Origin of the sequence: Streptococcus didelphis DSM 15616, assembly GCF_000380005.1 — a bacterium.
GTDB lineage: Bacteria > Bacillota > Bacilli > Lactobacillales > Streptococcaceae > Streptococcus > Streptococcus didelphis.
Genome location: NZ_KB904188.1, coordinates 1 through 55588, shown reverse-complemented (window position 1 = coordinate 55588; position 55588 = coordinate 1). Strand labels below are relative to the sequence as shown.

The window sequence follows — 55588 nt, the reverse complement described above, 5'->3', positions numbered from 1 at the left end:
TAATCTGGCGTAAGGTCACATCTTCTCTTTGAGAAAGGTAGTTAATAAGGGCTTGAAAAAAAGGCTGCCTGCTGACTTTATCAGGATTAAATAGGGTAATCATAAGCCTATTATAGCAAAATTTTCAAAAGACTTATAGAAGGAAAATAAAAGAAATTTTCTCATTTAATTTTTATTGTTATCATCTATTTTTTAATATATTTTTAAAAAATTGGATTGCTTATATATATATATATATACTGTTATTTGCGCTTGTAGAAAGACTATAGGCAAGTATCCTAGAGAAAGTAGAAAATAAGAAATGACACAAAGAAAAAAAGAAATCAGAAAGCTAGCCCCTCGCTATGGCATAGTTCTAGCAACCCTCACAGCCTTCGCTACAGCAGGGATAACAAGTACAGTGCAGGCAGAAGTAGATATTGAAGAGAGAAGACAATCATTACTAGGAGATCTTGATCAACAAAGAAAAACATATCCAAAGACTGCTTCAGAAGTGAAGGATATTAATAGTATTAGAAAATATCTTGAAGATTTTGAATATCATTACAAACTTAGTATCGGTCATTTAATTGGGTTAGCTAAATTACCTAGTCCTAAAGGTGAAAAAGGTGATCCTGGTGTCGCGGGACCTAGAGGGGAAAGAGGCGCACAGGGTGAAAAGGGCGAACAAGGGCCTATGGGGCCTAGAGGACTTCCTGGTGAAACTGGAAAACAAGGGCCTAAAGGAGAAGATGGGGCTATGGGACCTCAAGGACCTGCTGGTAAGGATGGACAAGACGGTAAAGACGGGGAACAAGGGCCTAAAGGCGACAGAGGTGAACAAGGTATCCCTGGTCTAACTGGTCCTAAAGGTGATAAGGGCGACCAAGGAGAAGCCGGCGCTATGGGACCTCAAGGACCTGCTGGTAAGGATGGACAAGACGGTAAAGACGGGGAACAAGGGCCTAAAGGCGACAAGGGTGACTCAATCCTTCCCCAAGAAAAGCCTAAAAAAGAAGCTGACCAAGCTAAACCCCAAGTCCCTGAACTAGCAGAGACTCCTCAAAGTCCAGAGTTTCCCCTAGAACCTGATAGCACAGAAAAACCTGACCTTCCTTTAAAGCCTGAAAAACCAAAGGAAAGCCCACAAGCAAATTCTCAAGAAGGCTCAACCGAAAACTCGCAAGAAGCACCAAAAGTTCCTGAAACTAAGGCATCCACTCCAAAAACTCAGATGCCACAAGTTTCAGCTGAAGAAAAAGAGGATAAAAAGCCTGAATCAAAAGAGCAAAGTCAAGCAGTTATTCCTACAAGCTCTAACTCAGAAATTCAAAAACTAGACTCCCAAGCTCAAGCTAAAGCAAATCAACTGCCAGCAAGTGGTGACACAAGTAATCCCTTCCTCACTACTGCTGCTATGCTTATCATGGCTATTGCAGGAAGTCTTACTTTCCTTCCAAAATTCAAAAGAAAATAAACTTAACAGATATAAAAAAACAAAATGACCAAAAATCATTTTGTTTTTTTATTTTATTTTTGTATTCACAGACAAAACTCTATTTTTAGAGGTATTGCCCTTTTACAAGAAAGAAGCTTCCGCGAATTTCTCCTGCCAACTTAGAACGCTGACGGGCAAACTTAAACTTGCCTTCAAACTCTGCTGGAATCTCAATCCCATTAGCTAGCTTAAAGCCAATAGCTCGCTTACCCCCTTCTGCTAAAGTATAGAGAAGATTGACAACCAAGCCATTATCATAATAAACATGAGACCATAAGATACCGTCAACCTCAAATTGTGAAAGACAAAGCGCCTTATAAGGAAAGGACATTTGTCGCTCTGCAAGGACCTGCTCAATAAGGGGCAAAATATCTGGCTTTTCACTAGGAGTAAAAACCTCATAAGTAATCTTATATTTATTCCAAAAATACCTAGCCTCATTGGCCCTTAGACCTGCTAGGGCCTCTTTAACAGGACTTTCCTCAAGGAGGGTGGTTTCTACCTCTTTAAAGGTGACAATATAGGACATGCTTAGGCACCAAAGCTTTCTGTTAATTGAGGAACGACTTGTTTCTTACGTGACACAGCACCCTCTAAGAAGGCATGGTTGTTTTCTAATACAAAGTTAAAGGCTTTTTCCACCTTGTCCATATTGCTACCTAGGGCTAGAATTTCTGAGTTTGAGTTGACAATATCTGTAATCATTAAGACAAAGTCTGAGTAGCCTTCCTTAGCCATTGCCTCTAAGATAGCTCCTTCAAGAGCTTCTTGACGTTCAAGGACTTCTTTAATATCAACAGTGTTAACCTGAGCCACACGGACAGCATTGCCATTTAATTCAAAGGTTTTAGCATCAATATCAATCAATTCTGCTTCTGACTTGCTTGCAAGGTTGGTTCCAGCTTTTAAGAGATTCATTCCATACTCTTCAAGTGAGACCCCAGCTAATTCTGCCAGTTCTTGAGCTACCTTATGATCTGTTGTATGGGTCGTAGGTGACTTCAGTAATAAGGTGTCTGAAATTAAACCTGATAAGAGTAAGCCAGCAATCTCTCTTGATACCTCAAGATTATTTTCCTTAAACATGCGGTAGACAATAGATGATGCAGAACCCACAGGTTCCACGCGCATAAATAAGGGGTTAGCTGTTTCAAAATTTGCCACACGGTGATGATCCACCACACCATAGATGGTTACTTGGCTAATGTCTGAAATAGACTGTTGAAACTCATTGTGGTCTGTCAAAATAACAGTATTCACACCTTCTGCTTGAGCTGATTCAACTACTCTAGGTGCTTGCACTCCAAAATAATCAAGAGCAAAGCGTGTTTCTTCATTTGGTTCTCCCAAAGCCACAACCTCAGCATCCAAACTATAAGCCTGTCTTGCCAAGTGAGCAAAGGCATAGGATGAACCTATAGCATCAGTATCAGGATTTTGGTGACCAAAGACAAAAATTTTAGACATGTTCTTACCTCATTCTTCTTAGTGTTTTTATTTTAGCAAAATTAAGCTGTAAAATCAAAGCTTGTCTACCTAAGACCAGCTCTAACAGCTATTTTTACAGACAGTCAAAAAGTACCCTTTGCCTTTTAGTAAATAAACTAAAAGCAAAAGAGTACTGTAAGAATTAATTGACAGCTTAGGAGCTGTGGACCCGGTTCATATATTCCGTATAGGTTTCTGTTTTCATAATCTCTTTAGCATTTTGAACCCGCTCAGCTGTAGGCGGCTTAACCCCTGCCAGAGGATAAGGAATCCCTAACTCACGCCACTTAAATTCCCCCATGGTGTGATAAGGCAGAATCTCAAACTTATCAACATTCTTTAAGGTGGCTACAAAGTCTCCAAGTGCCTCTAAATGCTCGTCAATATCTGTTAAGCCAGGTACTAGGACATGTCTTATCCAGACAGGAATCCCCTTATCAGATAGGTATTGAGCAAAGAGGAGGATGTTCTTGTTAGATTGTTTAGTAACCAGCTTGTGCTGTTCTGGGTCAATTTCTTTGATATCCAAGAGGATTAAGTCAGTGACAGCCAGCAATTTTTCTAATTGCTTATGGTATTCAGGAGTAGCTCTGTAGGTAAAACCACAGGTATCAAGGGTGGTATGAATCCCCAGTTTCTTGGCTTTTATAAAGAGGGCTGTAATGAAGTCTATCTGCAACATGGCTTCACCACCTGAAACAGTAATGCCTCCCTTTTTACCCCAGAAATGGCGGTATTGCAAGGCTTCTTTTAAGACATCATTAACTGTTCTTTCCTTAGAATTATTGGTTTCCATTTCCCAAGTATCTGGATTATGGCAGTATTGGCAGCGCATCTTGCAGCCTTGCATAAATATAATAAAACGAATACCTGGCCCATCAACAGAACCAAAACTTTCTGTTGAATGTATCATTCCAGTTACTTGTCCATAATCTATCTCTGCCATGATCTCTCCTTTATACTTGTAAACGTTTTTACATTTTCATTATATCATTTTTCACAAAAAAGACTAGGTATTGTCCTAGTCTTCCTCAATATTCTGTTCTATATTAGAAACTGTTAATTTTAGCTTGGTGATGCGGCCGTCCTTGACCTTATCATTAATAAGGAGCAAGTGTTTGCCTTCACTGTCACATTCAAAGGGTAGCTTTTCTTCCTGACTAGGGATAGTGCCAATACCTGTTATATAAAAACCAGCTATAGTATCCACATCATCACTTTCAAGCTCTGTTTCAAAATATTCATTAAAGTCATTGAGGGTCATGGTACCCACAACAATATAGGTATCTTCGCCTATGGTATGAACAAATTCTTCTGCCTTGTCTGTTTCATCGTCGATTTCACCAACAATTTCTTCTAGTAAATCCTCAAGGGTAACCAGACCAGCCACGCCACCATATTCATCTAATAAGATAGCCATTTGGTTCTGGGTAATTCTTAGCTGTCTTAGCAAGTCATCTACATAGATGGTTTCTGGTACAAAAAGGGGCACCTGTAAAATCTTACGCATGTTGATATTAGCAAAGCCATTTTTGAAACCAGCCTCTAATAACCTCTTGGTATGAATCAGGCCAATAACCTTATCCTTATCAGCATCATAGACAGGAATGCGGGAAAAACTTTGCTTAAGGATAGCTTGGATATTTTCCAGAGCATCATCATTTATATCAATCATAAAGGCATCTGTTCTAGGAACCATGACTTCACGTGCCATTAATTCATCCAGTGAAAAAATCCCTTGGAGCATTTCAATCTCTTCAGCAGCCAGACTGGCTTCACTATTTGAGAGCATGTATTCAATTTCATCACGGGTCATTTGCTCGTCAGCATCATCAAAAGTCATTGGCGTTATCCGACTTAAAAGATTGGTAGAAGCTGATAAGAACCAGACAAAAGGACTAACTAGCTTACCCACAACTATAATAATTGGAGCTGAGATAATGGCTAAACGATCCTTTAAATTCATAGCAATCCGCTTAGGATATAGTTCTCCCAGAACAATTGACACATAGGTTAAGAAAATCAATGAGATGATACTACCTGCAGTTTGTGCAGTGGCAGAACCACCCAACCAGGATGAAATTACTCGGCCTAGGGAAGCTGACAAGCTAGCCCCCTGTAGTAAACTAATAAAGGTAATCCCTACCTGAATAGTTGATAAAAAGTTGTTAGGTTGCTCTAAAACAGCCTGAAGTCGGATATAGCGTTTATCCCCTTCACCTGCTTTTTGTTCCACCCGGGAACGATTGAGAGAAACCAGTGCCATTTCACTGGCCGAAAAAAATGCATTAAGCACTGTAAAAATAATCAGCAATAGTAATTGAAAATATAAGGGCTGACTCACAGGGTCTTCCATTAATTGTTACTCCTAAATGTATATATAATAAGTCCATTATACCACACTTTAATAAACTTGCTAGCTAAATTAATACCTAGAAACAAGAAACTTCCTTTTAAGCTCTGCTATGGCCATAAAGCTTCTAAAATATAAGATAAGGTATAAAGGAACTAGCTTAATTTCTCAATCATTAAAAGAAAAGGAGGTTGATTGATCTGGTTCAAGGCCTGATAAATCATAACAGTATAGTCTTTTTGGTTGAGCTGACTGACAAAGTCTAAGAGGCTGTCTTTTTCTTCCTGGCCTCCTTTGTGACCATAATAGACCATGATGGCTACCCGGCCACCTGATTTGAGTCTTACTAAAATCTTAGACAAGGCTTCTAGGGTCGTCGTAGCCTGTGTAATAATAGACTTATCAGCACTTGGCAAATAACCCAGATTAAAAATAGCTGCATCGAGACTATCCAGATAGTTATCCAGATGTTCATGACCATCTAAAATCAAGTCTACATTATCAAGGCCTGCTGCTTCTAACTTAGCCCGACTTGCCTCAATAGCAGCCTCTTGCACATCAAAGGCAAAAACCTTTTTCACTAAAGGAGCAAAAAAGAGGCTATCATTACCATTTCCCAGCGTGGCATCCACAAAAACACTTTCTTTGGTCACTATTTCTGCCAAAAAATCATGGGACATTTGAATAGGTTTTTTCACATTTCTTTCCTTTCCAATTTTAAAGAATGGCAGAGCGGCAACCCTGATAGCTATCTCTTTTTTCCATTTCCTGATCAATGGCATTGAGCACTTCCCATTTGTTTAAGCTCCACATGGGCCCAATCAACATATCTCTAGGTGCATCCCCAGTTATCCGGTGGATAATAATATGCTTAGGGATGATTTCTAGTTGGTCACAAATAATAGAGACATAATCCTCTTGACTTAAAAGCTGCAAGCGTCCCTCATGGTAATCCCTTTGCATACGTGTATTAGTCATCAAATGAAGCAAGTGGAGCTTGATTCCCTGAATATCATTATCTGTGACACAGCGCCTGACATTTTCAAGCATCATGGCCCGACTTTCCCCTGGTAGACCATTAATCAGATGGGAGACAATTTCTATCTTGGGATACTTGCGTAAACGCCTAACAGTTTCCTTATAAAGGTCATAAGAATGAGCCCGATTAATCAGCTTTGAGGTGCTTTCATAAGTCGTTTGTAAGCCCAACTCTACTGTAACATGCATTCGCTCTGAAAGCTCTGCTAGATAACTTATAACATCATCTGGTAAACAATCTGGGCGTGTCCCGATATTAATTCCGATAACCCCTGGTTCATTGATAGCCTGTTCATAACGTTCTTTGATGGTCTCAAGACTAGCATGGGTATTAGTGAAATTTTGAAAATAGACAAGGTACTTCTTAACCTCTGGCCACTTTCTATGCATAAAATCAATTTCTTTATAAAATTGCTCCCTAATAGGTGCATCTGGTGCTACAATGGCATCTCCTGAACCAGAGACCGTACAAAAGGTACAACCCCCATGAGCAACTGTACCGTCCCTGTTAGGACAGTCAAAACCTGCATCAATAGGAACCTTAAATATCTTCTGGCCAAAAAGCTGCCGGTAATAATCATTGAGTGTCTGATATCGCTTCTTCATACCCTTATTTTAGCATAAAATAAGAAGGAAGGTATAAAGCAAGGAAATTATAAAAAGCAACCCATCAAGTTGCTTTAAAGACTTTAATCCTGCCTAGACTGAAAACGCCATTTAAAACGTCTTTCCACATAGTAGGGATAAAAAACATTCAACAAGGCATAGCCAATAATAAAACCAGCTAAAACATCTGTAGGGAAATGCACCCCTAGATAAATCCGTGACAAACCAATCAATAAGATTAAAAGAGCAAAGATACACTCCAAGAACCACCTAAGGCCTTTAGAAGTGACACGCTCATGAATCACAATTAAGATAATCCCATAGATGACCATAGAACCCAGCGAATGCCCACTAGGAAAGGAAAAACCACCTGCATGGACCAGATGTTCAATTTCAGGTCGGGTACGCTTATAAAGCAGCTTAAAGATAACAATAGCTAAGCCTGACACACTAGCACCAGTAATTAAAAAGAGTGCTTCTGTTCGCCATCTTTTAATGAGGAATAAGCCAGCTACCAAAATAACAACTCCAAACTGCGTAAGGACATTTCCAAAAATGGTAATAAACTTAAAGAACTCCGTTAAGTTATCAGGAAGGTTGCCTCGCACGGCTTCTTGCACAGCGATGTCCAAAAAAGCTAAGGATTCTGGATAAAATTTGACAGAATAGCCTAGGATAACAAAAATTAAGAAGGCAAAAGAGGCCCGCATGAAGTAGTTTTGTTTGTTAATCATAAATTAAGCAGTATACCTTTCTAGTACTGGTTGAGAAGCTATATAAACAAAATAAAAAGCAAAAGCAAAGACCAAACCTTCAAGGAGATTAAAAGGAAGAACCATAGTTAGTAGATACTTGATAATTCCTATGTAAGCTCCAATATCAAAGTTAGCAAATTTTGCATATAAGGGAATGGCATAAATATAGTTTAAAAATAGCATAGAGACTGTTAGGGCAGCTGTAGCAAAGATACTTGCCCTAATATAGTCCTTCTTCTTTCGTTTGGAATTCCAAAGCAGGGCAAAGACAGTTACAAAAATGCCCAAGGCAAGGATATTCATTGGTAAACCAATAATATCATTAATCCCACTGTTGTTTAAGACTAATTTCAAGAGTGAACGCATGATTAAAACAATATAAGCACTCTTCAAATCAAGCAGAACAAGTCCTATGAGGACAGGAATAACGCTAAATTCAATCTTGAGAAAGCCAGCTCCTGGAATAATCGAGAAACTGAAAAACATCAGGATAAATGAAATAGCAGATAAAATGGCAAGCATTACCAAACGATGTGTTTTTGACATAAAAAATTCCTCCAATTTTTTCAAATTGAAAGAAGTTCCTTCGTATTTGAGTAGCAAAAAAGCCGCTCAAAAAACCCGGTCTTCTCTCATCCAGACTATACTGTCGGTTGTGGAATTACACCACATCAGCTTGCGCTCGCGGACTTCTAATCACTGATTAGTCACCGCCGGTCGGGAATCACACCCTGCCCTGAAGACACTTATAGAATAGCAGATTTAAGGCAACTTATCAAGAGCTTAGCTTTTTAAATTAAAAAAGAAGCAGATAGTTCCCTATCTACTCCTTAAGCACAAGTAAGCTTTAAGCCTAGGAAAACTTTTTGCTGCTACTTTAATTTATCATGTTCATAGGTATGGCTTAGCTCCAAGCCTTGGAAAGCTTGCTGCCTAAGAGCCTCATAGACAATCATACAGACGGTATTAGAAAGGTTGAGGCTTCTGACATGTTGATCATTCATGGGAATTCTTAAGGCCTTATCTGGGTGCTGACGCATAAAGTCCTCTGGCAGGCCCTTATCTTCTCTCCCAAAGAGAAAATAGTGGTTCTGATTATCATTAAAATGTTCTTCAGAATAGGTTTTTTCAGCAAATTTACTAATCAGATGGAGCTGCCCTTGACAGTGATTCAAAAAGTCATCCAAATCCTCATAAAATCTCACATCTAGCTTATCCCAGTAATCTAAGCCAGCTCTTTTCATTTTACGGTCATCAATAGGAAAACCCATAGGCTTAATAATATGCAAGGGAGCATTTGTTGCGGCACAGGTTCTGGCAATATTACCTGTGTTTTGCGGGATTTGAGGTTGAAATAAAACCACATGGTTTTTAGAATTTTCTTGTCGGTAACTACTTGTTTCAAAGTCTTTTGTCATGATTTTCTCACTTTTTTTCATCATAAAAACCACACTGCTCGGAGTCAAGCTCAGCAAACAATGTGGTTGGTGGTCACTCCTTAACTTAAATCATAACAGGTTTGATTTAAATCAACGAATACTTATTTTTTATTATAGCACTTTAAAAAGCCTTGTCAATGATTTTATGATTTTTGTAAGCTTGCTCTAATAATAGTTTAGGAATTGTAGCCAAACATAACCACAAAAGCAAGCAGATAGATAATTCCCAACAAAAAGAAGCCATAGCTTATCATTAGTAAAGCCTTTATAATACTAGGAACTTTGTTTTTAATTTTAGAAAGTAATAAGTACGCAACGTAGGTTAAAGCAAGTAAAAATAAGATTACTAATCCTTTTATGACCACAAGCCATAGTAAATCCATACCTAGCTCCTAGTAAAACAAGGCATAGGCTGCACGAGCATAGGCCCCCTTGTAAGTGTACCAAGCATTGGAAGCCAAAATAGGCTCTAATCTGTCACGGAATTCTTGATTACAGGTTTGATTATCCTGTCCAAATCCCTGAAAACAAAGATCATGGTGGTAACACGCCTGATCTAAATCATCAATTGCTGGGCTATCATAGCCATTATTGCCCTTGCCACAAAAATTTCCATAAGAAGCTACCGGCAACAAGGACCTTTTAACCCTGCGAATAACCACTTCTTTCCCTTCTCTTTTCATGTCTGCAGTAAGCGTATTAAGTCTTTCTCCTACATAGATAGCTTCTTGGCTTAATCCTTGACGATTGGCTTCCTCGATGTTGATATAAGGCAAGCCCTTTTCATCATATTCTCTTAGCTTGGTTAATTCTTGAAAAATACGACTATCTTCAACACTTGGTTCTAATTGATTGGTATCCGCATTAACCACTCTACAAGCTAGTAAAGACACAAGAGCAAAAACAAAAAAAGTAAATATAACAGTAATTCTTCTATTCATGATAATCCCCTAATTTTCTTCATTCGACAAGACATATTTGTTATAAATAAGACTAAACCCCCTCCTAAGTTAATGTAACAAATACCTCGTCTCTTTAAAGGTAACCTAAATTAGGGTAAAAACAAGGTCATTTTTTAGAGCTTATATGCAAAATAATGACAGTATGTACCAATTTTTCAAAAACTCATTATACTGCTTCTAGTTTTCGTCTTAAACACCTATAAATAAAGGGATTTCCCTTTTTACCAACTCATCTAAGTTAAAAAAAGAAAGACCTCTCTTATTTTTCAAAATGAAATCAATTAACTAAAGTAGCTTATAAAACTTAACTTTTAAAAAACCATATCAAAAAGAGAACAGATTTGTTCTCTCACAGGATAAAAGTTTATGGTTTCAAAAGATGCTAACTATAAAGTATTTGCAACATTAATCTTTATGATTTCTTCTTAAGCTGAAGTAGTCTGGAACTGGATCATCACCACCCTTAACAAATGGATGGCAACGCAAAATCCTAGCAATTCCCATCAAAATACCTCTTACTCCATGCTTATCAATTGCCTCTATCATGTAATTTGAACAAGTAGGCCGATAACGACAGCTAGCTGGTGTCAAAGGAGAAATATACTTCTGATATAACCTTACAAAGAAGATAAGAGTTTGTTTAATCATTTGTCTGTATTTGCTGCATTATGAAGTTGACTAACTTCTTTTTTAGATAAACGTCTAGCTTCTCCAGGTCTTAATCCTTGTAAATCCAAGGTCCCAAACTGGGTACGTGATAACTTGTCAACCAAAAGTCCTACCGACTCAAACATTTTCTTAACCTGGTGATTACGTCCTTCATGAATGGTTAATTCAACAATAGAACGATTCTTATCAGCTTCAACACGGATAATATTATAACGGGCTGGCTTGGTTTTTTTACCATCAATGACAATCCCACGTGTTAAAGGACGAAGGTTTTCCTTAGATGCAATCCCCTTAACACGGGCAAGATACACCTTATCAATTTCATTACGTGGATGAATCATTTTATCAGTAAAATCACCATCATTAGTCAAAATCAAAAGCCCAGAAGTATCCCAGTCTAAACGCCCTACAGGATAGATTCTTTCCTTAACCTGGGGCAGTAAATCAATAACAGTTCGTCTCCCCTTATCATCAGAGACACTAGAAATAACACCACGAGGCTTATTCAGAAGATAATAGACCTTCTCCTCATTATAAATGGGGCTTCCTTCAACTTCAACCTTATCTCCTGACTTAACAAGAGTTGCCAAATCAGTAACAACTTCCCCATTAATGGTAACCAATCCCTCTTTGATTAAGGATTCCGCTTTACGACGACTGGCAATTCCAGCGTGAGCAATATATTTATTTATTCTCATCTTTTCTCTTTTCTATAAATCTTCTGGCAACTTAGTCATTCATCTGAAACAAGGCCACTTCCTGATCTTGAATAGCTAAATTTGAAGCATCGATTAATTCATCTAGGTCATTAATTCCCATAAAGTCCAAAAAATAATCTGTTGTCTTGTATAAATGAGGTCGGCCCACAACCTCTTTTTTCCCAGCCTCCTGAATCAGCTCAAAGGCTAGTAGCTTACTTAGAGCCCCACTAGAATTAACCCCTCTGATATCATCAATCTCAATCCGAGTAATGGGTTGCTTGTAAGCAATAATGGATAGAACCTCTAAACTAGCCCGAGATAAACTTTGATTCATAGGTGCCTTAGCAAAGGCTTTCAAGATTTGAGCATGCTCTTCTTTCGTCACCAGCTTATAGGTCTGTGAAGTCTCCAAAAGACAAAGTGCAGAGTTTTTATCCTCTTTGTACCTATCACTTAACTTTTCCAGCTGTTGCTGCAAGGCAGTAGGCTTTAAATCTAGCATATGAGCAAGATTCCTAAGACTCAGACCCTCTTCACCAGCCACAAAAAGCAAAGCTTCAATTTGAGCTAAATAGGTCATTTGAACTCCTTTTTCAAAATAATATCAGCAAAGTTATCTTCCTGAATAACCCTAACATACTGCATTTTAATTAATTCTAGGGTTGCCAAAAACAAGGTAATAACTTGATTTAAATCAGTACACTCCCGAAAAACACTATTTAGGGTAACTTGCTTTTGCTGGTCCAATCTTTCTTCTAAATCATGCATCATATCTTCAATACGGTAATCTTCTCTTTCAATAACCGTGTGATTATGCTTGAATTCTTCCTGTTTGACAGTCATAAGCTTAGAAAAAGCTAAAAATAAGTCTGTAACTGTCTTATCTTTGTTTAAAATAGCATCTTCAAAAATTAATTCTTGCATGGGTTTTGAGTAGTGAAGAGCTCGCCAATCATGTTGCTTTCCTAATTCTTGACTGACTGCTTTAAAATGACTATATTCCTCAATCTTACTTAGAAGTTCTAGTTCAGGGTCTTGGTCATCAGGTTCAGCCTCAACAACTTTAGGTAGGAGTCTTCTGCTTTTAATCAACATTAACTGACTGGCCATGAGCATATATTCTCCAGCTACTTCTAACTTCATAGCATGCAAGGTCTCGATATAAGCTAGATACTGTTCAATCACTTCAACAATAGGAACGTCATAAATATCTACCTGGTATTTGGAAACCAGATGCAGTAGTAAATCAAGTGGTCCTTGAAAATCTTTTAATTTTATATCCATTAGGCTTTAAAATATTTTTCTAGTGTAATAGGACTATTAAGTCCTAGTTGCTGACTCAGTTCCATTATTGTCTTTCCTTCTGCTTTTTGGGAGAGAATATACTGTTCCCTGAGTTTTTGGGCTGTCATCTTCTCCAGTCCTAGAGAATTTAGATAGGTCTTTAAGTGATTGAAGAACCACTGCCTAGATAAAGGCTTTCCCTTATTATCAAACAAGTAAGTGCCAGCTTGCATCCTAGCTTCAATAAAAGGAAGAAGCCTTTTAGGAAGCTTTAAAATACGAATTTTGTGGCCATCATTTACTTGCAAAATGCGAAATGACAAATCAAGATCTACAAGCCTTATAGCAGCTAACTCATTAGGACGTAAGCCCAACTCAAAGATAAGTAGAGCAATCAATTGCCCTTCTTTATATTGGCTTTCCTTATAGAATAGGTCTTTATCAAGTAATTCTAAATCTTTTTGTAGCTGCGACTGAGGTAATCTTATTTTGTCTCCTAATTGATAATAAGCTTGACTATAGTTAACCTGATATAAATAAAGCAGGAATTGATTAATGGTAGAATATTTTCTTTTCTTAGCAGCCAAACTAAGTCCGTTAATATGTTGCTTATAGATAGCCAGTCTAGCCTGACTTAAATGACCTTCTATCAAAGAAATAAACTGCAACAAATCATATCGGTAAGATTTCTGAGTGTTCTGGGACAGTTTCTTTTGCTTTAAAAAGGCTTCTACTAAATCATTTATCATCATTTATCTTTTTTTATTATCATATAATCATCTGTAAAATCATGTAAAAGACTATTTAAGGCTTTTAAGATAGATTTTCGAGTAATAATGCCAATAAAATGGTTCTTGTCATCAACCACTGGTAAAAAAGGAAATTCCACTAATTTATGCATAATCACTGTTAGGTTTACCCTATGCGATATCGCAGCAATCTTAGTATTAACCATTTTACCAATATCTGTTAATCTCATTTCCCAGTCTGTCAATCCATGCTTATCTTTATAAGCAAGAATATCTGAAATACTAATCGTGCCTTTAAACACTTTATCCTTTGTGATAACTGGTACTCTAGAAAAGCCATTGCTTACCAGTAAGAGCATGACATGATCTGAATTATGAGTATCAATAAAAATAGCTAAATCAGCAGCAGGAATTAGATAACTATCTAAATGCTGGAGGATAAATGTTTCAAATTCTTTTGCAATCATCGCTTAAATTCCTTAGAAAGAAGGGGATAAATCTCATGATCCCGATTAAAATAATCTATTGTAATCACATCATCAGAAAGTTGCACACGCGCATACAATTTTTCATTGATTTCGCCTCTAGGTTGTGAAACACTACCTGGATTGATAAAGATAGTTTTTCCGACTTGCCAGGCTGCAGGTTGATGCAGGTGTCCATAGAGGCAAATATCCGCATCAGCTTCTTGAGCAAAGTAGTCTAATTTATCCCAGGTGAAATTAATCCCTTGTAGGTGCCCATGTGTTTGAGCAATAGTAAATGGACCTAATTTGGTCACTAATTGGCTTTTATAGCCATTATCATAGTCACAGTTTCCTGCCACTACATAAATATCCTGCCAGATAGGATCTGAACTGTTTAACTCAGAGTCTCCATTATGAAAAATAGCATGGACTTTTCCTAGATACTTGTTTTTAATCTTACTGACAATCTCCCGATCACCATGAGAATCACTCATTACAATTATTGTTTTCTTTGCCATTGTGGAAAGACCTCCATCAATTTTTGAAAGGCTAGGCCTCTGTGTGAGAGCTTGTTTTTTTCCTCAGGACTAAGTTCTGCAGCATGGCGACCCGTTTCACCAACAATAAAGAGGGAATCATAACCAAAGCCTTGATCACCCTTTGGCTGGTTAGCAATATAGCCTGGCCAATCAGCTTCCACGACTAGACTTTCCTTATTTGGTGCCGCAACAACTAAGGTAGAATGAAATTGAGCAGAACGCTTCTTCTGATCAAAGACCATTGCCAACTCATGCAAGAGTTTAGCATTATTCTTAGCATCTGTTGCATCTGGGCCTGAAAAACGAGCTGACCATACACCTGGTAAACCACCTAAAATATCAACTTTCAAGCCCGAATCATCAGCAACAACCATTTTACCCGTTAATTTAGAAATAGTTTCAGCCTTCAGCCGAGCATTTTCTTCAAAGGTCATACCAGTTTCTTCCACTTCAGGAAGTTCAGGATAATCTTTTAAATTTTCAACCTTATAGCCAAACTGTTTAAAGAGCTCTCGAAACTCTTTTGTCTTGCCATCATTTCGCGTTGCTACTAAGATGGTTTTAGCACTATCTTCTTGTGAGAAATATAAAAAATCCTCAAGAGCAATGCCCTGCTCAGGGATAATAATGTCGTGAATAATGCCATCTTCACTAATAATAATTGTATCTTTGTAATACTTAGCTTCTATATTTCTGTCACTTTCTTGACGGATTATATCCAGAATAAAATCAATCAAAGCAGCATCTGACTCCTTACGCACAACTGTAACAGAGTAACCATTAATGGAGTCACTGGAGTCGTCAAACATACTAGGATTTAAAAAGTCTAATTTTTTTTCAATACGATATAAAGCTTCATCATAAACGTGACCAAGTGCTCTTATGCTGTTATTGCCATTCCATTTCCCTATAAACCAATTCTCTTCATCTTTATATTCGTAAATTTTATCAGTCAAAGTTCAACATCCTCCACATTTATTTCTTCGTCTAGCCAAGAATTGGCAATTTCTTGAAAGCTTTCGACACCAGCACTTGTATAAAATTGATGATTTGGTAGTAGGCTATCTCTGCTAGCATTAATCTGAAAATAATTCAATAAGACAGAAATATCACGGACACATTCTGCTCCACTATCAATTAAAACCACATCAGGTCCCATTACATTTTCAATAATTGGTCGCAACAAAGGGTAATGGGTACAGCCTAAAACCAAGGTATCTACCCTGCCTACAAGGGGAGCTAAACTTTCGTAAACGATTTTTTTAGCAAGGCTGGATTTAGCTTCATTAGATTCTACGATAGGAACAAACTTAGGACAAGCAAGGCTTAATACCTGAATGTTAGGAGCTAATAGTTGAATTTTTTCTCGGTAAATATCCGAAGAAACTGTCATGGGAGTTCCAATAACCCCTATTTTTCCCTGCGAACTGACCTTGATAGCAGCACTTGCTCCTGGCAAAATAACACCTAAGACAGGAATTGACAAGGCTTTTTTTACTTCTTCCCAGGCAACAGCTGTAGCTGTATTACAGGCAAAAACAATCATTTTGACATCTTGTGCCCGTAAAAAATTGACCATTTCCCAAGTGTATTCTCTGATTTGTTCAGCTGGACGGGGCCCATAAGGAGCTCTGGCAGAATCACCAATATAAACAATTTTTTCATGTGGTAACTGCCTCATCAATTCTCGAACAACTGTTAGGCCACCAACACCTGAATCCAAAAAACCAATTGGTCTATTATCCATCTTCACTCTTCCTAATTACATTATTTACATCAAAAAACTCAATTGGTAAAGAGCCAACTGAGTTTTTCTTTGAACTCTGAACAGTTGACAAATCGAATTAAAAAGAAAGTCTTACCCACTTCTCTTTTTAAGGACTGTTCACTTTTACCAAATAAATGAGTTAGAAAGTAGGACCTACACTCAAATATTCTTTATTTTTTCTTTTTGCTTGTTGCAGCTTTTGATTGCTTAACAATATTACGATAAGTTTGTTGAATCTTTGCTTCACTTGGCTTTTGGCCCATTTGACTCATCATTTCTCGGATAGCTTCTGGGGTTAAACGTGGGTGCTCGCCAATTTCTTTTTCAATTTGTTTACGAGCGATAAAAACACCACCAAACAAGCCACCTGCAAGGGCAATTATTACTATTAAAATCCAAATAGCTGTAGACATATTAATCTCATTTCTCCTAGTTTTTTATTCCCCTTATTATATCAAAAATAGTCATGCTTTACAAATAACAAAAAGAGGCTTTTGTCTAGAATAGCAGAGCTCTTATGTAAAAAACTAGCTTATTATCAAGCTAGTTTCAAGTAACGTTAATCGTTTCTTCCAAAAATCCGAAGAAGACTAATAAATAAGTTAATAAAGTCTAGGTATAAACTCAAGGCCATAGCAACTGCCCAGCCATCTCCAACTTGACCATTTGTAGATTGGTAGACTTTTTTTATCATTTGATTATCTGATGCTATTAAACCTGAGAAAACAAGAACCGAAATAATACTAATGAGATAGCTCATCATGCCACTACTAATAAATAAGTTAACAAGACTAGCAATAATAAGCCCAATCACTGCTGCCATCATAGCCTTACGAATCCCTGACAAATCTTTTTTAGTTCTTGCACCAATAAAAGACATGGCAAAGAAAACCGCAGCAGAGGAAAGAAAGGCCTGTAAAACAGTTGTTTGGGCATAGGCTGCAATGATAAAGCTTAAGGTAAAGCCATTCAGAGCAGAATAGATTAAAAAGAGAGGCAGAGCAGCCGGGGTATTTTTACGAGCAGCTGCACTTGCTACAAATACAAGTAATAATTCGATGATAGCAGCCCCAAAATAAACCCAAGGATGGTTAGCTATAATAGCGATTAAGTTTTCTCTAAAAGGGTAAAGCATGAGGTAAGAAACAAAAGCAGATAGTGCTACTCCCATTCCAACCAAGCTATAAATTTTAGTAAAGAACTGGCTTAAGCCAGCATCTGTTTCACTGTAAATAATATTATCATTCATGAGTTTTCCTCTTTTTCCTTATTTGTTTAATGATTGTGACTATTTAGAGTCTTTCTTTTAAGAATGCGTCTGTTTGCCCAGTGTTTACGTAGGGGCGTGGCTGCTTCTTTGATTGCCCAATACTTATCTACCAAGGTTACAATATAGCTTTCCTTGTAACGAGGAAAGGCTATGGTTGCTCCCCACATATGCTTTAAAATAATATCTTCTTCTTTTTTGTTGATATCTGTTAACTTTTTAGCATTTCTTAGGGCAATTCTGGGATGGACCCAGGCATGGCTTTTATTGAATTTTTGGATGCGCCAATCATAATAAAAGAAGTCATGAAGCAGACCGCCGCGAGCAGTACTCTTGGCATCCCATCCAAAACGTTTTGCTAATCTATAACTTGTATAAGCAACATTAATAGAGTGTTCTAAGCGAGTGGAATGGTGATGTTGTACAATACCGTCTAGTCTTTGGAAACGAGGATGTTCTATCAAAGAACCTACATGTTCCATAAATTCTGAATCTTTTTTATAATCCATATCATATCACCTCCCCTTTATTATACCATATTTGCTTAAATCAAACTGAAAATAAGGATTCCTGCCGCTACTGCAACATTCAAACTCTCAGCCTTTCCTGGCATGTCAATATGAACCAAAACTGTGGCCAGCTCTGCCATTTGCCTGCTAATGCCATTTCCTTCATTTCCCATAACCAAGACAAAGTTAGGGGTCAAGGGTAGTTCTTTATAAGTGATTGAATGTTGAGCAAGGGTAGTTGCTAAAATAGGCATGTCCTTTTGCTTCATCCTCTGGCAAAAAGCATATACATCTGTACGCCATACAGGAATATGAAAATGACTTCCCTGCATGGAGCGAAGGGTTTTTTGGTTGTAAATATCAGCTGATTTTTCAGAGATAATAACGCCGTCAAGCTTAGCTGCGTGGGCTGTTCTGATAATAGTACCAAGGTTTCCAGGATCTTGAACATCTTCTAATAAGAGGTATTTCCCTTCTTTTGTCTCAGGTAATACTAGCTGGGGCATTGCTATCTCAGCAATTATTCCTTGAGGGTTAGGAGAATCTGTTAATTCTTTCAGAACTTCCTTTGCTACCACAATAAGCTTGGCTTGATCTTCAGTAATTCCTAGTGAAACAAGCTGGTCTACCATTTCTTCTAAGACAAAGATATGTAGAAAGACTTGCTTACTTTTCTTAGCTTCTTCAACTAAATGCCAACCTTCAATGAGATAAGAATGCTTCCGATGCTTCTTGGTCAGTAATTTTTTTGTTTGTTTTATGAGTGGGTTTGTTCTAGAACTTATTTTCATGTGCATATTATACCATAAGTTGGTTCTCATCAAAGAGACTAATCCTTCTGCTTAGGAAGGAAACTTATAATAAAGAGGCAAAATACATCTTATGTTATAATAAGATTAATGGAGGCTTACTATGAAAAAGGTACACTTAATTATTTCTGGCAAGGTTCAAGGTGTAGGTTTTCGTTATGCCACTTATGCCCTAGCACAAGAAATGGGAGATATCTATGGGCGTGTCTGGAATAATGAAGACGGAACTGTGGAAATCTTAGCGCAATCTTCTGATTCTTCTAAGTTGACTAGCTTTATTCAAAAAATTAGAAAAGGTCCCTCAAGCTGGTCTAAAGTAACCTATCTTGATGTTTCCATGGGAAACTTTAAGGACTATCATGATTTCAAAGTATCCAATTAGAAAATCAGGCTTTAGAACTATTGTTAAATTGATAAAAAAAAAGTAAAATAGATAAGTATATTAAAAACTAAAGGACAATAACATTGAAAATTAAATTAAATCGCATCCTCTTCTCAGGGCTTGCACTATCCATTCTCTTTACCTTAAGTGGATGTGTTGGTCGAGATTCTCATGGCAATCCAAAAGGTTTTATTTGGGATTACTTTGGTAAGCCAATGTCTTATTTCATTGATTACTTTGCCAACCATATTAACTTAGGCTATGGCTTAGCCATTATTATTGTAACCATTATTGTAAGAACTATCATCTTACCATTAGGCTTATACCAATCATGGAAAGCAAGTTATCAATCTGAAAAGATGGCCTACTTGAAACCTGTTTTTGAGCCTATTAACCAACGTATTAAAAATGCTTCTTCTCAGGAAGAAAAAATTGCTGCTCAGGGAGAATTAATGGCAGCTCAGCGTGAAATGGGGGTTAATATTCTGGGAGGTATGGGTTGTTTACCTCTTTTGATTCAGATGCCCTTCTTCTCTGCTATGTACTTTGCAGCCCAATACACAAAAGGTGTCTCAACAAGCCAGTTCATGGGAATTGACCTTGGTAGCCGTAGTTTGATATTAACTGCTATTATAGCCAGCTTATATTTCTTCCAATCTTGGTTATCTATGCAGGCTGTTTCCCCAGAGCAACGTGCTCAAATGAAAACAATGATGTATACCATGCCTATTATGATGATTTTTATGTCCTTTAACCTTCCAGCCGGAGTTGGCTTGTATTGGTTTGTGGGTGGATTCTTTAGCATCATTCAACAACTTATCACAACTTATATCCTTAAGCCAAAATTGCGCCAAAAAATTGAGGAAGAATATAAAAATAATCCTCCAAAGGCCTATACAGCAGCAAAAAAACGTAAAGATGTTACTGCAAGTCAAAAGAATATTTCTGATCCAATTATTTCTAAACCAAAGACTAACCGCAATGCCGGAAAGCAGAAAAAACGTAACTAAAAATGACTAACAAAATATCCCAGGACACATTTGTCCTGGGATATTTTTAGATAAAAAATCGCTGACTCATCAGCAACTTTCTTACTTTGTTTTTTCAACACTGATAATTTCTACTTGATAGGTAGAAGTTGGTGTTGTAATTGTAGTTGTGTCACCTGTTCTTTTTCCAATCAAGGCTTGTGCAATGGGGCTTTCATTTGATATTTTTCCTGAGAAAATATCTGCACCTGCTGCTCCCACGATATGATAGGTATCTTTATCACTAGTACCTACTTCTTGGACTACAACTGTTTTACCAATTGCTACTTCATCTTTTGCCACAGCATCACTATCAACTACTTGAGCAAAGCGAATTTGTGTTTCCAAGGTTGAAATCTGTCCTTCCACGAAAGCTTGTTCATCTTTTGCAGCATCATATTCTGAATTCTCAGAAAGGTCACCATAAGAACGGGCAATCTTAATACGTTCAACCACTTCTGGACGACGTACCAGTTTTAATTCTTCTAATTCTGCTTCTAATTGTTCTTTTTCAGTTTGGGTCATTGGATAAGTTTTTTCAGCCATTATTTTTCTCTTTTCATTAATTTATTTCAGAAATACAAACATGATGCAATGCATCATGTTTGTATTTACTCAATTTGACTATTAACATACTTGTGAACATTTGCAGAATGCTCTTCATATGTTTTAGCATAATAAACATCGCCAGTGTGAACATTGGCAACAAAGTACAAATAGTCTGTATTAGCAGGTTTAACAGTTGCATCAATTGCTGATAAGCCTGCACTATCTACAGGACCAGGCATTAAACCTGTATTTGTATAAATATTATAGGGGGACTTGATACTTGTATCAATAGCTGCATCTTCAGCTAAGGTAGTTTTCTCCCCTAGTTTATCCATAGCATATAAAACAGCAATATTGGATTGTAAGGCCATGCCATTTTTGAGACGATTATAGAAAACACTTGCGATTTCACGTCTGTCCTCATCTGTAGAGCCTTCTTTTTCAACTAAAGATGCTAAGGTTAAGACTTCATTGACGGTCTTACCACTAGACTCAATTGTATCATAATAAGGAGCTAGAGTTGCATCAGTTGTAGCTAGCATCTCTTCTACCAGATCCTTCATAGTAGAATCTTTGTAATAGTTATAAGTAGCTGGGAAAAGATAGCCTTCTAATTGATAGATTGCTTCTGTTTTCTTTGGCAGATGTGATAAAAGCCTTGGGTATTTTTTAACCATTTCTTTTATGAAAGCATCATCCTGAACAAGGTCCAGGAATTCTTTCGAAGTAAAAGGAGTCTTATCCTTTTTCGATTTGGTATTAACATTATCCGAAATTCCCTTAGCCATTTGTTTAATAGTATAGCCTTCTGGAATTAAAACTTTACCAAGGGCAGGTTTTGTTGGCTCTGCTGTTCCGCCAGCCTGTAAGCTTTTTGAAATCTCTTCTAAAGTCATGCTCTTTTGTAAATTGTAATAGCCACTTTGGAAGTTAGTATAGTTTTTAAATTTAGTATAAAAATTAAAAACGGTACTATTTTTAATCAATCCTTTTTTCTCAAGGGTTTGTCCAATTAATTTATTTCCTGCACCAGCTGGAATTTCAACCAGAACATACTTGTCATCCTTTTTATCAACTGGGTTAAGGCTCGTATAAACAAAGAATGTTGCTATCAAACCAATTAACACAATAAGCAGTAAAAAGGAAGTGATAACCAAGGTTGAGATCTTTCTTGCCACACGATCAGTTCTTTGACGTTTTATTGTATTTTTCCTCACTAAACTTTCCGAATCAAGCCCTTCCCCCTCATTAGAGGCAAGTTGGTAATCCAAATCACTATCATCTAACTCTTCAAAATGATTACCTGCTTCTTCTTGCTTTGATAAGCTATCTTCACTTAATTCTTTAGAGCTTATCATTTCTACTGGAGTAAAAGAGATAGTTTCTGAATAGTCTTGAGACTGCTTGATTTCCTTCTTATGTTTATCCTTATCACTTGCACTGGAAAAAGTAGGTGCTAACTTTTCTTGAGTTTCTTCATCCCTAGCAGTTGATTTTACAGTTTCTTCTTTATATTTCTTATAAAGGTCTACTGTTCTTCGAGCTGCTTCTTGAGCTTCTTGCTCTTTTTGCTGAAATTCCTCTTCTTTTAGACCTTCTTGAAGAAGCGCTTCCTCTTTTTCTTTACGAATCTGATTAGCTTTTTCCAACTCTGCTAAAATTTGCTCTTTAAAGCTTAAATTTTTTTGAATTTTCTGCTTATCATCCTTAAAATCGGTCAAAGCCAATCCTCCTAAACATAATCATTGGCAATTATAACTTAAATAGATGAGAAAAGCAACAAATACCTTTATTTGTCACTAACTTTTTATAAGGAATTCTTGCTTATAATTGCTTTTTATTTTTCCACAACATGTCATACCAAACAGAACCCCCATGTTTAGAATCAGATAAGCCTAAACAAGTAAAACCATTCATCTGGTAGTAAGGAATCAAATAGTCATGACAAGTTAAAATAATTCCCTGCCGCTTTTGTGCCAAGGAGAGGTCCTTAAGTGCTGCAATTAATGCCATACCAATCCCTTGTTGCTGATAGTCTTTAGCAATTGATAGACTAGTTACTGCAATATAGCCTCCACTAGCTGGATTCTCCTTAATTTGATGAAAAAGTGAATCTTCAAGGTGAGGTTCCAGAACAACGGGACCTTCTATATAACCAACAATTTTTTGATTGATTTCTGCAACAAGAAAAGTATCCTTAATCAAGCTTGTCCTTTGCCTAATTGCCTCAATACTAGCAGCTTCTTCTTTAGAAAAATTGTCACATTCAATTTCATAAATAAACTGCCAATCAGCTTCACTTACATTCCTAATAAACATATCTATCCTTTTTATGAGAAAAGCCTGCCTAGGGCAGGATCTCTCTATTGATTATTCTGAGTTAAATTAGCTAACAGTTCTTCAAAGGATCTTTCATAAAGTTGAATATCCCCAGCTCCCATAAAGACATAGACAGCATTTTCACGGTCTAAAAGAGGTGACACATTTTCAACAGTAATGACTTTTGAAGGTTTTATAATTTTTTCTGCTAGATCTTCAACCTTGACCTCACCCTTGTCAATTTCACGCGCCGAGCCATAAATTTGTGCTAGGTAGACATGATCAGCTTCATTTAAGGCTTGAGCAAACTCATCCAGCAAAGCTATCGTCCGTGTAAAGGTGTGTGGTTGAAAAATAGCCACTATTTCTTTACTAGGATACTTTTGTCTGGCAGCATCAATCGTTGCAATAATTTCTGTTGGATGGTGGGCAAAATCATCAATAATGATAGTATCATTGATAATCTTTTCAGTAAAGCGACGCTTAACTCCTGAGAAAGTCTTCATATGTTCAGACACTAAGTCTAAATCGATTCCTGCAATGTAAAGATTAGCAATCACAGCTGTCGCATTTAAAATATTATGACGCCCGTAAGCTGGCACATGGAATTCACCAATAACCTGTCCATCATGTTTTACTTTAAAATCTGATCCATTAGTGGTTCTAGTGATATCACAGGCCACGAAATCATTACTATCTTCAAAACCATAATAATAGATAGGGGCATTTGCTGTAATAGCTTTTAATTCCTGATCTTCTCCGTAAACAAATAAGGCTTTTTTTACCTGTTTTGCATAATCATTGAAGGCATTAAAAACATCTTCAATACCTGTAAAATAGTCAGGATGATCAAAATCAATATTTGTAATAATGGAATATTCTGGGTGGTAAGGCATGAAATGGCGTTCATATTCATCAGATTCAAAAACAAAGTAATGGGCATTTGCTGAGCCTCTACCTGTACCATCTCCGATGAGATAGGATGTATCTGTAATATTTTTTAAGACATGAGATAAGAGCCCAGTAGTTGAGGTTTTACCGTGAGCACCAGCCACACCAAAACTGATAAAGCGTTGCATGAACTCCCCTAAAAATTCATGGTATCTTTTAAAAGGAATATTATTTTTTATAGCAAAAGCTAGTTCATCATTGTTATCTTCTCGAAAGGCATTACCAGCTATAACTTCTATATTCTCAGAAATATTATCTTCACTAAAAGGAAGAATCTTTATCCCTGCTTGTTCTAGTCCTCTTTGTGTAAAATAGTATTTCTCTACATCACTTCCTTGAACCTTATGTCCCATTTGATGAAGCATCAAGGCCAAGGCACTCATACCTGCTCCTTTTATTCCAATAAAATGATAGCTTTTTGACATCATTACTCCTTTTTTAACTCTAAATCTATACTATTTATCAACTGAGTTCATCAAATCTTGTTAAGTTCAACTCTTGTGCAATAGATTTTTCTTTTTGTAAACGTGCTTCTTGATTATTGTAAATTTGGCTGCGCTTGAGGAAATCATAATTGTTTTTACTAGTAGAATCTGTCTTAGCTTGTTTTGGTTCCTTATACTGCTTAGGAATTTCTGCTAAGATATAAGAATCTTGGCTTAGATTTTTACTTAAACGATTCCATTTATTATCTGACTTGATAGCTTGTTTTGATAACTCTTTAGGATTATCACGACCAATTTTATGAAAAGAGGACTTTGTATTGTGAGTCATTTCCTTTGCAATATAAGACTGTCGTTTTTCTTTCAAATCTTTTCGAGCTCGTTTTTTGGCCTCTTGTGCATAGTTACGTCCTTCATCAATCGTAGACAAACGACTAGAAGGATCATTATAGGGAAGAGTTGCTGAGCTAGGATTATCATGAGCCATATCATCATAATGTTTATCCTGATAGTAACCATGGATATTTGTAATTAAATCTTCATTTTCATACAAGTTCATCTGACGAGCTAATTCAATAATAGGCTGTCCATCTGCAACTAATGGAAATACATGTTTAGTCATATTTTTAATTACCCTTCTTTACTATAGCATTTTTTATTATAAACTAAAAACTCCTATTTTTCAAAGCATTCCTTCAATAAATTGTATAAACAATTAAAATTCAATAGAAAATTCTGACTATCATCTTTTTTAGTCTAGTTTCACCTGTAAAATCCTTGCTAACTTACTATTTTTCAAAAAGAAGTTCCTTATAAGAGTTATTTATAAAAAAGCCAGCTCCATAAGAAGCTGACTTAATCAGAAGTAAGACCTAGTATATCTTTGATGTCATCAATTGTCATGCTAGCTCTATTTTCATTGCCATCTAAGACTGTCGTGACCAGATTCTTTTTATTTTCCTGTAATTCTAGTATCTTTTCTTCAATTGTTCCTCTTGTAATTAAACGATAAACCTCAACATTTTCTCTTTGACCAATCCGATGAGCACGGCTAATCGCTTGCATTTCAACTGCCGGATTCCACCATAAATCAATAAGGACAACCGTGTCAGCTCCAGTTAAATTCAAGCCTACTCCCCCTGCTTTTAAAGAAATCAAGAAGGCATCTTTTGATCCAGCATTAAAGGCTCTGGTCATTTCCTGCCTCTCATTGGCTGGGGTAGAACCTGTTATTTTATAGGAACTTAGGCCTAATTTTTCCATTTCTATTCCAGCAATATCAAGCATGCCACGAAATTGTGAAAAGATTAAAGCCCGATGACCATTTTCCTTAATTTGCAAAAGAAGGGTTTTGAGACTATCTAATTTACCACTTTCACCATCAAAAGGCATGAAGAGACTTGGTGTATCACAAATTTGTCTTAAGCGAGTTATCCCTGATAAAATCTCAATTTTTTGTCTATTAATATCAGTGTCTGAAGCATTCCTTATCCGATCTTGCATCTGCCTTAGCTGCGCTAAATAAATAGCTTTTTGGCTGTCTGACATTTCGTTAGAATAATTGATTTCAATCAGGTCTGGTAACTCAGGTAGAACCTCTTCTTTTCGACGACGCATGATAAATGGTTTAATATAGCGAGCGACCTGTTTTGCCTCTAGTTTCAAAAATTCTTTTTTACTAGGTAATAAGCCTGGTAAAACAATTTGAAAAATAGACCAGATTTCTAATAATTTATTTTCAATAGGTGTCCCTGAAAGAGCAAAGCAATTCTTAGCATTAAAGGATTTCAAGCTTTGAGCAATCTTTGTCTGTGAATTTTTTATGACCTGAGCTTCATCCAAAATTAAATAGTCATAGTGATACTGACTGTAATTATCAAAGTCCTGCCTAAAAGAAGAATAACTTGTTATGGTAACTTGATGTTCTTCTGCTATCAACTGGTCCCTGACTTGTTTTAATCCATAAGAAACGACAACATCAACATCTGGAGTAAATTTATGAAACTCATCTAACCAATTATAAATAAGACTTGAAGGTGACAAGATAAGTATCTTAGAATTCTTATGCAATTTACTTTTTAAGAAGGAAATTGTCTGTAAGGTTTTACCAAGCCCCATATCATCTGCTAGAATTCCTCCAAAACCATATTTATCTAAAACCGACAGCCATTTAATCCCTTGATATTGGTAATCTCGAATATCAGCCTCTACATCAAGGTCTGGTAAAGTATAGTTTTCTGGATGGGTTAAATCCGAAACTAATTCTTCCAATTCTTGTGAGAAATGCACATTAGACATGTCTGAAAAGAGCTGAGACACTTGCATAGCTGCAATGCCATCCAACTGCATATGACCATTTCCTAGTTGTCTTGCCCTGAGCTTTTGCAAGGAATGACTAATTTTTTGGGTTTCATTATCAAAAAGGACTAACTTTCCTTTCTTGCTAATAAAGTAAGGTTGATTATTAAAAAGTGCATCTAGAGCATCTTCTACATCATCTTCAAGGACCTTAGAAAAGTCAAAGGAAATATCCAGTAGTCCAGCCTTATTCTCAATAGCAATTTGGGGCACTTCAGAAAATGTGAGAGCTTCGATGTGATCTGATAAGGTTACGGTTCCAAGTTTTTCCAAATATGGGATGGTTTCTGTAAAGAATTGATAGATATCATGGTCAGTTTTTATTTCTTTTTTGGATCTAAATTTAGAAGAAAAACCATAGCGAGTAAGTGCTCTATAGATTTTTTCTTCTTTTTTATAATGGCTAGCAAAAGGAAGATGTCCAAGGCTTCTTTTATTTTTGATCTGGATGTCACCATAGTCAAAAACAAGTTGTAAGATAATAGTGTCTTTGCCTTCCAAATCAAAATTAAAGCTCACATCAAAGTCTTTAATTTCAAAACTTTTAGGGGCTGTCACTTGGCCTATCTCTTGAAAATCTAAAAGACTGGCAGCTAATTTTGCCTGATCATCCAAATCAAATTGAATATGTTTACTTAAGTCAGATTGGACAGGTAAACTTCTGATAGCTGATACTATTTTTTGCTGTTTTAAATTCAAATGGTAAAAGGTATTACGATAGAGGATATATTCATTATCAAATAAATAATACAGATTTTTTTCTAGTATCTGTAGTTCTATTGATTTACGATCTACCTCTACTATAAATTGAAACAAGCCTGAATCTTGACTTAAGGATTTCACAAAGAGATTAGAAAAATTTCCTTCAGGCCCCTCAAATGAAAAATCATACAAGGAAGTTAAGGTATAAATGCCCTCTTCAAAGAAACCACTAGGAAGAACCAAGTGTCTGGCATGGTTAGTAAATATAAAATTCTGATCTGCTTGGCTTATACCTGAAGTTAGTCGCCAAAGAAAATAGATTAAATCCTGACTAGCCTGGTCAAAGCGCAAGATAGATAGAGGCTCATAATAATTTTTACCAATCTGATAAAAGCCTTCTTTTTTGACAAGGTTAATAAAAGCATGAATATCTCTAATAATATAAGCCTTATCCCCAGGGAGGCGATTAAGTTTCAAACTCCACCAAAAGTCCGAGGAAAAAGGACTCCTGCTAGCTGTCGCCGACAAACGATACATTACTGTATCATCTTCATTCATAGCAAGACTATCTAAAAATAAACTTCCAAAAGATGTCAATTTTTGATTAATCTGCTTATCCTCAATATGATTAGCCAATTCTTCAGCAATCTGTTTTCCTTCTTGATCATTTTTCAAAAAATATTCAAGTGCCGCAATATGTTGACAATATCTTTTTTTATCAAATAAGGAACAGGGGCAATAGATCTCATCATCTTCAACACCATAATGCACAAGAAAAGAATCAACTCTTGCCTGTAAAGAATCCTCATTTCTTTCTAAAATCGAAACTAAACCTTCATTATAAAGGTCAATCCCTTGATTACGTATACGTCCTGGAATTAATCTAGCCATAACTTCCCTACCTTTTTGCTTATCCTTTAATTATAACAAAATTCATAGGAGATTTCTGAGAAAAATTCGCATTAAAACAAAAAAGAATTACCTAGACAAAAAGTGCACTTTCATTCTGCCTAACTCTAATAAAAAGATTTTCCATGGAATCTAGACTAGCATTCTTCTAAGAGCTTTACGTAGCAGCCGCCTTAATCTTTAATTTTTTTAGCATTTTTGTTTCTATATATTAATTTTATTTTAAATAATATATTGTTTTCTTTAGAATAAAATTATAAAATTAAATTATCCAAGCTTTATTTTCAACTTGCTCCTATAATTTGTAGAAAGCTGGCTGTCTAGTATGTACTTACAAATTAGCTGCTGAACTAGCTGTTACAGGCTTATTGGAAACTAGCTTTATACTTGGACTCTATGCCTGAAATTTGGCAAGAAAGTATCAAAACATTTAAAAAGATTTACATAATTACAAACAGAGGACTCTTATGACAAAACGTAACCTTACTCTCACATTAATTATTTCAATTTTAGGTCTCATCACTTATTGTTGGCTTGGCTTTCCCAGATTAACCCTTTATAATTTTGGAGTTCCCGTCCTCATTCTTCTTTTTTTCTGGCTTATTTCAGAATTCTTTTTGAACCTAAAAGGAAAGCTTCCAGCTGAAAAAGAAAGGAAGGTCCTCTGCATCTGGTATTTGGCTTTGTTTATTATTTTTGCCTTTTATCTCTTGATTTTTTCAGGTAAAATAAACAGCTCTCCAAAAGCAGCCAGCAATAGTAGTCAAAAAATTGTAGCAACTTCAGCCTACGACAATGCCATTAAACGAATGACCGCAGTTTCACACAAAACTGTTCTCCAACTGGTTTCAAGAGACAAGTTCACCTTACTATATATGGGAAGAAAATCATGTCCCCACTGTCAGCAGTTTATGACAGTTTTTGAACCAAGTTTGAAAAAGACAAAAAAGCAAGTTTATTATCTCAATAGTGAGAAGATGTCTGATAGTCTCTATCGGTTCGCTGATAAATATAAGATTGAGGAAATCCCCCAACTTATGGCCTTTCGAAAAGGACATTTAATTGAAACTTTTGAAGGTAAGCCGGATGAAAAGAGTATTTTAGCTTTTTTAGATAACTATTCTGATTCAGAATAGACAGATTTAGGGCTTGGCCAGTCAAGACATACCCATGAAACTAATTGCTCAATAAAACATCTTCCTAGCCCTATTTAATGAGTGCATCTATATAGCAAATCATTATCTATATAATAAAACTGTACTTCATAAGTTAGACCAACTAACTCGTGAAGTACAGTATTTTTTATTTTCTTTTTCTAGCAATCAAGTGGATTGGTGTTCCTTCAAAGGTGAAGGCAGATCGAATCTGATTTTCTAAGAAACGCAAATATGAAAAATGCATGAGTTCTTCTTCGTTGACAAAGATAACAAATGTTGGCGGCTTAACAGATACTTGTGTGGCATAGAAAATCTTAAGTCGCTTACCTTTATCTGTTGGAGTTGGATTAATAGCAATAGCATCCATAATGACATCATTTAAGACAGCAGACGGAATACGTCTGTTTTGACTATCACTAATGTGTTTAATCAACTCTGGTAGCTTGTTAAGTCTTTGTTTGGTTACAGCTGAGACAAAGATAATGGGGGCGTAGGTTAAAAATTGGAATTGATCACGAATATCAGCTTCCCATTTAGTAACGGTATGATTATCTTTTTCAAGGGTATCCCACTTGTTCACAACAATGATAATTCCCTTACCGGCCTCATGGGCAAATCCAGCAATACGCTTATCGTACTCTCTGATACCTTCTTCAGCATTGATAACCATTAAAATAACATCTGAACGATCAATAGCACGCATGGCACGCATGACAGAGTACTTTTCTGTATTTTCATAAACCTTACCTGATTTACGCATACCAGCAGTATCAATCATGGTATATTCTTGACCTTGATCATCTACAAAATTAGTATCAATAGCATCTCTTGTTGTACCAGCAAGAGGACTTGCTATAACACGATCTTCCCCCAAGATAGCATTGATTAAGCTAGATTTCCCTACATTAGGACGTCCAATTAAGCTAAAGCGAATAATATCATCCTTAACCTCTGCTTCTTCCACAGGTAGGTTTTCCACAATAGCATCAAGAATATCGCCTGTTCCAATACCATGCACAGAAGATATAGGATAAGGGTCTCCCAAGCCTAGTGAATAAAAGTCAAAGATATCATTACGCATCTCTGGATTATCCACCTTATTGACAGCTAGAATAACCGGGGTCTTAGTCCGATAAAGAATTTTTGAAACATATTCATCTGCATCTGTAACCCCTTCTTTACCAGAAACCACAAAAACAATAACATCTGCTTCTTCCATGGCAATTTGGGCTTGATGTTTTATTTGTTCCATAAATGGTGCATCTACATCATCAATCCCACCAGTATCAATGAGTGAGAACTTTCTATTGAGCCACTCTCCAGTAGTATAAATACGGTCACGTGTTACACCTTCCACATCTTCAACAATGGAAATACGCTCCCCTGCAATTCGGTTAAATAAGGTGGACTTTCCGACATTCGGACGTCCAACAATGGCAACTGTAGGTAAAACCATGATTCTCCTTCTCTTGGTAACTCTTTTAGTTACCCTTAAATTAATATACGTTAGCGACGGTTGGCGCCTTCCAGGTGGAATTCATCTGCTAAGTAACGAACACGTTCCATAACCCTTTTAGCTTGCCAGGTCTCATCATTTCCTTTAATATTGGCCCATTTTCTTTCCAAATCATGAAAACTATAATTAGATGTGAAAAAGGTTGGCAATTCTTCAAGCATACGATATTGCAAAATAACCTGTAAAACCTCATCTCGAACCCAAGAGGTAGCCTGCTCAGCACCTATATCATCTAAGATTAAAATAGGCACATTCTTTACAGCATCAATTTCATCTTTAACTGAACCCTTAGAAATAGCATTCTTAACATCTATAGTAAAGGTTGGAAAATGAAGTAAAGTTGTCGATACAGCCTTCTTTTCAGAAAGTTCCCTGGCCATAGCAGCCATGAGATAAGACTTGCCAATCCCCATATCACCATATAAGTAGAGACCTTTTTGGCTCTTATTAGGATATTGCTCAACAAAATCAAGTAATTGTGACAGGGCCTTCATGCGACTAGAATTATCAATATCAAAATCAGACATTTCAATATCACGATAGGATTTTGGTAAATTGACCAAATTAATACGCTCAGATATTTCCGCCTCTTTTTTAGCTTCCACTAATTCCTTGGTTTCTAAATAAGAAACATCCGCATAACCTTCATTCATGACTAAAATAGGAAGATAGCCCTTGGCAATATAGTTAGTAGCTGATGACTGATATCTTTGCCTCTCAAGTAAGAATTGGTTAAATTTTGAAAGGCTAAGTTTGATTTGCTCTTCTGTCATCTTATGGCTAGTGATGAAAGCCGCCACTTCTGGATCAGAAAGGATTGTTTTAAATAATTGATCTGAGTTGATACGATTGGCATGATTTAATTTACCCAATGTCTCTCCTATTTTTTCCATCTAATCACCACCTTTTTTGAGTTTATTCAAGCGTTGTAAAGCTTCTTTTTTAAACTTATCAAGTTGCAATTGTTCTTCTTGAGTCGTTTTTTCTTGATAGTCAGGATTGCTCCAGGTAGGAACATTACTTTTGCTGGACTTAGCTTTAGTCTCCTGCCTTTTATCTCCAAAACTACGCATCTTTAAAACAGCATCTTCTGCACTTACAATCTTTTGATAAGAAAAATCATTGGCAATTTTCAAGATATAGTTTTTTTGAAGATTAGCCGACTTGGTTTTATTAAAGGTATAAAGAACCATAACATTAATGACTTCATCCAAAAAATCCATTTTAGCAAGACTAATTAAGAGCTCTTTTTCATCCTTAGTAACCCTTGCCCGACGTGCTTTTTTTATTTTTTCAAGGAATAGCTGAGCTGTATCAGCCTTAGCTTCTCTAATAATTATTTGTTCAGCGCTGGTAAAGTCACCTTGCTTTATTTTCTCTGAAGCATTCGCCTTCTGTGCTTTTTTAGCAAGCATTCGACTAGGTGCAATTTTCCCATTAATAGCTGTTTCTTTAGCCAAATTATAGGTATCAAACCAAGTCATCCCATATTTTTCTGACAAACTATATAAGGTGATAACATCTTCATTTTCATTGACAAACTGAAGCCCGTCACGACCCATTAGTTGCTGGAAACTGACCAAATCAAAGGTAACTGTTTTTTTGACTTTCTTAATTTCTTCTCTTGATGAATCAGAGCTCTTACCAAATACATCCGAAAAACGTTTGGAGATATTTCGTGCTGCTTGTGGAATTTTTATTTCTAAGTCTGAAACAGCCAACTGGCCAATCTTTTGTTCTAACAAACGACGATAGATGGGATTGGCTAAAAATTCTTCATTGTCCATGCTTGGTTGGATCTTAAAAAGATAGTGGTCTGGGAGTTGGTATAAAACAAGTAAATCCACTGCCGTCAGCATGACCAAGGCATCCTCCAAACGTGTCATTCCAAATTGAAGATGATTCAATAATTCAGTGAATTTGTGACTTCTTTTCCCCTCATCACAAAAATTGATGAGGTATTGATAAACAGCAACTGCATCATTTCCAATAATGGGAAAGTAGAGCTGAATGAGGCTATTTGAGTTACAAAGAACTTTATTATGTTTTAAATAATAAAAGTCATCAATTGGTTTGATCATTTACACTACTCTTCTTTTTTCCTCTAACACGATTTGTAATTTGTTGAAGCAATTCTTCAATTTCATCCACATCTTTAAAACTCTTATAGACACTAGCAAATCTGACATAGGTAATTTCATCTAGCTCGGCTAATTCTTCCATAACAAGGTTACCAATAGCTGTGCTAGCTACTTCATTTTCATAATTGGAACGAACCTTTTGCTCGATTCTTGAAATAAGGTTTTCAATATCAGTACTAGAAACAGGACGTTTCTGAGCACTTTGTACTACACCGTTTAAGATTTTATCTCTAGAAAATTGTTCACGAGTTCCGTCTTTTTTGATTACTAATAAGGGGAGTTCTTCAATGCGTTCAAAGGTGGTGAAACGTGCATGACATTTTTCACACTCTCTTCGACGACGAATAGTATTCCCATCTTCTGCTTGTCTACTATCGACAACACTGGATTTATTGTAACTACATTTTGGACAACGCACGCAAACACCCCAATTCTATCAAATTAATCTAATCACTCTATTTTATCATAAAATAAGTTTTAACAAAAGAATATTAAATAGTTTCACTTCTTGACCTATTAAAATCATCACTAAATCAGTTAAAAACAAAACTAGCCAATATTAAATCGACTAGTTCTTATCTGTTTGAGCCAAAGGAATGTAGATAATAAAGGTAGACCCTTGATTAATCTCACTCTCTACTTTCATAGACAATTGGTAACCTTCAACAATTTGTTCTAAAATGGATAAACCAATACCAAGCCCACTTTGAGTGCTGGTTCTATTTCGAGACTTATCAGTTCTATAGAAACGTTCAAAGATATGTTTAATATCTTCTTGTGAAATGCCTTCACCACGGTCCTTGACCTTGACAATAGCCTGTTCAGCTTCATGATCAACTTCTAATTCTACTGAGATTACTTTTTCTACCCGAGAATACTTAATAGCATTATCAATTAAAATCATCAGAGCCTGTTCAAAGTGATTTTTATATATCTTAGCTAGAGTTTTTGTGTCTCTTATTTGCCAATCAAAGACAAAATCATCTTTTAAAACTTTAAAATTACCAATAACTGTCTCAATAGAGCTCTCTAAGTCTGTAACATCATCCTGATGCCCTTCAAAGCTTCCTTGAACCCTAATCATATCAAGCATGTCATTAATCATGATAGCCATACGATCTGCTTCATGAGCAGTTGCATTTAGACTTTCTTCAAGTATTTCACTGTCATCTTTACCCCAACGCTGGAGAAGGCCGATATGACCTTTAATAATAGCGACAGGTGTCCTTAACTCATGACTGACATCACTAATAAAGCGAGACTGTAAATTAGTATAATTTTCCACCTTATCAAGCATGGTATCAAAAATAAGGGATAACTCCTCAATTTCATCTCCTGATCTAATATGTGACCTCAAGGCCAGATTGTTAGGATTATCTGAAATATTACTCATAACACCATGAAGGTTTTTTAAGGGTTTCAAAAATTTTATAGTTGAAAAATAGATAATCAAATAAGCTAGACAGGTTCCGAAAAGTTCAACAAAGATGAGCCAGATTAAAAGACGTGTCCTTATTAAGAAATAGTCTTCTAAATCCTGATAGATTTGGACATAACCAATTAGTCGCCCTGTGTTTTTAGAATATACTTTCCGTATAATGGAAAAGCCCCTATACTGGTTAACAACTTCATCCTTAAAAACCCTATCAATAGGACCTTCTAACTCTACGGAATCTTCCTGATCATCAGTTGTGAAAATCATCCTCTTATCAAGATTGTAGATATAAATTTCTTGCTTTGTATCAAGAATATTTGTCAAATCCCGTTTACTTTTGATTAATTCAGTACCTCTAGTTGAATTAATCCTTAAGCTGGTCTTGTCATTTTGGTATAAGACATCAGCTAAGTTATCAAATGTAAAATTAGAGTCCACCTCAGACAGACGAACTCTAACTAAATTAACAGTTTGATAAAGAGATTGCTTTTCTTTTTTTAATAAAAAGTAATTAGTAGAAGAATAAGCGATCAAAGTAAAGGAAGAAAAAATACAGAAAAAGAGGATAAAGAATAGATTGGATAAACGTATAGGTAGGGACCTTTTATACTTTTTTGTAATGCGCCTCTTTTTTAACATATTTATTTCTCGCGAATAACATACCCCATGCCACGGACAGTTTGAATATAAGATTCTCTGCCTGGCATATCAATTTTCCCACGTAGGTAACGAATATAAACATCTACAACATTTGTTTCTACTGCTTCATCATATTTCCAAACATTAGATAACAACTCTTCACGCGTCATAACACGATTCATGTTGGTCATGAGAATATTAAGCAAGTCATATTCACGTTTAGTTAAGGAAATCTCATCATCTCCACGATTAACAGACCTGTTTTGTGGGTTTAACACTAAATCTCTATAAATACCTTGGTTAGGAGTCTTCTTTTCTGTTTCAATATCTTGACGACGGAAAATAGCACGGATACGCGCTAGCAATTCTTCAATTGCAAATGGTTTTACAATATAATCATCTGCACCGCGGTCAAGCCCTGCTACTACATCCATAATAGAATCACGCGCAGTCATCATCATAATATAAGTTGTTTTTTCAGTCTGAAGACGACGTGTCACTTCAAAACCATCCATTTCAGGCAACATTAAGTCCAATAGAATCAAATCAAAATCTTTTTCTAGAGCTGTTTCTAGGCCTTCACGACCATTAACCTCTACTGTTACTTCATAGCCTTCATGTTGAAGTTCAAGTGAGACAAATCTTGCTAGATTTTTTTCATCTTCAACGATCAAAATTTTCTTTGTCATAAGTACCGTTCCTTATCTCATTCGCTATCAGTTTGACTATTTAACGAATGCTAGTTCATTTAATTTTTTATGTCTATGGATTTATTAGTAGTAAGTCAAAGTAAGATAACAATGCACTTTCTCCTGATAAAACCAATTTGACATACTAAGCATAGATTGAGTAAAGTATACCAAAATTAGACCAATAATACAATTAAAAAATTACAATTTTCTTAAATATTCAGTTTTATTCATCAAAAAGATTTTCTAAGCTAGCAAAAGGATTACTTTCTTTTTGATTTTCTTCCTTTAGTGCTTGATATTGTTCCTCAGTCATTACAACCCAGTCCTGTCCACTTGGCAAGTCTTCTTTTTCTTCCTCATCAGGAGCTAGGACTTGTAAGGGAATGGCTAAAAGAATATTATCAATGATACTTTCTTCCAAATCAATATAATCTTTGGTTAGGAGCAAAACAAGTTCTTCATCCACCAAATCAGAATTATAAGTGAGATTCCCTTCTTCTACAAATATTTCTTCAATAAATCGATCTTCTTTTAAGTGAACTTCTTTCATTGAACGACTTGAAGGTAAGACTAAAGTATACAAAAGCTGATAGTTCAAAAAGAACAAGCCATTTTTATAAACAAGACTACCACTTGCCTTGAGATCCTTAATATCAATGATTTCTGGATTTCTTTTTATTAATTTAACTTTAATATCGAAAGTTTCATCAAAGCTGATGCCCTCGTGTTTCTTTTTCAGTTCTGAAATAAATATCATATTTTCCCCTAATAAATCTTTAATTAAATTTTTACTATTATTTCAAGCGTTTGTCAACTCTTTTATTAGAAAAGATAATCATTAAATGGCCTTAAGAATTTGCCTACTGCTAATTATCTAGTGCTTTCCTCAAAATAAGGGTAGCATATAATATTTGACAATTTAATTATATTATATAATAAAAACAAGAGCTTAAGCAAAACTTAAACCCTTAAATATGTCTTAATCTTTCAATACGATCAGCGATTGGCGGATGTGTACTGAATAATGAAGATACTTTTTCTTTCTTCCTTGGCTCGTTAATGTATAAGGCTGCGCTAGCATCATCAACAGGACTTTTCATAGCCTGAGAGTGATCCAACTTTTCTAGAGCCTTAATCATACCTTCTGGATTTCTTGTTAATTCAACAGAACTAGCATCGGCCAGATACTCTCTTTGACGTGAAATTGCTAGTTGAACCAAGCTAGCTACTAAAGGAGCTAAAATCAATGATAAAATAGAAAAAACAAGCATGATAGCTCCTAATCCATCCTTATCTTGATTATCATTTCGCCTTCTGCTTCCACCACCATACCACATCATCCTGCTACTTACACTTGTAATTAAGGTAATGGCACTAGCTAAGGCCACAGCTATAGTTGAAATCCGAATATCATAATTTCTAATATGGCTCACTTCATGCCCAATAACACCTTCTAACTCTTCTCTATTCATTAGTTGTAAAAGACCACTTGTTGCGGCTACAGCTGCATTTTGTGGACTAGACCCGGTAGCAAAAGCATTTAAAGAGGGATCATCAATAATGTAGACTTTGGGCATAGGAATTTGCGCCACCATAGCCATATCTTCTACGATATGGAAAAAATCAGGAGCATCATCGACAGAAATCTCACGCGCATTATTCATTCGCATAACCACAGCTGTTGATTGGAAAATCATGCTAAAAGCATATATAGCGCCTACAATTAAAGCAATGGCAATTCCCAATTGATAGCTATCCACTAGTAAATAACCAGCCGCAGCCCCAATAGCAGAAAGCAATAGGAAAAAAACCAGAAGCAAGAAGACTGTTTTACGTTTATTTTGTGATATTTGATTATAAAGCATTCTTTTTCCTGTCTATCTTAGTCTCTTCTCTTTAAAAGTTAAAATCAACCTTAGGAACTGATTTTTCTTCCTCGGGAGTTTGTAAAAATTGGCTAGCTTTAAAACCAAATATTTTTCCGACAAGATTGGTTGGGAAAGTTTCTAGTTTTGTATTATAATTTGAAGTTGTTGTATTAAATAACTGACGAGAATAAGAAATCTTATTTTCAGTATTGGTTAATTCATCTTGTAATTTTAAAAAGTTTGTATTAGCCTTTAATTCGGGATAATTTTCTGCAATTGCAAGTAACCCAGCCATTTGTTTACTTAATTGGTTAGAAGCTTCCATGGTTTCAGCAGGTGTTGAAGCCTGTCTTACTTGAGCGCGAAGTTCAGTTATCTTTTCAAATGTTTTTTCTTCATAAGCTGCATAACCCTTTACTGTTTCAATTAAATTAGGGATTAAATCATTTCTTCTTTTTAATTGAACATCAATCTGACTCCAAGCTTCCTTTGTATGCATGCGGCTTTTTACTAAACCATTGTAACTAGCAATCAGCCATATTACAAGTAAAGCCAAAACAATCAGTATAATCATGTAAACCATTCATCTATTCTCCTTTAGTTATTGTGATTTAATTATAGCAATTTCTATCTTAATAGCAAGCCTGAACTATCTGCCTAAGACAACTATCAATGATTTTGTTCTTCGCTTTTTTATGGTAGAATAGATAAAAATTAAACTTTGAGGTAAACTATGACTCCCCTTGAATTTTATCAAGCTCTAGAGCAAGCAGGGTTTGAATTAAATCAGGTTCAAAAACAACAATTTGATATTTATTTCAAAACATTGGTTGAGTGGAATAAGAAAATGAACTTAACTGCCATAACTGAAGAAAATGATGTTTATCTAAAACATTTTTATGATTCTATAGCACCAATTCTACAATCTTATATTCCTAATCAAGATATCCATATTCTAGATATTGGCGCAGGAGCAGGATTTCCTAGTATTCCCATGAAAATAATTTATCCCCAGCTAGAAGTTACCATTATTGATTCTCTAAACAAAAGGATTCTTTTTCTAGAGCATCTAGCCGAGGAACTGCATTTGGACAAGGTCCATTTTTATCATGGCAGAGCTGAGGATTTTGGGCAAGATAAGTCTTTTCGTTCTCAATTTGACATTGTAACAGCCAGAGCAGTTGCCAGAATGCAAATTTTATCAGAACTTACTATCCCTTTTCTAAAAATCGGGGGTAAATTAATTGCCTTGAAGGCACAGGCCGTAGATCAGGAATTAAGTGACGCAGAAAAAGCTCTTAAATTACTTTTTTCACAAGTTATTGAAAATCACCACTACACTCTACCAAATGATGATTCCCGATATATCACAATTGTTGAGAAGAAAAAAGAAACTCCTAGAAAGTATCCCAGAAAAGCTGGTCTTCCAGCAAAAAGTCCTTTAACCTAAATACCCAAAATGCTAAACTAAGCTTATCCCTATTTAGCATTTTTATTCTTTTTTGGTATTTATAGTAAAAATTAGACCGCGAGGCAATAATGAATTTTTTTCCAAGGAAACCCTGGTCAGTTACACGACAGCTAACCTTGAGTTTTGCATTTGTTATATTAATAGGTAGTATTTTATTATCTATGCCCTTTTCACATTATCAAAATGGACCAGCTACAACTTATCTGGATCATCTTTTTAATGCGGTTTCAATGGTATGTGTGACTGGTCTTTCTGTTGTTTCAATCTCTGATGTTTATAATGGCTTTGGCCAGACCTTAGCTATCCTTTTAATGCAAATTGGGGGACTAGGTTTAGTGACACTGATTGCTATTAGTACCTTTGCCCTGAAAAAAAAGATTAATCTACAGGGCCATACCCTCTTACAATCCGCCTTAAATAAAGAAGATAGCCGGAATTTAAAAGATTATCTCTTCTTTGCCTACAAAACAACCTTTGTCATGGAAAGCATTGCCTTTTTAGTTATCTTAACGGACTTCATTCCCCGTTTTGGCGTCAAAAATGGTATCTTTAATAGTCTCTTTTTAGCTGTATCAGCCTTTTGTAATGCTGGATTTGACAATTTTGGTTCTAGTAGTCTAAAGGATTTCGTCTTAAATCCAACCATTAATATTATTGTTAGTATTCTTATCATTTCTGGGGGACTAGGCTTTGCTGTTTGGAGTGACTTATTTGATAATATCAAACGCTTCTTCCTAGAAAAACCGAAATGCTATGGGCTTTTCTTTAGGAAATTTTCCAATCAAACCCGTCTAATTCTACAAACAACATGTGCGCTTCTTTTATTAGGAACCTTAATCACCTGGTTTATGGAAAAAGATAATCCTAAAACAATTGGTCACTATAATCTCCTCCAACAATTCATGGTTAGTTTCTTCCAAACAGTCACCATGAGAACAGCTGGATTTGCTACTATTTCTTATAATGATACTCTAGCTCCAACTAACTTTTTGTATATGTTTCAAATGATTATCGGTGGGGCTCCAGGAGGAACAGCTGGTGGTGTTAAGGTTACAACGGCTGCTATTGCCTTTTTGCTTCTGAAATCAGAACTTTCTGGTCAATCAGAAGTAACCTTCCATAATCGTATTATTGCCAGTAAGACAATAAAACAAACTATGTCTGTTTTGATTTTTTTCTTTTCTGTGCTCTTTCTTGGTTATATTCTTTTACTAACCTTTGAATCCCACCTAGATCCTATTGCTTTACTATTTGAAGCCATTTCAGCAATTGGTACTGTGGGGGTTTCTATGGATTTAACCCCACAGCTTTCGAGTGCTGGACGTATTATTATTATGCTACTCATGTTTATTGGACGGGTAGGACCGATTACCGTCTTACTAAGTTTAATTCAAAGAAAAGAAAAAACCATACACTATGCTGCCACAAATATACTTGTGGGATAAGGAGTTATTATGATAAAAAGAAAAACTGTTGGCGTTTTAGGCTTGGGTATTTTTGGACGTACTGTAGCTAGACAGCTCAGCCAATTTAATCAAGATGTTATCGCTATTGATATCAGAGAAAGCCATGTTACTGAAATTGCAAACCTAGTCTCTAAAGCTGCTGTGGGAGATATGGCAGATAAGGATTTTTTACTAGCGGTAGGGATTGAACAGTGTGATACAGTTGTTATTGCAACTGGTAATAATTTAGAAGCTTCCGTTTTATCAATCATGCACTGTAAAAAACTAGGAGTCCCCTCAATTATTGCTAAGGCTAAAAATAAAACTTTTGAAGAAGTTCTCTATGGTATTGGTGCTACAAAAGTTATCACACCTGAACGTGACTCAGGTAAACGTGTCGCATCTAACATTTTAAAACACCATATTGAAAGTATCATTTACTTAGAACACGGCATTTCTATGATTAACTTTGCCATCCCAAAATCCTGGATTGGTAAATCCCTTTCTGAATTAGACGTTCGACAAAAATATGAACTAAATATTATTGGCACACGTAATAATAAAGAAAAAAATTTAAATCCGAATGTTAACCCCTTTGAACCACTTCCTGCTGATACTACTATTGTTGCTATTGCTAATGACCATACTTTTGAAAAATTTGATTATTTAGGCTATCTAAAATAAAGAAACCAAAAACAAACTTCCCACTAAGAAAGTTTGTTTTTTTATGCCAAAATAAGTAGTCACCATATTTTAATAATTATTAACGGTGACTAAATCTTCTTGTTAAGCGATCTCCTATAAATTGAATAGTAAAAATCAATAAAAGAATGATAAGGGTAGCTACCCAAGTAACATCATTGTTAAAACGATTATAACCATAAGAAATAGCTACATTCCCTAGACCACCTGCGCCAATTGCTCCAGCCATTGCAGTCTCTCCAACAAGGGAAATAAGGGTTACTGTAGAAATTCTTATCAAATCTGGTAGACCTTCTCCTAAATACACCTTGACAATGTCAAAAAAGGTTGCCCCTGATGCCTGTGCTGCTTCAATAACACCCTTATCTAGTTCAGAAAAGACTACCTGTACCTGACGAGCAAAGAAAGGGAAGGTTGCAAAGGTTAAAGGTACTAAAGCCGCTGTAGCTCCAAGAGTTGTTCCCATGAGAAGATAGGTCAAACTAGCCAAAATAGCTATCAAAATTACAAAAGGGATAGCCCTAAAAATGGATGTTATCTTATCAAGTATCCAAGAAACAAGCCTATTTTCAATGACCCCTCCTGGTCCCATCAAGACTAGCATCAAACCAAGAAACAAGCCTATAGCCCCTCCAACAATAAAAGGAACTATAGTCATATATAAGGTATTCCAAATAGCAAGGCCCCACCCAGCATCACCAGACCAACCTAAGTCATAGACATTTGGTAAATATTCTCTTATTAAATCTATCATTTATATCCCTCTTTTTAAAATTTTCACTTCAACACCCGCTACTTCAAGAGCAGTTCCTGCTGCTTCAAGGTTTGCTTCTTCCCCTTCAAGAATTACAATCATCTCACCCACGGGTACCAACTCTAAAATATCAATATTACCATATAAAATATTAGCCGTTACGTCATATTGTCTATGAATTTGATTCAAAATAGGCTCATCTGTAGAAGTTCCTGCATATTTTAAGTGAGCCAATAGAGCCTTCTTTGGCAGATTGATGACAACATCTTGCTGGTAAATCTTCTCCAAAGCTTCATTGATGCCTGTAGCAGTGCGTATAAATTCTTGGGTTAAGCCTTGACATGGTTGAGAAAAAATAGTAAGCACAGAGCCTTCTTCAATCAGTTGACCATTTTGCATAACTGCCACACGATTACAGATATCTTTAACAATTTGCATTTCGTGAGTAATCATAACAATAGTTAGACCTAATTTCCTATTTAAGTCCTGCAGAAGTCTTAAAATTTGCTTAGTCGTTTTAGGGTCTAAAGCTGAAGTTGCTTCATCAGAAATTAAAATCTTAGGATCATTTGCAAGTGCTCTTGCAATAGCAACCCTCTGTTTTTGACCACCAGACAACTGGGAGGGATAATTATCAGCCCGATCTGACAAACCGACTAACTCTAGTAAGTCTGTTACTTTGTCATCAATTTGTGCGGCTGTTAACTGACTATGGCGTAAAGCAAATGCAATATTTTCTTTTGCAGTTTTTTGTGCCATCAAATTAAAATGTTGAAAAATCATCCCAATATCACGACGTTTTTGTCGTAATTCATTGGCTGATAATTGGACCTTGCCCTGATCAAAGGTAATATCACCATCAATGGTAATTTTGCCTGCTGTAGGAATCTGCAATAAATTAATAACCCTAACTAGAGTTGATTTCCCTGCACCAGAATAACCAACAATCCCATAAATATCCCCTTTTTCAATATGGACAGTAAGATCCTTCACTGCATTAATCTCATTCTTTTTTTGTTTAAAGGTAATATCAATATGATCTAACTGTATGATAGCTTCATTCATAGATTTTATTTAACTCCTCATTTTTTCTTCTTTAATGATATCGCTAATGCTTATTATAATATAAGTTTTTAAAGGTCATAAAGGTTAAGCTTTTAATTTAGTAAAACTAACTGGCGTGCTCTAAACACGCCAATTTTGTCTATATTTTACCAAGCAGTAATGTCTACACCATCTGATGATTTATTAATTACTTTTTTAACCGCATCAGTATGATACACTTTGACTAATTTTTTAATAGCATCTGCTTTGCTAGAATTTTTCCATCCCTTTTGACCAACTAAAACATTAATCCACTGATCTGAATTCTCATCTATTTTTTCTTTGGCAATAGAAGTTTTGTAGTCAATATTTGCTGGTACCGCATAGCTATTGTTAACAATAGCAGCATCAGCTGAACTTAAAGCACGAGCTGTTTGACTAGCATCAATCTCTTTAATATCAAGATTTTTTTTATTTTCTGTAATATTAGCAATGGTAGCTAGCTTGTCACCAGCAACATTTAGTTTAATTAAACCACTTGATTGAAGTAAATAAAGGGCCCTACTTTCATTTGTCGCATCATTTGGAATTGCGATTTGGGCTCCTTTAGGGAGTTCTGATACAGATTTATATTTTGCTTTCCCTTTACTCGTTCCAGAAAAAAGATTAATAGGACTAATATAGGTGTCTGCAATAGCAACTAAATCTTTTTTATTTTCCTTATTCCAATTGTTTAAAAAGTTTTTATGTTGAAAAGCATTGATATCAACTTCTTTATTAGCAACAGCCTTATTAGGTTGAGAATAATCTGTAAATTCCTTAAATTTAAGGGTAACATTTTCTTTTTTAAGTAATTCCTCTATTTTATCCCATCTTGCCTTATCAGACTTAGTCATGGTCATAAGACCTACACTAATGGTATTTTTTTCTTCAGTTTTACTACCACATGCGACTAATAAGGTTGCAGCAAAGGCCAGCCCAATAAAACTTATTATTTTCTTATATGACATCTAAATATCCTCTTTTCATTTTTCATCTTCTTATTGTATCTTATTATGATATAGTTTTCAAATTGATAATTTTTAGGAAAACATATAGTTTAAAACTATATGTTAAGTTTAAAAAAGAAACCAGTAGTCCATACTACCGATTTCTCTATCTATTATTTAGTATTTGGTATTTTTAAATCACTAGATTTTGGCACATATTCTCCACCTAAATATTTTTTAGCTAGCTCTTTTAAGGTACCGTCCTTAGTCAATTCTTCTAATCTACTATTAACATATTTTTGTAGATCTTTTTGGTCTTGACTAAAAATAAAGTAAATAAAGGGCTGTTCTGAACTTTCAAGTGGAATTGTTTTAAGATTATCTAAACCTTGATTCTTAATAATAGCATTAACAGTTGGGCCATCAAATAGTTTAAAATCAGCTTTTCCTTGGCTAAGATTTGCTAGCATCTGCGTAATATTTTCATTTGTGAATTTTAATTCGACTGCTTGATCTGGATTTTTTTGATTGAATTCTTTAAGCTGAGCAGCTGTCGTTGTTCCTTGTACCACCTGTGTAGAATGCCCTTTAATATCAGCATATGATTTAATATCACTATCTTTTGGAACAACTAAGACTGATGGCGTTGTCCCCATTGGATAAGAGTAAAGATATTTTGCAGATCTTTCCTTAGTGAAACTAATATTATTACCTGCCATTTGATATTTACTTGAGTCTAAGCCTGTAAACATAGAAGACCATTCTGTCTTTTTAAAGCTTACATGGTACTTATCTGAACCTTTAAAAATAGCTCTTGCTACTTCAATATCATAACCTGTTAACTGACCAGATTTTTCATAAGAAAAAGGAGCTGTTGTTCCTACTGTTGCAAAAACAATATCTTTTTTTCCTGAATCTTTACTAGTAGATTTGTCCGTACCACAAGCTGCTAATATTAGTGTTGAAAGTGCTAATAAACCTACTAGACTTGCATATTTTTTTAATGTCATCATTCACCCCTAAAGTATTATATATTCTCATTATATCATCTACCAGAGGCTAATACTAATAACTAGACTTAATCACAGTGATACTAAAAACGTATCACAAAAAGAAACATTTTATTTAGGTGATTTATGCTTTTGGGGAATTTACTCATCGCCTGACTGATAGCTTCTGATAAAAGAATCCCACCCTGAATAATCGGTACCATAACCGAAGAAGCAAAGCTTTTTGCACTATCATAGGCGGCTCCACTTAAGCTAGCTTCTCCAGAAAAAGTCGATAAACTACTGATTAAGGCATCATATGCCGCTATACGACTAGCCGTCATTGTAGCTGTAGAACTTGCTTGAGAAGTTGAGGACCCTAAATCCATTTTAACCATCTCACTTCTCCCTTCTCTCTTTTTCAAGTTCTTGCAAAAGGTTTTGCCGTTGATAGAAAAGCTTGTCACGGCGATCAATCAAGGCATTCTCTTTTCTTTGAAGATTTCTTTTAAAGTCTTCAATATCTGCTGTGACAGAATCATTCAAGCGTCTAAAGTCCAAGTGAATCTCATCTAAATCACTACTATCTTTATAAGACAAGTTCTCAAAGGCAAGTTGTGACAATTCATGATGAGTTATATTAAAAAAAATCATTTGTCCTAAGCGTGAATCGGTGCTAGCAAAGGCATTTGCTGTACCATGAATTAAACCCACAAAACTATTAATGGAGTTGGCTATTTGTTTGGCTGTAATATCGTCTAAATCAATCTTACTGTGAGCAGTCGCATTACCAGACAAAGTGGTTGTCTCATCTTTGGTAGCTTGGGCGACTGACATAACATCAGCGCCTGCGCTACTAATAGTTGACGCACAATTACTAGCCTCATCAATACTACTTTGTATTTTTGCCATTGTCTTCTCTTTCTAGTCTATACTTAGTTTGGGTTTTTGGTTTTATTTACAATCATGATATATATTCATCTTTTGAAAGCGATACCTCTTTATCATTATACACTTTTCTAAGAAAATTTGATATATTTAATCAAGCTCAAAACTAGTAATCTTAACTAGTTACTGGTCTCTCCCTCACATTACGAGCAAGCTAACTTAAAAATTTACAAGTAACCTGCAAAAAAGATTTAACCCATTCTCCGAGTTAAATCTTGACTAAAAACTAGTTATGCCGTCTCTTTCAACACAGCATTTTTATTGAAGTTATAAAATGCTTGGTTTTCTGGAATCGCAAATACTATAAGATAATAGAGAACCTACACCACTAATGCCCTTGAACTCCACTATTCTAACGCTAAGCTAGAAGCTCCTAATAAACTTATAAAAAAGACATTAAAGAGCAGCTTTTGCTTTCAGGAACTTTAACACTTTCAAATCTAAAATTCTCATCAACTTGAACATCAAAAAAAGAGAGTACCAATCTGATACTCTCCAGATCTTAGCCTTTCATCTACCCATTACAGTTGACAAAGAGCTAGTTTAAACTATTAGAAATCCGCAACATTATGGTAAACTTTTTGAACATCATCATCTGATTCCAAAGCATCCACTAATTTTTCAAAGATTTCTAAATCTTCTCCTTCAAGCGTCACTTCTGATTGAGGAATCATTTCAAGCTCAGTCACTTGAAATTCATTAATACCAGATTGACGTAAAGCTTCAATTCCTTTATGAAGATCTGTTGGGGCTGTGTAAACTGTAATGGTACCTTCCTCAGCTTCAACATCATCTACTTCTACTTCAGCATCTAATAGGAGTTCAAAAATTGCATCAGCATCATCACCCGCAAAAACGATGACCCCTTTTTTATCAAACATATAAGAAACAGAACCCGAAGCTCCCATGTTACCACCATTTTTACCATAAGCAGTCCGAACATTAGCAGCAGTACGATTAACATTAGAAGTAAGAGTATCCACAATAATCATTGAACCATTTGGACCAAAGCCCTCATAACGACCTTCCACAAAGGTTTCATCTGTATTGCCTTTAGCCTTATCAATGGCTTTATCAATAACATGCTTTGGCACCTGGGCCTGTTTTGCACGATCAATGACAAATTTAAGAGCTGAGTTAGACTCTGGATCTGGGTCTCCTTGTTTAGCAGCTACATAGATTTCAACACCAAATTTAGCATATACTTTTGAAGTAGCACCATCTTTAGCAGTTTTTTTAGCAACAATATTTGCCCATTTACGTCCCATCGGAATCTCCTCTGAATTATAATTTTTTTATGAGTCCTTGGATAAATAGCCGAGCTGACTTATCCTTAACTCTCTTATTATAGCACTTTGCAGTAATTTGGTAAAATGGAAATTAAAAGCAGAGCTAGTAGAATTAGGGAACTCATTTCTTAAACTGATTAATCCCTTACTTACTAAGCTAAAAGCCTATAATCTATTTTATGTCAGCAACGCCTGTGCGATAAGACGATCCAGCTTTCTAACATCAATTTCCTTTTTTAAATTAATCTTAAAATGCCCTGCCCTTGTCCACAATTCCACCTCAGAATTAAAATCAAAAGTTCCAGCATTTTCTGTTGACCACATATTAATTGAGGAATAAGGAAGAGAATACATCTCAATTTTTTTACCTGTCAAGCCTTGAGCATCTCTTACAATCAAACGTTTATTGGTAAAAATAGCACTATCTCTCAGTGTTTTATAAGCTGCATGAGCCACTTCACCCTCTAGTAAAATATCCTGTAAATCATTTGGAATAGGACATTCTGAAACAAAGGTCCAGACTAATAAATCTAAATCTGCCATTATAACTCCTTTTTCTTTTTGATTAATATCCTGCTAACAGTCATAAAAATTATCACCTACTTAGCTAAGGCTTTTTAAGCCAGTCTCACAGGCACTCGCCCCCAGTTTTGCTCTGCTAATTGAAGATTTCCTAGCTGGTAAATCTGATCTGCTTTTTGTGTTAAAGAATCCCAGGGTTCTGAACCAATCCGTGTAATCAAATGCACCGACTTCCTAAGACTTTTTAAATGAGCCTGACCCTTTTCAGAAAACCCAAGCACATGAATCGCTTCTGGTAAAGGACTCTCAACTACACTTACTAAGATATAGGTCAAGACCCTGCATACTCGAGCCCTAGTATAACGTTTAGTAGAAACCTCTTCCACTAGTTCTTCTAGGGTCGCTACCCTCCCAATTACTGCGCAGATCCTGCTTGCCAATTCATCATTAACTTGAAAAATACTGGATAAATCAGGATGACTTAAAATCTGATATCTCAAGAATTGGAAATAATCATCCCAGCTAACCTGTGGAGCAGCTAAAAGTAAATTACTACAAGGAGTTACCTTAGCCACAAACTCCTGATCCAAAATATGTTTTCGTATGGCCGTAGCTGAGGCAAGTCCTTCCTCCTTGGACTGGGAGTGGAATCCCGCTCCTTGACGTTTAATAGGTAGTAACTTGATGTTCTTATCTGCACTAGCCTTTGCATAAGCTAAAGCTAAAATATGATTTGGTGTCTGTCCAGAAAATTTAATACCCGTAAAATGTTCCCACATTTTTTGAGTTTTCTGGGGATAGCTGAGCTCATCAGATAAATTTGCTAAAAACCTTGCCATCTCTTCTTCTTTTTCTTGATAAATAGAAGCAATGTTCTGATAATCAAGTAACTCTTCACTACCAAAAGCTAGTCTTTCAATTCCTAACCTAGTTAGAATATCAACAGCTCCCTTAGCAAAGTAGTCAGCAGACTGTACAGAAACCAGAAAAGGAAGCTCAACAATTAAATCGGCTCCATTTTGCAGAGCCACTTGTGCCCTAGTCCACTTATCAATAAGAGCAGGCTCACCTCTTTGCAAGAAATTGCCAGACATAGCGACAATCTTTAAGCCATCAATCTCTTGTAAAAGATACTTATGACCATTATGAAAGGGATTAAATTCAGCAACTATTCCTGTAACAGTCATCAAGTCCTCCTTAAATCAATTTGGGATAATCTCTCTTCATATCTTCAAGCATCTTTTGAAAATCATTCTTTTCTAAAGTAAAAGAGATTTCCTCTTCACTCAATGCTGGCCAATCCTTTGTAAAATTAAGCTTAGCTAATACAAGCCTAGTAAATATTTCTACAGCTTGACTGCTTCCAATTGCAGTAATAAGATTTTTGTCTATGACGACACACTGACGTGGTAAGAACTGACCCTCTTTTAACCAAGAAAAAGTTCCAAAATAATTGCTATACAGTCCACCCGTAAACTGTCTTTCATTTAACAAATTGGCCCTAGCTAACAGCAAAGGAGAAGAAGAAATTGAAGCAACTACAATCTTTGTAAGATCAAGTTTTGACAAAGCAGTGATTACCTCCTCATCATTTACTGCTTGAAAAGGGGCCATAGTTCCACTTAACAAAACAAGCTGATAGGAAGATAAATCAATTTCAGATAGGCTATAATTGGGCATTACCTGAATTCCTTCCTCACTTGAATAAAGTTTCTTCTGACTGGCAATAAGATCAATCGTCTGCTGAAAATGTAACCTTAGTTGACTTGTTAAAGGGGTGATTTCATAAAGTGAAAATTGAGGATAAATCAGTAAAGCAATTTTCATCATAAACCTCTTTAATTACTATTTATAAAGCCAATAACCTATTTTTGTGCCACAAAAAACCATCTCTTACTAGTATCTGTTGGTGCTTTATCTTCAAAATCAGCATATAACTTAAAAGATTTAAAACCTGCTTGTTCTAAAAGAATATCATAGGTTAAAATATCATAGGTTCTTTCTTCATGCACTTCATCATAGCGTGTAAAACGACCATCTTCATTTTTAATAAAAAAGGTTAGCTCATGAACCACTGAGTACGGAGCCTCATCCTGGTAACTATCCCAAACCATTGCAAAATCTTCTGCATTTTCATGATAAGAATATCCTGAAAAAACCTGTTCAACCTGGTAGGTTGAGTGAACATCAAAAATAAAAATGCCATCCTCATTAAGACTTTGATAGACTTCTTTAAAAACATCACCCACCTCAACCTCATCCTGCATATAACAGATAGAATCAGAATAACAAGTCACAAAATCAAATTTCCCAACTTGAGATAAATCTAACATGTTACCTTGAATAAAAGGAATCTCTAACCCAGCAGCTTGTGCACGTTTTTGGGCTAAATCTAGCATTTCTTGGCTTAAATCCAATCCAGTTACGTCAAAACCTGCTTCCTTAAAGCGAATTGATTGGATACCTGTCCCACAGGCTAACTCTAACAATTTAGCATTATCTCTTCTTGTTAAGTGACGTAAGGAAAAGTTTGTCCATTTATCATAAAGAGTATCGTCCATTATGGAATCATAAACCCTAGCAAATGTTTCATAAGTTGTCATATTAATAATATTCTCAGTTCTTAAAACAGCCTCATAGACTGTTTTTTAACTTACATTGTTAGACTAAACAAGCTGACACATCAACCACTGGTGCATCATGCCACAATTTTTCAAGATTGTAATGGTGACGTTGCTCTTCTAAAAAGATATGGACAACGAGATCATTTAGGTCAAGTAAAACCCAACCAGTTGAGCTGTCCCCTTCAATATGACTAGCCTTACCAGCCATTTGCTTCACTTTCTCACGAATATTTTCTGCAATAGCCTCTAATTGACGGCTATTTGTAGCGCTAGCAATAACAAAATAATCTGCCAGACTGCTAATACCTTCTAAATCAAGTACCAGGATATCTTCAGCATGTTTTTCGTCTGCAGCTTTAACAACAATTTCTAAAAGTTCTTCTTTTTTCATAACTTATTTTTTTCTTCCTTTAAATGGTGACAAAATGCATTATAGGTCTCTAGGGTTTGAGGATATATTGGCACAGCTTTTGAAGCTAGGTAAGCAACTGTATGCACTGTTTCAAATGCGACAGCCTTATCAAGACTTTCCTTAGCTATCTGCCTTGCTTGATTAACTAAAGGAAAATCTCTGCCTTCCTCTATATAATCGGCTACATAAAGTATCTTATCAAGTAAAGTCATCTTTGCAGCCCCTACTGTATGTATTTCGATAGCTCGCAAAATTTCTTTATCTTGTAATTGCAAATCTTCTTGAAGCTTATAAATACCAACCATACCATGCCAGACATTATTATTCCAATTTAAGAGTTCCGAGGAAAGCTGATACTTATTAATTAAATCGATAAAGAGTTTATCTGGACACTCTTTTGCGTAATCATGTAAGAGCCCTGCTAGTCCAGCCTTATTTTTATCATATCCATAAAGCTCTGCTAGTTCTATAGCTGCTTTTTCCACTCCTAGTACATGCTCAAATCGCTTTGAACTCATTTGCTCTGCAATTCTTGCTAAAAGTTGATCACGATTATAAGGAATATAGTCATGGTAGTTCATTTATAAAGACCTTCTTTATTTATATAGTCAAGGACGCTTTTAGGTAAAAGATAATTAGGTTGCCTATTTTTTTTTATAAAATGACGAATCATGCTTGAAGAAATATCCATGAGAGGAACATCTACCCAAATGACCGGATAAGAGGTTCCTGCCTTATATTTAGGTCTTTGAACACCAACAAATTGAACCATTTCTACAAGTTCATCAATACGGTACCATTTGGGTAAATAATCAACCATATCAGCGCCAATAATGAAATAATAATCAACATCTGGATTTTTATCTATTAAAAGCTTCATTGTGTCATAGGTGTAGGAAATTCCTTTACGTTCTAGCTCAATTGTTTCTAATTCAAGTCCTTCTACATCCTGAATAGCTAAATGTAACATTTTTAGACGATAATTTTCATCAATAGTCTCTTTATCATCAATGTGTGGAGGAATATATTCAGGCATTAATAAAACCTTATCTAGCCCTAATTGCTGACGCACTTGATCTGCCACTACTAAATGTGCATTGTGAACAGGATTAAAATTCCCACCCAATATTCCTATTTGTTTTTTATTACGATCTTTTTTCTCTATTTCTAATTCAACCTTAGTAAAAGGTGTCAAAAGTTCTAAAGCCATCTATTCTCCAAAGTTGTCAGTTTACTTAATTGTAATAATCCCCTATTTAGTTGTCTTTATCAAAAGTTTACAATTTTCAGTTTCTAAATTCCCCTTTATTAAAAAGTAGCAACTATTTCTAAATTTCCTTAACTTTTGGCGACAATTTACGATTTTCTTTTTTTGCAGATACCTTATATAAAATCAATATCCGACCAATTTTTAAAACGGTATCACAGCCTATTTCTTCTTCCAAAGTTTCAGCTACCGAATGAATATCTTCATCTGTGTTTTGAAGCAAGGTAACTTTAATCAGTTCTCTAGCATCAAGAGCATTACGAATACTCGTTTTTATGGGATTATTCAAGCCATTTTTACCAATTTGGACAATTGGCTTGAGTTGATGAGCTTCTGCCTTTAAAAAAGCCCTTTGTTTACTTGTAAGCATACCTTAAATTCCTATTCTTAATTTTTCTAGTATAACTAGCTTTAATCTATTATATAATCGCCTTACGAATAAGCACTGATACTCCTTTAGGAGCCCAAGCAGCAATTTTAAGAGGTCTGTCATGACTAGTATTGAGACGAATCCAACCTAAGCCTGAAAAAACAATATCTACTTTAGAGTCAATAGTAAACTCATGAGCAATAAGTTTAGGAAATGTTTCTTTATTTTCCAGGTTTGGTGGTGACAATAAAGTACCTAGATGCTTATTATAAAAGCTATCTGCATTCGCTAACTTTGTTCTATGTAATAAAAGATTATTATCAAAATATGCTGTTACGCCTTGTCTATTCCCACTAATAAAATCAAAGCGTCCTAAACCACCTAAAAATAGAGTTTGCTCAGGGTTTAACTGATAAGTCTTAGGTTTAATTTCTTTTTTAGGACTTACATATCTCAAATCTTTATCAGATAAATAATGTGCCATTTGATGTCTATGTATAATACCTGGGGTATCAAAAATAAAAGAACCATCATCTAAAGGAATTTCTATCTTATCCAAGGTAGTACCTGGGAAACGTGATGTTGTAATCACATCCTTTGTACCAGTAATTTCTTGTATAATAGCGTTAATTAAAGTAGATTTCCCCACATTAGTTACACCTACAACATAAACATCTCTTCCCTGACGTAGACTATTAAGTTTTTCTATTAATTCTTTTATAGCATATTTATTTTGGGCGCTTGTTAATATAACATCAAGAGGACGTAAACCTTCATCATGTGCTCTTTCTCTTAGCCATTGAGTAACTTTTTGATCTTTTACAGATTTAGGTAGGATATCTTTCTTATTTCCCACCAGTAAGATGTCATTTCCTGCTACAAAACGAGGTAACCCTGGAATAATTGATCCGTTAAAATCAAAAATATCAACTACATTTACTACTAATGCTTTACTATTACCTACTTCATGTAACAATTTCAAAAATTCATCATCGGTGATATTTACATCTGTAATTTCATTATAGTGACGAAGTCTAAAGCAACGCTGGCAATACAATTCTCCTGTTTCAAGGCCTTTTTCCAAAGCTTTTGGTGGTGTATAACCTGCCTTTTTCACATCTTCAATCTGAATTTTTATCCCACAACCAATACAAAATAATTCTTCCATTAAATTCCTTTTTTATATGATAACTTACCATATTCTTTTTCTAATTTTGCAAAAACAAGACGCTCTATATAACGGTTAATCTTTGTATTCCAAGCATCAGAATTAACCAAGGGTTTTACAAGTACAGACTTAATTCCTGATCTATGGCTAGCACGGATATCAGTCATTAATTGGTCACCTACCATTATAACTTCATCACGATTAAAGCCATAACGCTCAATAGCCATATTGATACCTCTTGAAAAAGGTTTCATTGCTCTACTAATAAAATCAACCCCAAATTTAGAGACTGCACGTTCAACTCTTTTGTGATTATTATTTGAAACAACCACCACACTTATATCTGCAATAGTCATTTCATCTAACCAAGCTCTTAACTCTGGTGTTCCATCAGGATTATTCCATGCAATTAGTGTGTTATCTAAGTCCACTAAGACAGCAGTAATCCCATGTCTAATTAAATCATTTGCTTTCAAGTCATAAACGGCCTCTACCATATGGGTCGGCCTGTAAACATCAATACTCATTATTTCTCCAAAATAGTTATTACTATCTATTATACCATATTGCTCAATAAAAGTAAGTATAGGAAGAAAATTACTCTTTTCAAATATTTTTTTTCTGGCATTTGAAAAAGGGATGTTGAAAGTCAATAAAATATGGCTTTAATTTTCTTAAAAGATTTTTCCTTCCTAAAAACCTTTCTCCTCTAATTAAAGCAGATAATTGCTCTCTTTCTTCATCATTTAATTGATAAGAAATTTCTTCTAATACTGAGTTATAAGCAACAAATTCATCTAAGACCATACCTTTCTCTGCAATTCTATGGGAAACTTCCCCAATTTCTTCATAAATAAGTTTATTAAAACGGCGTTTTTGAGATTCTTGTGAACGTATAACATCTTTAATATAAGATGAAAACTTAGTCTTAAAATAACAAAAGAGCTTTTCTTTGTTATCTTTTATATCGGGAACCTCTTTTAAAAGCTTATATAATACCAGACTTCCCTCTTGTAACCAGTCATCATTATCCCATAGATGAATATAATAAATTTTCTTAAATTTTAAAATAATAGGTTTTATAGAATTAAAAACTTCCTCAAAATCAGACATAGAAACATCCTCTGCACTTTCCTTAATATTTTTCTATAGTATAAGCCATTCATTAAAAAAAGAACATGACATTAATGTCCTGTTCACCCTATTTTTTCTACTTTTTTTATTTTTTCCACTTGTCACCACAAAAAAAAGATAGGATCCCCTATCTTAACTACTCCGCCAGTAGGACTCGAACCTACGACATCATGATTAACAGTCATGCGCTACTACCAACTGAGCTATGGCGGATTAAACCTAAGCTAAGCGACTTCCCTATCTCACAGGGGGCAACCCCCAACTACTTCAGGCGTGCTAGGGCTTAACTGCTGTGTTCGGCATGGGTACAGGTGTATCTCCTAGGCTATCGTCACTTAACTTTTCAATGGCTTACGGCATTGTAATCCACTCAAAATTGAATATCTCTATCTTATCAAGAAAGCTACCTTATTGTCAATAAACTTACCATACTTTTTTTGGATAAGTCCTCGAGCTATTAGTATTAGTCCGCTTCATTTATCGCTAAACTT

General features: G+C 35.5%; 65 protein-coding genes, 1 tRNA gene, 1 rRNA gene, 1 pseudogene and 1 riboswitch (1 of these 69 cut by a window edge). Of the genes and pseudogenes, 8 read left to right on the top strand and 60 right to left on the bottom strand.

The window, feature by feature from the left end:
* On the bottom strand, positions 1–103 hold the start of the coding sequence (locus A3GU_RS0100345; RefSeq protein WP_018365543.1) for a DUF1803 domain-containing protein. The gene continues 551 nt to the left of window position 1, outside the view; the window shows 103 of its 654 coding nt (coding positions 1–103); its start codon is at positions 101–103; its stop codon lies beyond the left edge, outside the window.
* Positions 104–301: 198 nt separating this feature from the next.
* Between A3GU_RS0100345 and A3GU_RS09870 the strand changes: the two genes are divergently transcribed.
* Positions 302–1456: an LPXTG cell wall anchor domain-containing protein gene (locus A3GU_RS09870; protein WP_018365542.1), complete on the top strand. Its 1155-nt coding sequence runs from the start codon at positions 302–304 to the stop codon at positions 1454–1456.
* Positions 1457–1541: 85 nt separating this feature from the next.
* Here the strand turns inward: A3GU_RS09870 and A3GU_RS0100335 are convergent, their stop codons facing one another.
* The 24 genes from A3GU_RS0100335 to A3GU_RS0100215 all read right to left on the bottom strand — a co-directional run bounded on the left by A3GU_RS0100335 (position 1542) and on the right by A3GU_RS0100215 (position 18862).
* Positions 1542–2006, bottom strand: a complete 465-nt coding sequence (locus A3GU_RS0100335) for a DUF8821 family protein (RefSeq protein ID WP_018365541.1) — start codon at positions 2004–2006, stop codon at positions 1542–1544.
* A gap of 2 nt (positions 2007–2008) precedes the next feature.
* Entirely contained in the window at positions 2009–2944 is a 936-nt protein-coding gene (locus A3GU_RS0100330; protein WP_018365540.1) for a manganese-dependent inorganic pyrophosphatase, read from the bottom strand.
* Positions 2945–3119: 175 nt separating this feature from the next.
* Positions 3120–3911: a pyruvate formate-lyase-activating protein gene (gene pflA, locus A3GU_RS0100325; protein ID WP_018365539.1), complete on the bottom strand. Its 792-nt coding sequence runs from the start codon at positions 3909–3911 to the stop codon at positions 3120–3122.
* Between the two features lie 75 nt (positions 3912–3986).
* Entirely contained in the window at positions 3987–5321 is a 1335-nt protein-coding gene (locus A3GU_RS0100320) for a hemolysin family protein (RefSeq protein WP_018365538.1), read from the bottom strand.
* A gap of 152 nt (positions 5322–5473) precedes the next feature.
* Positions 5474–6016, bottom strand: a complete 543-nt coding sequence (mnmM, locus tag A3GU_RS0100315) for a tRNA 5-(aminomethyl)-2-thiouridylate-methyltransferase MnmM (protein WP_018365537.1) — start codon at positions 6014–6016, stop codon at positions 5474–5476.
* A gap of 19 nt (positions 6017–6035) precedes the next feature.
* Entirely contained in the window at positions 6036–6962 is a 927-nt protein-coding gene (gene mnmL / locus A3GU_RS0100310; RefSeq protein WP_018365536.1) for a tRNA modification radical SAM protein MnmL/YtqA, read from the bottom strand.
* 83 nt (positions 6963–7045) lie between these two features.
* Positions 7046–7696 carry a phosphatase PAP2 family protein gene (locus A3GU_RS0100305; protein WP_018365535.1) on the bottom strand — a complete coding sequence of 217 codons (651 nt, stop codon included), beginning with the start codon at positions 7694–7696 and terminating at the stop codon, positions 7046–7048.
* A 3-nt stretch (positions 7697–7699) separates the two neighbouring features.
* On the bottom strand, positions 7700–8263 hold the full coding sequence (locus A3GU_RS0100300; RefSeq protein ID WP_018365534.1) for an ECF transporter S component: 564 nt from the start codon (positions 8261–8263) through the stop codon (positions 7700–7702).
* 74 nt (positions 8264–8337) lie between these two features.
* A riboswitch (FMN riboswitch) is annotated at positions 8338–8465 on the bottom strand.
* Positions 8466–8589: 124 nt separating this feature from the next.
* On the bottom strand, positions 8590–9135 hold the full coding sequence (locus A3GU_RS0100295; RefSeq protein ID WP_026216398.1) for a tRNA (cytidine(34)-2'-O)-methyltransferase: 546 nt from the start codon (positions 9133–9135) through the stop codon (positions 8590–8592).
* 197 nt (positions 9136–9332) lie between these two features.
* The gene (locus tag A3GU_RS0100290; RefSeq protein WP_018365532.1) at positions 9333–9539 is read right to left on the bottom strand and encodes a hypothetical protein; all 207 of its coding nucleotides are present in this window, start codon (positions 9537–9539) and stop codon (positions 9333–9335) included.
* A gap of 9 nt (positions 9540–9548) precedes the next feature.
* The gene (locus tag A3GU_RS10385; RefSeq protein ID WP_018365531.1) at positions 9549–10097 is read right to left on the bottom strand and encodes a phospholipase A2 family protein; all 549 of its coding nucleotides are present in this window, start codon (positions 10095–10097) and stop codon (positions 9549–9551) included.
* Between the two features lie 426 nt (positions 10098–10523).
* Positions 10524–10766: a membrane protein insertion efficiency factor YidD gene (yidD, locus tag A3GU_RS0100275; RefSeq protein ID WP_018365530.1), complete on the bottom strand. Its 243-nt coding sequence runs from the start codon at positions 10764–10766 to the stop codon at positions 10524–10526.
* On the bottom strand, positions 10763–11485 hold the full coding sequence (locus A3GU_RS0100270; protein ID WP_018365529.1) for a pseudouridine synthase: 723 nt from the start codon (positions 11483–11485) through the stop codon (positions 10763–10765). Before A3GU_RS0100270 ends, yidD begins: the two co-directional genes overlap by 4 nt.
* Positions 11486–11516: 31 nt before the next feature.
* Complete coding sequence (gene scpB, locus A3GU_RS0100265; protein WP_018365528.1) at positions 11517–12068, bottom strand: SMC-Scp complex subunit ScpB; 552 nt, start codon at positions 12066–12068, stop codon at positions 11517–11519.
* The gene (locus tag A3GU_RS0100260; RefSeq protein WP_018365527.1) at positions 12065–12772 is read right to left on the bottom strand and encodes a segregation/condensation protein A; all 708 of its coding nucleotides are present in this window, start codon (positions 12770–12772) and stop codon (positions 12065–12067) included. The genes scpB and A3GU_RS0100260 overlap by 4 nt, the downstream gene beginning before the upstream one ends.
* Positions 12772–13524 carry a site-specific tyrosine recombinase XerD gene (gene xerD / locus A3GU_RS0100255; protein ID WP_245537471.1) on the bottom strand — a complete coding sequence of 251 codons (753 nt, stop codon included), beginning with the start codon at positions 13522–13524 and terminating at the stop codon, positions 12772–12774. The genes A3GU_RS0100260 and xerD overlap by 1 nt, the downstream gene beginning before the upstream one ends.
* Positions 13521–13988, bottom strand: coding sequence for a cyclic-di-AMP-binding protein CbpB (cbpB, locus tag A3GU_RS0100250; RefSeq protein WP_018365525.1), 468 nt, complete (start codon positions 13986–13988; stop codon positions 13521–13523). The genes xerD and cbpB overlap by 4 nt, the downstream gene beginning before the upstream one ends.
* Positions 13985–14506 carry a metallophosphoesterase gene (locus tag A3GU_RS0100245; protein ID WP_018365524.1) on the bottom strand — a complete coding sequence of 174 codons (522 nt, stop codon included), beginning with the start codon at positions 14504–14506 and terminating at the stop codon, positions 13985–13987. Before A3GU_RS0100245 ends, cbpB begins: the two co-directional genes overlap by 4 nt.
* Positions 14488–15483, bottom strand: a complete 996-nt coding sequence (locus tag A3GU_RS0100240) for a nucleoside-triphosphate diphosphatase (RefSeq protein WP_018365523.1) — start codon at positions 15481–15483, stop codon at positions 14488–14490. Before A3GU_RS0100240 ends, A3GU_RS0100245 begins: the two co-directional genes overlap by 19 nt.
* A complete protein-coding gene (racE, locus tag A3GU_RS0100235) occupies positions 15480–16274 on the bottom strand; it encodes a glutamate racemase (protein WP_018365522.1) in 795 nt (264 codons plus the stop codon). The genes A3GU_RS0100240 and racE overlap by 4 nt, the downstream gene beginning before the upstream one ends.
* 191 nt (positions 16275–16465) lie before the next feature.
* The gene (locus A3GU_RS0100230) at positions 16466–16708 is read right to left on the bottom strand and encodes a YneF family protein (protein WP_018365521.1); all 243 of its coding nucleotides are present in this window, start codon (positions 16706–16708) and stop codon (positions 16466–16468) included.
* A 146-nt stretch (positions 16709–16854) separates the two neighbouring features.
* Positions 16855–17544: a Bax inhibitor-1/YccA family protein gene (locus tag A3GU_RS0100225; protein ID WP_018365520.1), complete on the bottom strand. Its 690-nt coding sequence runs from the start codon at positions 17542–17544 to the stop codon at positions 16855–16857.
* A gap of 26 nt (positions 17545–17570) precedes the next feature.
* Entirely contained in the window at positions 17571–18071 is a 501-nt protein-coding gene (locus tag A3GU_RS0100220) for an HD domain-containing protein (protein WP_018365519.1), read from the bottom strand.
* A 35-nt stretch (positions 18072–18106) separates the two neighbouring features.
* Positions 18107–18862 (bottom strand): TrmH family RNA methyltransferase, encoded by a 756-nt coding sequence (locus tag A3GU_RS0100215; RefSeq protein WP_026216397.1) that lies wholly within the window; start codon positions 18860–18862, stop codon positions 18107–18109.
* A gap of 121 nt (positions 18863–18983) precedes the next feature.
* On the opposite strand from A3GU_RS0100215, the gene A3GU_RS0100210 reads away from it, so the two are divergent.
* Positions 18984–19262: an acylphosphatase gene (locus tag A3GU_RS0100210; protein ID WP_018365517.1), complete on the top strand. Its 279-nt coding sequence runs from the start codon at positions 18984–18986 to the stop codon at positions 19260–19262.
* Positions 19263–19345: 83 nt separating this feature from the next.
* Positions 19346–20272: a membrane protein insertase YidC gene (yidC, locus tag A3GU_RS0100205; protein ID WP_018365516.1), complete on the top strand. Its 927-nt coding sequence runs from the start codon at positions 19346–19348 to the stop codon at positions 20270–20272.
* Positions 20273–20353: 81 nt separating this feature from the next.
* Here yidC and greA read toward each other — a convergent pair whose 3' ends face one another.
* The 6 genes from greA to A3GU_RS0100175 form a co-directional block, all read right to left on the bottom strand.
* Positions 20354–20836 (bottom strand): transcription elongation factor GreA, encoded by a 483-nt coding sequence (gene greA / locus A3GU_RS0100200; protein WP_018365515.1) that lies wholly within the window; start codon positions 20834–20836, stop codon positions 20354–20356.
* Positions 20837–20901: 65 nt separating this feature from the next.
* Positions 20902–22560 carry an endolytic transglycosylase MltG gene (gene mltG / locus A3GU_RS0100195; protein ID WP_018365514.1) on the bottom strand — a complete coding sequence of 553 codons (1659 nt, stop codon included), beginning with the start codon at positions 22558–22560 and terminating at the stop codon, positions 20902–20904.
* A 103-nt stretch (positions 22561–22663) separates the two neighbouring features.
* The gene (locus A3GU_RS0100190; protein ID WP_018365513.1) at positions 22664–23158 is read right to left on the bottom strand and encodes a GNAT family N-acetyltransferase; all 495 of its coding nucleotides are present in this window, start codon (positions 23156–23158) and stop codon (positions 22664–22666) included.
* A 44-nt stretch (positions 23159–23202) separates the two neighbouring features.
* Entirely contained in the window at positions 23203–24534 is a 1332-nt protein-coding gene (gene murC / locus A3GU_RS0100185) for a UDP-N-acetylmuramate--L-alanine ligase (protein WP_018365512.1), read from the bottom strand.
* A gap of 37 nt (positions 24535–24571) precedes the next feature.
* Positions 24572–25174: a divisome accessory protein ZapJ gene (gene zapJ / locus A3GU_RS0100180; RefSeq protein ID WP_018365511.1), complete on the bottom strand. Its 603-nt coding sequence runs from the start codon at positions 25172–25174 to the stop codon at positions 24572–24574.
* A gap of 233 nt (positions 25175–25407) precedes the next feature.
* Positions 25408–28503 (bottom strand): pilus expression-regulating Snf2 family helicase, encoded by a 3096-nt coding sequence (locus tag A3GU_RS0100175; RefSeq protein WP_018365510.1) that lies wholly within the window; start codon positions 28501–28503, stop codon positions 25408–25410.
* Between the two features lie 485 nt (positions 28504–28988).
* On the opposite strand from A3GU_RS0100175, the gene A3GU_RS0100170 reads away from it, so the two are divergent.
* Positions 28989–29657 (top strand): thioredoxin family protein, encoded by a 669-nt coding sequence (locus A3GU_RS0100170; RefSeq protein ID WP_018365509.1) that lies wholly within the window; start codon positions 28989–28991, stop codon positions 29655–29657.
* A 166-nt stretch (positions 29658–29823) separates the two neighbouring features.
* Here the strand turns inward: A3GU_RS0100170 and der are convergent, their stop codons facing one another.
* From der to A3GU_RS0100125, 9 genes are all read right to left on the bottom strand, one after another.
* Positions 29824–31134 (bottom strand): ribosome biogenesis GTPase Der, encoded by a 1311-nt coding sequence (gene der, locus A3GU_RS0100165; protein WP_018365508.1) that lies wholly within the window; start codon positions 31132–31134, stop codon positions 29824–29826.
* A gap of 50 nt (positions 31135–31184) precedes the next feature.
* On the bottom strand, positions 31185–32087 hold the full coding sequence (gene dnaI / locus A3GU_RS0100160; protein ID WP_018365507.1) for a primosomal protein DnaI: 903 nt from the start codon (positions 32085–32087) through the stop codon (positions 31185–31187).
* On the bottom strand, positions 32088–33275 hold the full coding sequence (locus A3GU_RS0100155; protein ID WP_018365506.1) for a DnaD domain protein: 1188 nt from the start codon (positions 33273–33275) through the stop codon (positions 32088–32090).
* Positions 33259–33753 carry a transcriptional regulator NrdR gene (gene nrdR, locus A3GU_RS0100150; RefSeq protein WP_018365505.1) on the bottom strand — a complete coding sequence of 165 codons (495 nt, stop codon included), beginning with the start codon at positions 33751–33753 and terminating at the stop codon, positions 33259–33261. The genes A3GU_RS0100155 and nrdR overlap by 17 nt, the downstream gene beginning before the upstream one ends.
* Positions 33754–33903: 150 nt before the next feature.
* Complete coding sequence (locus tag A3GU_RS0100145) at positions 33904–35409, bottom strand: HAMP domain-containing sensor histidine kinase (protein WP_018365504.1); 1506 nt, start codon at positions 35407–35409, stop codon at positions 33904–33906.
* Between the two features lie 2 nt (positions 35410–35411).
* Positions 35412–36098, bottom strand: coding sequence for a two-component system response regulator CovR/CsrR (gene covR / locus A3GU_RS0100140; protein WP_018365503.1), 687 nt, complete (start codon positions 36096–36098; stop codon positions 35412–35414).
* 226 nt (positions 36099–36324) lie between these two features.
* Complete coding sequence (locus tag A3GU_RS0100135) at positions 36325–36858, bottom strand: YceD family protein (protein WP_018365502.1); 534 nt, start codon at positions 36856–36858, stop codon at positions 36325–36327.
* A 211-nt stretch (positions 36859–37069) separates the two neighbouring features.
* Positions 37070–37966 (bottom strand): zinc metalloprotease HtpX, encoded by an 897-nt coding sequence (gene htpX / locus A3GU_RS0100130; protein ID WP_018365501.1) that lies wholly within the window; start codon positions 37964–37966, stop codon positions 37070–37072.
* Positions 37967–37997: 31 nt separating this feature from the next.
* Complete coding sequence (locus A3GU_RS0100125) at positions 37998–38552, bottom strand: LemA family protein (protein WP_018365500.1); 555 nt, start codon at positions 38550–38552, stop codon at positions 37998–38000.
* 150 nt (positions 38553–38702) lie between these two features.
* Here A3GU_RS0100125 and rsmG point away from each other — a divergent pair, with 150 nt between their 5' ends.
* The 3 genes from rsmG to ktrA all read left to right on the top strand — a co-directional run bounded on the left by rsmG (position 38703) and on the right by ktrA (position 41569).
* On the top strand, positions 38703–39419 hold the full coding sequence (rsmG, locus tag A3GU_RS0100120) for a 16S rRNA (guanine(527)-N(7))-methyltransferase RsmG (RefSeq protein ID WP_018365499.1): 717 nt from the start codon (positions 38703–38705) through the stop codon (positions 39417–39419).
* A gap of 89 nt (positions 39420–39508) precedes the next feature.
* Positions 39509–40885, top strand: a complete 1377-nt coding sequence (gene ktrB / locus A3GU_RS0100115; RefSeq protein WP_026216396.1) for a potassium uptake transporter channel subunit KtrB — start codon at positions 39509–39511, stop codon at positions 40883–40885.
* A gap of 9 nt (positions 40886–40894) precedes the next feature.
* Positions 40895–41569 carry a potassium uptake transporter gating subunit KtrA gene (ktrA, locus tag A3GU_RS0100110; protein WP_018365497.1) on the top strand — a complete coding sequence of 225 codons (675 nt, stop codon included), beginning with the start codon at positions 40895–40897 and terminating at the stop codon, positions 41567–41569.
* Between the two features lie 79 nt (positions 41570–41648).
* Here ktrA and A3GU_RS0100105 read toward each other — a convergent pair whose 3' ends face one another.
* From A3GU_RS0100105 to A3GU_RS09860, 6 genes are all read right to left on the bottom strand, one after another.
* The gene (locus tag A3GU_RS0100105) at positions 41649–42341 is read right to left on the bottom strand and encodes a methionine ABC transporter permease (RefSeq protein ID WP_018365496.1); all 693 of its coding nucleotides are present in this window, start codon (positions 42339–42341) and stop codon (positions 41649–41651) included.
* A complete protein-coding gene (locus tag A3GU_RS0100100) occupies positions 42342–43406 on the bottom strand; it encodes a methionine ABC transporter ATP-binding protein (RefSeq protein WP_018365495.1) in 1065 nt (354 codons plus the stop codon). It abuts the gene before it with no gap.
* Positions 43407–43552: 146 nt separating this feature from the next.
* Entirely contained in the window at positions 43553–44395 is an 843-nt protein-coding gene (locus tag A3GU_RS0100095) for a MetQ/NlpA family ABC transporter substrate-binding protein (RefSeq protein WP_018365494.1), read from the bottom strand.
* Positions 44396–44547: 152 nt separating this feature from the next.
* Entirely contained in the window at positions 44548–45384 is an 837-nt protein-coding gene (locus A3GU_RS0100090) for an amino acid ABC transporter substrate-binding protein (RefSeq protein ID WP_018365493.1), read from the bottom strand.
* A gap of 83 nt (positions 45385–45467) precedes the next feature.
* Positions 45468–45761 carry a hypothetical protein gene (locus tag A3GU_RS0100085; protein ID WP_018365492.1) on the bottom strand — a complete coding sequence of 98 codons (294 nt, stop codon included), beginning with the start codon at positions 45759–45761 and terminating at the stop codon, positions 45468–45470.
* Between the two features lies 1 nt (position 45762).
* Positions 45763–46275 carry a TIGR04197 family type VII secretion effector gene (locus tag A3GU_RS09860; RefSeq protein ID WP_018365491.1) on the bottom strand — a complete coding sequence of 171 codons (513 nt, stop codon included), beginning with the start codon at positions 46273–46275 and terminating at the stop codon, positions 45763–45765.
* 351 nt (positions 46276–46626) lie between these two features.
* Here A3GU_RS09860 and A3GU_RS10335 point away from each other — a divergent pair.
* Positions 46627–46817, top strand: a pseudogene (locus A3GU_RS10335) (transposase); the annotation flags it as partial.
* Positions 46818–46862: 45 nt separating this feature from the next.
* Here the strand turns inward: A3GU_RS10335 and A3GU_RS0100075 are convergent.
* The 14 genes from A3GU_RS0100075 to rrf form a co-directional block, all read right to left on the bottom strand.
* Positions 46863–47579, bottom strand: coding sequence for a YebC/PmpR family DNA-binding transcriptional regulator (locus tag A3GU_RS0100075; RefSeq protein ID WP_018365490.1), 717 nt, complete (start codon positions 47577–47579; stop codon positions 46863–46865).
* A 198-nt stretch (positions 47580–47777) separates the two neighbouring features.
* Positions 47778–48143 carry a PH domain-containing protein gene (locus tag A3GU_RS0100070; protein WP_018365489.1) on the bottom strand — a complete coding sequence of 122 codons (366 nt, stop codon included), beginning with the start codon at positions 48141–48143 and terminating at the stop codon, positions 47778–47780.
* 74 nt (positions 48144–48217) lie between these two features.
* Positions 48218–49309 carry a nucleotidyltransferase gene (locus tag A3GU_RS0100065; RefSeq protein WP_018365488.1) on the bottom strand — a complete coding sequence of 364 codons (1092 nt, stop codon included), beginning with the start codon at positions 49307–49309 and terminating at the stop codon, positions 48218–48220.
* Positions 49310–49319: 10 nt separating this feature from the next.
* Positions 49320–49952 (bottom strand): DJ-1/PfpI family protein, encoded by a 633-nt coding sequence (locus A3GU_RS0100060; protein WP_245537470.1) that lies wholly within the window; start codon positions 49950–49952, stop codon positions 49320–49322.
* A gap of 35 nt (positions 49953–49987) precedes the next feature.
* Positions 49988–50725, bottom strand: coding sequence for a class I SAM-dependent DNA methyltransferase (locus A3GU_RS0100055; protein WP_018365486.1), 738 nt, complete (start codon positions 50723–50725; stop codon positions 49988–49990).
* A 58-nt stretch (positions 50726–50783) separates the two neighbouring features.
* Entirely contained in the window at positions 50784–51137 is a 354-nt protein-coding gene (gene rsfS, locus A3GU_RS0100050) for a ribosome silencing factor (RefSeq protein ID WP_018365485.1), read from the bottom strand.
* Entirely contained in the window at positions 51134–51739 is a 606-nt protein-coding gene (gene yqeK, locus A3GU_RS0100045; protein WP_018365484.1) for a bis(5'-nucleosyl)-tetraphosphatase (symmetrical) YqeK, read from the bottom strand. The genes rsfS and yqeK overlap by 4 nt, the downstream gene beginning before the upstream one ends.
* On the bottom strand, positions 51736–52368 hold the full coding sequence (locus tag A3GU_RS0100040) for a nicotinate-nucleotide adenylyltransferase (RefSeq protein WP_018365483.1): 633 nt from the start codon (positions 52366–52368) through the stop codon (positions 51736–51738). The genes yqeK and A3GU_RS0100040 overlap by 4 nt, the downstream gene beginning before the upstream one ends.
* A 118-nt stretch (positions 52369–52486) precedes the next feature.
* Positions 52487–52795, bottom strand: coding sequence for a ribosome assembly RNA-binding protein YhbY (gene yhbY / locus A3GU_RS0100035; RefSeq protein ID WP_018365482.1), 309 nt, complete (start codon positions 52793–52795; stop codon positions 52487–52489).
* Between the two features lie 49 nt (positions 52796–52844).
* A complete protein-coding gene (gene yqeH / locus A3GU_RS0100030; protein WP_018365481.1) occupies positions 52845–53963 on the bottom strand; it encodes a ribosome biogenesis GTPase YqeH in 1119 nt (372 codons plus the stop codon).
* Entirely contained in the window at positions 53963–54490 is a 528-nt protein-coding gene (locus A3GU_RS0100025) for a YqeG family HAD IIIA-type phosphatase (protein WP_018365480.1), read from the bottom strand. Before A3GU_RS0100025 ends, yqeH begins: the two co-directional genes overlap by 1 nt.
* Positions 54491–54569: 79 nt before the next feature.
* Positions 54570–55076 (bottom strand): hypothetical protein, encoded by a 507-nt coding sequence (locus tag A3GU_RS0100020; RefSeq protein WP_018365479.1) that lies wholly within the window; start codon positions 55074–55076, stop codon positions 54570–54572.
* A 160-nt stretch (positions 55077–55236) separates the two neighbouring features.
* A tRNA-Asn gene (locus A3GU_RS0100015) sits at positions 55237–55310 on the bottom strand.
* 10 nt (positions 55311–55320) lie between these two features.
* A 5S ribosomal RNA gene (gene rrf / locus A3GU_RS0100010) occupies positions 55321–55436 on the bottom strand.
* Positions 55437–55588 lie beyond the last annotated feature (152 nt).

What these genes read in the sequence shown, in the direction of transcription:
- A3GU_RS0100095 (WP_018365494.1), bottom strand. Translation starts at nt 44,395, where the DNA reads ATGTCATATAAGAAAATAATAAGTTTTATTGGGCTGGCCTTTGCTGCA.
- A3GU_RS0100040 (WP_018365483.1), bottom strand. Translation starts at nt 52,368, where the DNA reads ATGGCTTTAGAACTTTTGACACCTTTTACTAAGGTTGAATTAGAAATA.
- rsfS (WP_018365485.1), bottom strand. Translation starts at nt 51,137, where the DNA reads ATGAAAAAAGAAGAACTTTTAGAAATTGTTGTTAAAGCTGCAGACGAA.
- A3GU_RS0100155 (WP_018365506.1), bottom strand. Translation starts at nt 33,275, where the DNA reads ATGATCAAACCAATTGATGACTTTTATTATTTAAAACATAATAAAGTT.
- ktrB (WP_026216396.1), top strand. Translation starts at nt 39,509, where the DNA reads ATGAATTTTTTTCCAAGGAAACCCTGGTCAGTTACACGACAGCTAACC.
- yqeH (WP_018365481.1), bottom strand. Translation starts at nt 53,963, where the DNA reads ATGGAAGAATTATTTTGTATTGGTTGTGGGATAAAAATTCAGATTGAA.
- A3GU_RS0100320 (WP_018365538.1), bottom strand. Translation starts at nt 5,321, where the DNA reads ATGGAAGACCCTGTGAGTCAGCCCTTATATTTTCAATTACTATTGCTG.
- yqeK (WP_018365484.1), bottom strand. Translation starts at nt 51,739, where the DNA reads ATGAACTACCATGACTATATTCCTTATAATCGTGATCAACTTTTAGCA.
- A3GU_RS0100270 (WP_018365529.1), bottom strand. Translation starts at nt 11,485, where the DNA reads ATGAGAATAAATAAATATATTGCTCACGCTGGAATTGCCAGTCGTCGT.
- A3GU_RS0100290 (WP_018365532.1), bottom strand. Translation starts at nt 9,539, where the DNA reads ATGGATTTACTATGGCTTGTGGTCATAAAAGGATTAGTAATCTTATTT.
- A3GU_RS0100190 (WP_018365513.1), bottom strand. Translation starts at nt 23,158, where the DNA reads ATGTTTATTAGGAATGTAAGTGAAGCTGATTGGCAGTTTATTTATGAA.
- A3GU_RS0100065 (WP_018365488.1), bottom strand. Translation starts at nt 49,309, where the DNA reads ATGACTGTTACAGGAATAGTTGCTGAATTTAATCCCTTTCATAATGGT.
- pflA (WP_018365539.1), bottom strand. Translation starts at nt 3,911, where the DNA reads ATGGCAGAGATAGATTATGGACAAGTAACTGGAATGATACATTCAACA.
- A3GU_RS0100025 (WP_018365480.1), bottom strand. Translation starts at nt 54,490, where the DNA reads ATGAGTATTGATGTTTACAGGCCGACCCATATGGTAGAGGCCGTTTAT.
- A3GU_RS0100245 (WP_018365524.1), bottom strand. Translation starts at nt 14,506, where the DNA reads ATGGCAAAGAAAACAATAATTGTAATGAGTGATTCTCATGGTGATCGG.
- A3GU_RS0100085 (WP_018365492.1), bottom strand. Translation starts at nt 45,761, where the DNA reads ATGGTTAAAATGGATTTAGGGTCCTCAACTTCTCAAGCAAGTTCTACA.
- A3GU_RS0100135 (WP_018365502.1), bottom strand. Translation starts at nt 36,858, where the DNA reads ATGATATTTATTTCAGAACTGAAAAAGAAACACGAGGGCATCAGCTTT.
- A3GU_RS0100055 (WP_018365486.1), bottom strand. Translation starts at nt 50,725, where the DNA reads ATGACAACTTATGAAACATTTGCTAGGGTTTATGATTCCATAATGGAC.
- mnmL (WP_018365536.1), bottom strand. Translation starts at nt 6,962, where the DNA reads ATGAAGAAGCGATATCAGACACTCAATGATTATTACCGGCAGCTTTTT.
- A3GU_RS0100210 (WP_018365517.1), top strand. Translation starts at nt 18,984, where the DNA reads ATGAAAAAGGTACACTTAATTATTTCTGGCAAGGTTCAAGGTGTAGGT.
- cbpB (WP_018365525.1), bottom strand. Translation starts at nt 13,988, where the DNA reads ATGATTGCAAAAGAATTTGAAACATTTATCCTCCAGCATTTAGATAGT.
- xerD (WP_245537471.1), bottom strand. Translation starts at nt 13,524, where the DNA reads ATGATGATAAATGATTTAGTAGAAGCCTTTTTAAAGCAAAAGAAACTG.
- greA (WP_018365515.1), bottom strand. Translation starts at nt 20,836, where the DNA reads ATGGCTGAAAAAACTTATCCAATGACCCAAACTGAAAAAGAACAATTA.
- A3GU_RS0100060 (WP_245537470.1), bottom strand. Translation starts at nt 49,952, where the DNA reads ATGATGAAAATTGCTTTACTGATTTATCCTCAATTTTCACTTTATGAA.
- der (WP_018365508.1), bottom strand. Translation starts at nt 31,134, where the DNA reads ATGGTTTTACCTACAGTTGCCATTGTTGGACGTCCGAATGTCGGAAAG.
- htpX (WP_018365501.1), bottom strand. Translation starts at nt 37,966, where the DNA reads ATGCTTTATAATCAAATATCACAAAATAAACGTAAAACAGTCTTCTTG.
- racE (WP_018365522.1), bottom strand. Translation starts at nt 16,274, where the DNA reads ATGGATAATAGACCAATTGGTTTTTTGGATTCAGGTGTTGGTGGCCTA.
- covR (WP_018365503.1), bottom strand. Translation starts at nt 36,098, where the DNA reads ATGACAAAGAAAATTTTGATCGTTGAAGATGAAAAAAATCTAGCAAGA.
- ktrA (WP_018365497.1), top strand. Translation starts at nt 40,895, where the DNA reads ATGATAAAAAGAAAAACTGTTGGCGTTTTAGGCTTGGGTATTTTTGGA.
- A3GU_RS10385 (WP_018365531.1), bottom strand. Translation starts at nt 10,097, where the DNA reads ATGAATAGAAGAATTACTGTTATATTTACTTTTTTTGTTTTTGCTCTT.
- A3GU_RS0100170 (WP_018365509.1), top strand. Translation starts at nt 28,989, where the DNA reads ATGACAAAACGTAACCTTACTCTCACATTAATTATTTCAATTTTAGGT.
- scpB (WP_018365528.1), bottom strand. Translation starts at nt 12,068, where the DNA reads ATGACCTATTTAGCTCAAATTGAAGCTTTGCTTTTTGTGGCTGGTGAA.
- A3GU_RS0100125 (WP_018365500.1), bottom strand. Translation starts at nt 38,552, where the DNA reads ATGGTTTACATGATTATACTGATTGTTTTGGCTTTACTTGTAATATGG.
- yhbY (WP_018365482.1), bottom strand. Translation starts at nt 52,795, where the DNA reads ATGCTTACAAGTAAACAAAGGGCTTTTTTAAAGGCAGAAGCTCATCAA.
- A3GU_RS0100100 (WP_018365495.1), bottom strand. Translation starts at nt 43,406, where the DNA reads ATGAATGAAGCTATCATACAGTTAGATCATATTGATATTACCTTTAAA.
- A3GU_RS0100230 (WP_018365521.1), bottom strand. Translation starts at nt 16,708, where the DNA reads ATGTCTACAGCTATTTGGATTTTAATAGTAATAATTGCCCTTGCAGGT.
- A3GU_RS0100335 (WP_018365541.1), bottom strand. Translation starts at nt 2,006, where the DNA reads ATGTCCTATATTGTCACCTTTAAAGAGGTAGAAACCACCCTCCTTGAG.
- murC (WP_018365512.1), bottom strand. Translation starts at nt 24,534, where the DNA reads ATGTCAAAAAGCTATCATTTTATTGGAATAAAAGGAGCAGGTATGAGT.
- A3GU_RS0100215 (WP_026216397.1), bottom strand. Translation starts at nt 18,862, where the DNA reads ATGAAAATAAGTTCTAGAACAAACCCACTCATAAAACAAACAAAAAAA.
- A3GU_RS0100330 (WP_018365540.1), bottom strand. Translation starts at nt 2,944, where the DNA reads ATGTCTAAAATTTTTGTCTTTGGTCACCAAAATCCTGATACTGATGCT.
- yidD (WP_018365530.1), bottom strand. Translation starts at nt 10,766, where the DNA reads ATGATTAAACAAACTCTTATCTTCTTTGTAAGGTTATATCAGAAGTAT.
- A3GU_RS0100225 (WP_018365520.1), bottom strand. Translation starts at nt 17,544, where the DNA reads ATGAATGATAATATTATTTACAGTGAAACAGATGCTGGCTTAAGCCAG.
- A3GU_RS0100175 (WP_018365510.1), bottom strand. Translation starts at nt 28,503, where the DNA reads ATGGCTAGATTAATTCCAGGACGTATACGTAATCAAGGGATTGACCTT.
- A3GU_RS09860 (WP_018365491.1), bottom strand. Translation starts at nt 46,275, where the DNA reads ATGGCAAAAATACAAAGTAGTATTGATGAGGCTAGTAATTGTGCGTCA.
- zapJ (WP_018365511.1), bottom strand. Translation starts at nt 25,174, where the DNA reads ATGACTAAACATGTATTTCCATTAGTTGCAGATGGACAGCCTATTATT.
- A3GU_RS0100220 (WP_018365519.1), bottom strand. Translation starts at nt 18,071, where the DNA reads ATGGATTATAAAAAAGATTCAGAATTTATGGAACATGTAGGTTCTTTG.
- A3GU_RS0100020 (WP_018365479.1), bottom strand. Translation starts at nt 55,076, where the DNA reads ATGTCTGATTTTGAGGAAGTTTTTAATTCTATAAAACCTATTATTTTA.
- A3GU_RS0100260 (WP_018365527.1), bottom strand. Translation starts at nt 12,772, where the DNA reads ATGGATATAAAATTAAAAGATTTTCAAGGACCACTTGATTTACTACTG.
- A3GU_RS0100295 (WP_026216398.1), bottom strand. Translation starts at nt 9,135, where the DNA reads ATGACAAAAGACTTTGAAACAAGTAGTTACCGACAAGAAAATTCTAAA.
- A3GU_RS0100145 (WP_018365504.1), bottom strand. Translation starts at nt 35,409, where the DNA reads ATGTTAAAAAAGAGGCGCATTACAAAAAAGTATAAAAGGTCCCTACCT.
- A3GU_RS0100105 (WP_018365496.1), bottom strand. Translation starts at nt 42,341, where the DNA reads ATGATAGATTTAATAAGAGAATATTTACCAAATGTCTATGACTTAGGT.
- A3GU_RS09870 (WP_018365542.1), top strand. Translation starts at nt 302, where the DNA reads ATGACACAAAGAAAAAAAGAAATCAGAAAGCTAGCCCCTCGCTATGGC.
- A3GU_RS0100305 (WP_018365535.1), bottom strand. Translation starts at nt 7,696, where the DNA reads ATGATTAACAAACAAAACTACTTCATGCGGGCCTCTTTTGCCTTCTTA.
- A3GU_RS0100070 (WP_018365489.1), bottom strand. Translation starts at nt 48,143, where the DNA reads ATGGCAGATTTAGATTTATTAGTCTGGACCTTTGTTTCAGAATGTCCT.
- A3GU_RS0100075 (WP_018365490.1), bottom strand. Translation starts at nt 47,579, where the DNA reads ATGGGACGTAAATGGGCAAATATTGTTGCTAAAAAAACTGCTAAAGAT.
- A3GU_RS0100090 (WP_018365493.1), bottom strand. Translation starts at nt 45,384, where the DNA reads ATGACATTAAAAAAATATGCAAGTCTAGTAGGTTTATTAGCACTTTCA.
- A3GU_RS0100300 (WP_018365534.1), bottom strand. Translation starts at nt 8,263, where the DNA reads ATGTCAAAAACACATCGTTTGGTAATGCTTGCCATTTTATCTGCTATT.
- rsmG (WP_018365499.1), top strand. Translation starts at nt 38,703, where the DNA reads ATGACTCCCCTTGAATTTTATCAAGCTCTAGAGCAAGCAGGGTTTGAA.
- dnaI (WP_018365507.1), bottom strand. Translation starts at nt 32,087, where the DNA reads ATGGAAAAAATAGGAGAGACATTGGGTAAATTAAATCATGCCAATCGT.